At 30.6% G+C, this 57,671-nt stretch carries 51 protein-coding genes and 1 other RNA gene (2 of these 52 cut by a window edge); 14 read left to right on the forward strand and 38 right to left on the reverse strand.

Translation table 11 applies throughout. The features are described 5' to 3' along the window. The 5 genes from FVE77_RS09405 to FVE77_RS09425 form a co-directional block, all read left to right on the forward strand. A protein-coding gene (locus tag FVE77_RS09405) for a hypothetical protein (RefSeq protein ID WP_026746949.1) crosses the window boundary here: on the forward strand, positions 1-564 show its 3' portion. Its footprint begins 204 nt before the window's first position; the window shows 564 of its 768 coding nt (coding positions 205-768); its start codon lies off the left edge, out of view; its stop codon occupies positions 562-564. A 137-nt stretch (positions 565-701) separates the two neighbouring features. Next, complete coding sequence (locus tag FVE77_RS09410) at positions 702-1,481, forward strand: hypothetical protein (RefSeq protein WP_026746948.1); 780 nt, start codon at positions 702-704, stop codon at positions 1,479-1,481. Positions 1,482-1,540: 59 nt separating this feature from the next. Continuing rightward, positions 1,541-1,966, forward strand: coding sequence for a hypothetical protein (locus FVE77_RS09415; protein WP_026746947.1), 426 nt, complete (start codon positions 1,541-1,543; stop codon positions 1,964-1,966). A gap of 84 nt (positions 1,967-2,050) precedes the next feature. Beyond that, positions 2,051-3,169: a hypothetical protein gene (locus tag FVE77_RS09420; protein WP_026746946.1), complete on the forward strand. Its 1,119-nt coding sequence runs from the start codon at positions 2,051-2,053 to the stop codon at positions 3,167-3,169. A gap of 61 nt (positions 3,170-3,230) precedes the next feature. Then, positions 3,231-3,518 carry a hypothetical protein gene (locus FVE77_RS09425; RefSeq protein WP_026746945.1) on the forward strand — a complete coding sequence of 96 codons (288 nt, stop codon included), beginning with the start codon at positions 3,231-3,233 and terminating at the stop codon, positions 3,516-3,518. Between the two features lie 220 nt (positions 3,519-3,738). On the opposite strand, the gene fabD is transcribed toward FVE77_RS09425, so the two are convergent. From fabD to rapZ, 18 genes are all read right to left on the reverse strand, one after another. Further along, entirely contained in the window at positions 3,739-4,635 is an 897-nt protein-coding gene (gene fabD / locus FVE77_RS09430; RefSeq protein ID WP_026746944.1) for an ACP S-malonyltransferase, read from the reverse strand. 12 nt (positions 4,636-4,647) lie between these two features. Then, on the reverse strand, positions 4,648-5,013 hold the full coding sequence (locus FVE77_RS09435; RefSeq protein WP_026746943.1) for a hypothetical protein: 366 nt from the start codon (positions 5,011-5,013) through the stop codon (positions 4,648-4,650). A gap of 49 nt (positions 5,014-5,062) precedes the next feature. Further along, positions 5,063-6,040: a beta-ketoacyl-ACP synthase III gene (locus FVE77_RS09440; RefSeq protein WP_026746942.1), complete on the reverse strand. Its 978-nt coding sequence runs from the start codon at positions 6,038-6,040 to the stop codon at positions 5,063-5,065. 302 nt (positions 6,041-6,342) lie between these two features. Continuing rightward, positions 6,343-6,534: a 50S ribosomal protein L32 gene (gene rpmF, locus FVE77_RS09445; protein ID WP_006803402.1), complete on the reverse strand. Its 192-nt coding sequence runs from the start codon at positions 6,532-6,534 to the stop codon at positions 6,343-6,345. 219 nt (positions 6,535-6,753) lie between these two features. Next, positions 6,754-8,052: a TIGR00341 family protein gene (locus FVE77_RS09450; protein WP_026746941.1), complete on the reverse strand. Its 1,299-nt coding sequence runs from the start codon at positions 8,050-8,052 to the stop codon at positions 6,754-6,756. A gap of 63 nt (positions 8,053-8,115) precedes the next feature. After that, a complete protein-coding gene (locus tag FVE77_RS09455) occupies positions 8,116-9,363 on the reverse strand; it encodes a GNAT family N-acetyltransferase (protein ID WP_026746940.1) in 1,248 nt (415 codons plus the stop codon). Positions 9,364-9,470: 107 nt separating this feature from the next. Continuing rightward, positions 9,471-9,735, reverse strand: an RNA gene (gene ffs, locus FVE77_RS09460) — signal recognition particle sRNA large type. Positions 9,736-9,838: 103 nt separating this feature from the next. Continuing rightward, complete coding sequence (locus tag FVE77_RS09465; RefSeq protein ID WP_026746939.1) at positions 9,839-13,207, reverse strand: DEAD/DEAH box helicase; 3,369 nt, start codon at positions 13,205-13,207, stop codon at positions 9,839-9,841. A 126-nt stretch (positions 13,208-13,333) separates the two neighbouring features. After that, the gene (locus tag FVE77_RS09470; protein WP_006803397.1) at positions 13,334-13,855 is read right to left on the reverse strand and encodes a DUF1439 domain-containing protein; all 522 of its coding nucleotides are present in this window, start codon (positions 13,853-13,855) and stop codon (positions 13,334-13,336) included. A gap of 249 nt (positions 13,856-14,104) precedes the next feature. After that, complete coding sequence (gene uvrA, locus FVE77_RS09475) at positions 14,105-16,933, reverse strand: excinuclease ABC subunit UvrA (protein WP_026746938.1); 2,829 nt, start codon at positions 16,931-16,933, stop codon at positions 14,105-14,107. A gap of 466 nt (positions 16,934-17,399) precedes the next feature. After that, positions 17,400-17,804, reverse strand: coding sequence for a hypothetical protein (locus tag FVE77_RS09480; RefSeq protein ID WP_026746937.1), 405 nt, complete (start codon positions 17,802-17,804; stop codon positions 17,400-17,402). Between the two features lie 22 nt (positions 17,805-17,826). Continuing rightward, positions 17,827-18,582, reverse strand: a complete 756-nt coding sequence (locus tag FVE77_RS09485; RefSeq protein ID WP_026746936.1) for a class I SAM-dependent methyltransferase — start codon at positions 18,580-18,582, stop codon at positions 17,827-17,829. A gap of 28 nt (positions 18,583-18,610) precedes the next feature. Continuing rightward, positions 18,611-19,480 carry an ABC transporter permease gene (locus FVE77_RS09490; RefSeq protein ID WP_006803393.1) on the reverse strand — a complete coding sequence of 290 codons (870 nt, stop codon included), beginning with the start codon at positions 19,478-19,480 and terminating at the stop codon, positions 18,611-18,613. A gap of 47 nt (positions 19,481-19,527) precedes the next feature. Continuing rightward, positions 19,528-20,595 carry an ABC transporter permease gene (locus FVE77_RS09495; RefSeq protein ID WP_026746935.1) on the reverse strand — a complete coding sequence of 356 codons (1,068 nt, stop codon included), beginning with the start codon at positions 20,593-20,595 and terminating at the stop codon, positions 19,528-19,530. Beyond that, positions 20,588-22,105 carry an ABC transporter ATP-binding protein gene (locus FVE77_RS09500; RefSeq protein WP_026746934.1) on the reverse strand — a complete coding sequence of 506 codons (1,518 nt, stop codon included), beginning with the start codon at positions 22,103-22,105 and terminating at the stop codon, positions 20,588-20,590. The genes FVE77_RS09495 and FVE77_RS09500 overlap by 8 nt, the downstream gene beginning before the upstream one ends. Positions 22,106-22,432: 327 nt before the next feature. Continuing rightward, positions 22,433-23,449: a hypothetical protein gene (locus FVE77_RS09505; RefSeq protein WP_026746933.1), complete on the reverse strand. Its 1,017-nt coding sequence runs from the start codon at positions 23,447-23,449 to the stop codon at positions 22,433-22,435. 19 nt (positions 23,450-23,468) lie between these two features. Then, positions 23,469-25,253 (reverse strand): excinuclease ABC subunit UvrC, encoded by a 1,785-nt coding sequence (gene uvrC, locus FVE77_RS09510; protein ID WP_036088216.1) that lies wholly within the window; start codon positions 25,251-25,253, stop codon positions 23,469-23,471. Positions 25,254-25,262: 9 nt separating this feature from the next. Then, positions 25,263-26,150, reverse strand: a complete 888-nt coding sequence (gene rapZ / locus FVE77_RS09515; protein WP_026746931.1) for an RNase adapter RapZ — start codon at positions 26,148-26,150, stop codon at positions 25,263-25,265. Between the two features lie 316 nt (positions 26,151-26,466). Here rapZ and FVE77_RS09520 point away from each other — a divergent pair, with 316 nt between their 5' ends. Continuing rightward, a complete protein-coding gene (locus tag FVE77_RS09520) occupies positions 26,467-26,982 on the forward strand; it encodes a hypothetical protein (protein WP_026746930.1) in 516 nt (171 codons plus the stop codon). Between the two features lie 137 nt (positions 26,983-27,119). On the opposite strand, the gene FVE77_RS09525 is transcribed toward FVE77_RS09520, so the two are convergent. From FVE77_RS09525 to FVE77_RS09550, 6 genes are all read right to left on the reverse strand, one after another. After that, the gene (locus FVE77_RS09525) at positions 27,120-28,637 is read right to left on the reverse strand and encodes an FGGY-family carbohydrate kinase (protein WP_026746929.1); all 1,518 of its coding nucleotides are present in this window, start codon (positions 28,635-28,637) and stop codon (positions 27,120-27,122) included. Between the two features lie 88 nt (positions 28,638-28,725). After that, positions 28,726-29,715, reverse strand: coding sequence for an amidohydrolase family protein (locus FVE77_RS09530; RefSeq protein ID WP_026746928.1), 990 nt, complete (start codon positions 29,713-29,715; stop codon positions 28,726-28,728). A 36-nt stretch (positions 29,716-29,751) separates the two neighbouring features. After that, positions 29,752-31,197 (reverse strand): PTS galactitol transporter subunit IIC, encoded by a 1,446-nt coding sequence (locus FVE77_RS09535; protein WP_026746927.1) that lies wholly within the window; start codon positions 31,195-31,197, stop codon positions 29,752-29,754. 32 nt (positions 31,198-31,229) lie between these two features. After that, complete coding sequence (locus FVE77_RS09540; RefSeq protein ID WP_026746926.1) at positions 31,230-32,183, reverse strand: NAD(P)-dependent oxidoreductase; 954 nt, start codon at positions 32,181-32,183, stop codon at positions 31,230-31,232. A 36-nt stretch (positions 32,184-32,219) separates the two neighbouring features. Further along, on the reverse strand, positions 32,220-33,242 hold the full coding sequence (locus tag FVE77_RS09545) for a hypothetical protein (protein WP_026746925.1): 1,023 nt from the start codon (positions 33,240-33,242) through the stop codon (positions 32,220-32,222). A gap of 249 nt (positions 33,243-33,491) precedes the next feature. Beyond that, positions 33,492-33,953: a YhcH/YjgK/YiaL family protein gene (locus tag FVE77_RS09550; protein ID WP_026746924.1), complete on the reverse strand. Its 462-nt coding sequence runs from the start codon at positions 33,951-33,953 to the stop codon at positions 33,492-33,494. 399 nt (positions 33,954-34,352) lie between these two features. On the opposite strand from FVE77_RS09550, the gene adhP reads away from it, so the two are divergent. From adhP to FVE77_RS09575, 5 genes are all read left to right on the forward strand, one after another. Then, positions 34,353-35,393 (forward strand): alcohol dehydrogenase AdhP, encoded by a 1,041-nt coding sequence (adhP, locus tag FVE77_RS09555; protein WP_026746923.1) that lies wholly within the window; start codon positions 34,353-34,355, stop codon positions 35,391-35,393. A 311-nt stretch (positions 35,394-35,704) separates the two neighbouring features. Beyond that, positions 35,705-36,208 (forward strand): flavin reductase, encoded by a 504-nt coding sequence (locus FVE77_RS09560; protein ID WP_026746922.1) that lies wholly within the window; start codon positions 35,705-35,707, stop codon positions 36,206-36,208. A gap of 330 nt (positions 36,209-36,538) precedes the next feature. Continuing rightward, on the forward strand, positions 36,539-37,885 hold the full coding sequence (gene mgtE / locus FVE77_RS09565; RefSeq protein ID WP_026746921.1) for a magnesium transporter: 1,347 nt from the start codon (positions 36,539-36,541) through the stop codon (positions 37,883-37,885). A 10-nt stretch (positions 37,886-37,895) separates the two neighbouring features. Beyond that, complete coding sequence (gene mgtE / locus FVE77_RS09570) at positions 37,896-39,242, forward strand: magnesium transporter (protein WP_026746920.1); 1,347 nt, start codon at positions 37,896-37,898, stop codon at positions 39,240-39,242. A 75-nt stretch (positions 39,243-39,317) separates the two neighbouring features. Continuing rightward, positions 39,318-39,848 (forward strand): hypothetical protein, encoded by a 531-nt coding sequence (locus FVE77_RS09575; RefSeq protein ID WP_006803375.1) that lies wholly within the window; start codon positions 39,318-39,320, stop codon positions 39,846-39,848. Between the two features lie 170 nt (positions 39,849-40,018). Here FVE77_RS09575 and FVE77_RS09580 read toward each other — a convergent pair whose 3' ends face one another. The 14 genes from FVE77_RS09580 to FVE77_RS09645 form a co-directional block, all read right to left on the reverse strand. Next, positions 40,019-41,002 carry an FAD-dependent oxidoreductase gene (locus FVE77_RS09580; protein WP_051254525.1) on the reverse strand — a complete coding sequence of 328 codons (984 nt, stop codon included), beginning with the start codon at positions 41,000-41,002 and terminating at the stop codon, positions 40,019-40,021. Between the two features lie 531 nt (positions 41,003-41,533). Then, a complete protein-coding gene (locus FVE77_RS09585; protein WP_197735411.1) occupies positions 41,534-41,671 on the reverse strand; it encodes a hypothetical protein in 138 nt (45 codons plus the stop codon). Between the two features lie 67 nt (positions 41,672-41,738). After that, positions 41,739-43,967 carry a heavy metal translocating P-type ATPase gene (locus FVE77_RS09590; protein ID WP_051254524.1) on the reverse strand — a complete coding sequence of 743 codons (2,229 nt, stop codon included), beginning with the start codon at positions 43,965-43,967 and terminating at the stop codon, positions 41,739-41,741. A gap of 31 nt (positions 43,968-43,998) precedes the next feature. Then, the gene (locus FVE77_RS09595) at positions 43,999-44,568 is read right to left on the reverse strand and encodes a hypothetical protein (protein ID WP_026746919.1); all 570 of its coding nucleotides are present in this window, start codon (positions 44,566-44,568) and stop codon (positions 43,999-44,001) included. Positions 44,569-44,582: 14 nt separating this feature from the next. Continuing rightward, on the reverse strand, positions 44,583-45,488 hold the full coding sequence (locus tag FVE77_RS09600) for an Imm49 family immunity protein (protein ID WP_081690347.1): 906 nt from the start codon (positions 45,486-45,488) through the stop codon (positions 44,583-44,585). Between the two features lie 178 nt (positions 45,489-45,666). Further along, positions 45,667-46,134 carry a CopY/TcrY family copper transport repressor gene (locus FVE77_RS09605; protein ID WP_026746918.1) on the reverse strand — a complete coding sequence of 156 codons (468 nt, stop codon included), beginning with the start codon at positions 46,132-46,134 and terminating at the stop codon, positions 45,667-45,669. A 297-nt stretch (positions 46,135-46,431) separates the two neighbouring features. After that, positions 46,432-47,835, reverse strand: a complete 1,404-nt coding sequence (gene lacG / locus FVE77_RS09610; protein WP_026746917.1) for a 6-phospho-beta-galactosidase — start codon at positions 47,833-47,835, stop codon at positions 46,432-46,434. 33 nt (positions 47,836-47,868) lie between these two features. Beyond that, the gene (locus FVE77_RS09615; protein WP_026746916.1) at positions 47,869-49,557 is read right to left on the reverse strand and encodes a lactose-specific PTS transporter subunit EIIC; all 1,689 of its coding nucleotides are present in this window, start codon (positions 49,555-49,557) and stop codon (positions 47,869-47,871) included. Continuing rightward, positions 49,558-49,875: a PTS lactose/cellobiose transporter subunit IIA gene (locus FVE77_RS09620; protein WP_021744668.1), complete on the reverse strand. Its 318-nt coding sequence runs from the start codon at positions 49,873-49,875 to the stop codon at positions 49,558-49,560. Positions 49,876-49,954: 79 nt separating this feature from the next. Beyond that, complete coding sequence (gene lacD, locus FVE77_RS09625; RefSeq protein WP_021744669.1) at positions 49,955-50,932, reverse strand: tagatose-bisphosphate aldolase; 978 nt, start codon at positions 50,930-50,932, stop codon at positions 49,955-49,957. Positions 50,933-50,958: 26 nt separating this feature from the next. Further along, positions 50,959-51,891 (reverse strand): tagatose-6-phosphate kinase, encoded by a 933-nt coding sequence (locus FVE77_RS09630; RefSeq protein ID WP_026746915.1) that lies wholly within the window; start codon positions 51,889-51,891, stop codon positions 50,959-50,961. A gap of 14 nt (positions 51,892-51,905) precedes the next feature. Continuing rightward, entirely contained in the window at positions 51,906-52,442 is a 537-nt protein-coding gene (gene lacB / locus FVE77_RS09635; RefSeq protein ID WP_332102968.1) for a galactose-6-phosphate isomerase subunit LacB, read from the reverse strand. Between the two features lie 49 nt (positions 52,443-52,491). Further along, on the reverse strand, positions 52,492-52,914 hold the full coding sequence (gene lacA, locus FVE77_RS09640; protein ID WP_026746913.1) for a galactose-6-phosphate isomerase subunit LacA: 423 nt from the start codon (positions 52,912-52,914) through the stop codon (positions 52,492-52,494). 509 nt (positions 52,915-53,423) lie between these two features. Continuing rightward, positions 53,424-54,425 (reverse strand): LacI family DNA-binding transcriptional regulator, encoded by a 1,002-nt coding sequence (locus tag FVE77_RS09645; RefSeq protein ID WP_026746912.1) that lies wholly within the window; start codon positions 54,423-54,425, stop codon positions 53,424-53,426. A 234-nt stretch (positions 54,426-54,659) separates the two neighbouring features. On the opposite strand from FVE77_RS09645, the gene FVE77_RS09650 reads away from it, so the two are divergent. From FVE77_RS09650 to FVE77_RS09660, 3 genes are all read left to right on the forward strand, one after another. Further along, the gene (locus tag FVE77_RS09650; protein ID WP_026746911.1) at positions 54,660-56,081 is read left to right on the forward strand and encodes a phospholipase D-like domain-containing protein; all 1,422 of its coding nucleotides are present in this window, start codon (positions 54,660-54,662) and stop codon (positions 56,079-56,081) included. A 124-nt stretch (positions 56,082-56,205) separates the two neighbouring features. Continuing rightward, on the forward strand, positions 56,206-57,156 hold the full coding sequence (locus tag FVE77_RS09655; protein WP_036088263.1) for a metallophosphoesterase: 951 nt from the start codon (positions 56,206-56,208) through the stop codon (positions 57,154-57,156). A gap of 29 nt (positions 57,157-57,185) precedes the next feature. Further along, positions 57,186-57,671, forward strand: the 5' end (the start) of a protein-coding gene (locus FVE77_RS09660) for an endo alpha-1,4 polygalactosaminidase (protein ID WP_026746909.1). Its footprint extends 510 nt past the window's final position; 486 of the gene's 996 nt are visible here — the first part of the coding sequence; the start codon lies at positions 57,186-57,188; its stop codon lies off the right edge, out of view.

Here is a 57,671-nt window from a genome sequence, read left to right on the forward strand (position 1 = left end):
GTGCCGGAGGATTTGAAAAAAGCAGTTGTTCTAAATCTTATTTGCTTTGCCATAATGCTAATATTAATATTTCTGGGAATAAAACTTGGAATATTGCTTTTAATAGTCTGTGCTGTAATAAGTATGATACACGGATATAAATATTATTATTTAAAAGAAAAAACGAAAAATACACTTAAAATAATAAATGAAGACTTTTATTTAAATGGAAAATTATTAGATATAAAGGGCTATAACTGGGGTACTGAATTATTTCCCCTGTTTGGCTCTCGAATAATCAGACTTAAATCCCATATTTATCTTCTTGATGACAAAAAGGAAATCTGTTTTGTACCTGAAAGACAGTTAAAAAGATCTCAAGTAGATATAATAATAGAAGATGACAGAATTTCTAAAACTATAGATGATATTATTGATGTAATCCAGAAAAGACAGATTCCAAAAGTAAAATTCAAACTTTTTAAAATGAAAAAAATGCAGAGCATACTTCTTTTTTTACTTTTTATATCAATTGTGATACTTGTTTCTTTGTATAAAAGCAAAGCATATATGTATTTATTTTAGTAAAATAATAGTAGCATATATGGTGTATAACAATATTATCTTTGTAAAAACAGATACTGAAAACAATTTTAAAAGTGGATGCTGACAGAATTCATATAACATTGCAAGGAATATCTTATTAATTCAGGGAGTTTAAAATGCTATGTAGTTTAGTTTTTGCATTAATATATTTTGCAGTTTTAAGTATAGTAATTATTTTTGATATGAAAAATAGAAAAATCAAAAAAAATTTACATAAGATTATTCAAAAGTATGAGGATGAGGTTAAAGAGAAAATAAAACTTGGAATTTTAGCAGCTGATACAGTTTACCGTGAAAGAACAGAAACAGGAACGGTATTTTATGAAGTGCCTGAAAATCTGAAAAAAGCAGTTGTTCTAAATATTATCTGCTTTACCATAACAGAAATATTAATGTTTTCTGGAATAAAAATTGGAATACTGCTTTTACTTAGCTGTGCTGTAATAAGTATAACATACGGGAACAAATATTATTATCCAAAAGAAAAAACAAAAGATACACTTGAAATAATAAATGAAGATTTTTATTTAAATGGAAAATTACTGGATATTAAAGGCTATAACTGGGGTACTGAGTTATTTCCTCTATTTGGCACTCGAATAATCAGATCTAAATCTCACATCTATCTTCTTGATGGAAAAAAGGAAATCTGTTTTGTGCCTGAGAAAAACTTAAAAGGAGGATCTTCGCAAATAGATATAATAATAGAAAATAGCAGAATCTCAGAAATTGTGGACAACATGATAGACATAATTCAGAAAAAGCAGATTCCAAAAGTAAAATTTAGGCTTTTTAAAATGAAGATAATGCAGAGTATGCTTCTTTTTATACCTTTTATGCCAATTATGACATTCGTTTTACTATATGGAAGTAAAGCACATATACATTTATTTTAATAGGATAAGAAAATAGCTGATGGAATTTTGAATAGTTAAATACAGACAGAGGTGAAAAAATGAAAAATAAAAAAATAAATATAGCTATGATGGCAGGAATGATTTTAATGAGTATGAGATGTGAAGCAAAGGGGAAAGCTTCCCAAAGCAGTATTTCAGGAAAATATAATGTGGAAACGCTGACTACAAAAGGGCAGACTGTAAAGGTGGCAGGTCAGGAATGTTTTGAAAATTCATACTTTGAAATAAAAGGAAATATTGCCTATATAAGCCTTAACAATGTAGTTAACGGGAACTGTATAACAAAGGCAGGAACTTATGACATGCAAAGTAAGGGCAATGAGAGATACATTCTTGTAGGAAATGGCAAGGAATCAGATGAAATTATTGTAAAAAATGGAAAAGTGCAGTATAATCAGGATACAGGAATTTCAATGACATTTTCCAAAGAGGTGGCATCTACTCCAGAAAATATGAAAAAATAGTTTACTTTTTGATTAAAAAGTTAAAAAATATAGCATTTTTAGTGTAACTAGGAAAATTTATTATTAGAAAAATCAGGAGGAATCATGAAAAGATTTATATCATTTATCTTACTGGCAATTATGTTTATAACAAGCTGCGGAATTAACCAAAGTGCTGAAGAGAATGATGATAAAAAGGCTGTAATAGCGGCTTTTGAAGATTATATCAACGCAGCAAAAAATGAAGATACAAAAAAAGTTAATGAATATCATTTAATATGGTTTAATATCTGGCGTACTTCACAGGAAAGTTATAAATATCTTACTTATAAAATAAATAAAATTGAACTAACAAAGCAGAAAAATGGAAGCGGAAGGGACATAAAGCTTGCTTATGTAAATGTGTCACTAAAATATCCCGATTTAAACTATACAATGTCTAAATTTTATAAAAACAAAGACTTTAATTCGTTGGTAAGAGGAAAAAGCAGATCTACACAGCTAGAAATAATAGAACAGGAAATCTCTTCTTTTTTGAAAAATGAATTAAAGAAAAATGACACAAAATATATCGAAAAAGAAATGATTGTAAAATTTCAATATTTCTATGGAAACAGAAGATGGCTAATTCCTGAAGACGGAAACAAGGAATTTATAAATATTCTTTCGCTTGACAATTATAAAATAAAGGGGATAGATAAAACAATAGGAGAAATTACAAGAACACCATCAGATGATAAAGATAGAAAACTTTTAATTAGTGAAAAAGAGGAAAAAATAAAAAATAAAACAGCAAAAATTGATGATTATAAACTGCTTCTAATACTTTACTCGCCGGTAAAAAATCCTGATAACATTAACTTTAAAAGAATATCGCAAAAATTAATAGAAAATTTCCCTGATTATCCGGAAGGATACCGTATTATGACAGATTTCCTCTATCATAGTTATCCTGATAACTATTCAGAAATACTGAATTATGCACAAAAAGGAATTGAAGCATATAAAAATGTCGATACAAAAAAATATCCGGAATTTGTTTATGAAAATAGCAGAAATCATCCAATGAATGAACTGTTCACAATTATGATAGATGTTTATCTGAAAAAAGGTGAAAAGGAAAAAGCACTGGATGTATTCAATAAAAATAAAAAAATTATAAAATACTGGATGCCTCCTGCAAATTATGTACAGCTTATAAAAAAATTGGGAGTAAAATGGTAGAATTTATAAATTTTCACAAATAACTAAAAATTACAACAACAATAATAGGAGTTGATTTATTATGAAAAAAATTATTTTTGTATTTTTAATATTAGCAAGTGCCTACAGTTTTGCAGCACAAAAAACTTTAAGAACGGTAGAAAAATGTCGTGTAACTTCAAGAGGTATAACAAAAGATGGTAAAAGGTTCGCAAACTGTGTGAGCCTTCAGTCAGGAAAAATATTTAATTTTACAGGACTTGTTGACCAGACTTATTACAAATTTTCAAAAGGAACAGTATTTAAAGTGTATTTTTATGGAAATGGAAATAGAAATTTAACTTTGGAAACTTTTGATTATATTCAATGATTGATTTAAAAGAGTAGAATTTTTTAAACATTTTAAATAATATTTTTTATATTTATAGTAAAGCAGCCTTAAATTGATAAAGCTGCTTTTCTATGAAATAATCTTTTATTTTTTTCTCGAAGTTTACTTTATATTCATTTGTTGTTTTTTATTAAAAAACTATTACAAAAAAACTAAACTTAGAAAAAGTTTTCTAAATCAGTATTATATAAATTTGAAATTACAGATTTTCAACATTTTCAATATTAATAACTTCAATTTCTTTATTAATTTTCTTAATCAATCCTGCCAATACTTTTCCAGGTCCGATTTCATAAATTTTTGTAACTCCATTTTCAGCCAGTTTATTTATTGTATCTACCCATTTTACTGGTCCGAATGTTTGACTGTACAGTTCATTTTGAATTTCATTAGCAGAATTTAAAACATTTGCTGTGGTATTTGCAATAATCGGAGTCGCTGGATTATTCCAAGTGTAATTTTCAAATTCTTTTTTCAAAATTTCTGCAACAGGTTTCATTAATGATGAATGGAAAGGTCCTGAAACTGCTAAAGGCAATGCTCTTCTTGCTCCTTTTTCCTTAAACAGCTCAAGATTTTTTTCAATTACTTCTTTCTCTCCAGCAATAACTGTCTGTTTTGGCTCATTATAATTTACTGCCTCCACAATTCCATTAATTTCACCACATATGTTTTCTACATCTTCTGCACTAAGCCCCAATATTGCAGCCATTCCACCATCAATATTGGCACTGCTCATTATTTCCCCTCTTTTTGAAATCAATTTTAATGTATCAGTTTCATTTAAAACTCCAGCCGCGTATAAGGAACTGTACTCTCCCAAACTATGTCCAGCCACAAAATCAGCATTTATACCTTTTTCTTTCAATAATTTTGTTAAAACAACTGAAAATAATGCAATTGCAGGCTGTGCATATTTCGTATTTTTCAGTTCCTCATCAGTTCCTTCAAAAATAACTTTTTTCACATCTTCATTATTTTTAAAAATCTCATCAATTAATTTTTTATTATCATCATTCACTTCATCATACAACTTTTTTCCCATCCCAGCATACTGAGTCCCTTGTCCTGGGAATACAAAAGCAATTTTTGACATAAAGTTCTCCTTCTATTTCTTTATTTCTTCAGCGTCCACCACTTCTTCATTTTTTGATTCCTTAGCCTGTTTACTGCTAAATTTAGTTAATTGCTTTTTATCAGAATTTTCCTTTATACCAAGTCCGAAAACAACTATTCCTAAAATAAGCGGAACTAAAAATAACGGTAAATTTTCCCATAAATAATGAGTAACATATAAATATGCTCCTACTCCAAGAAAAATCCATCCATGTTTTTTCTTTTTAACCAAGAAATAAATACCTACAAGAATCATTACTACCTGATAATTCACAATATACTTCATAATGTCCTCAGGTATGAATTTAAATAAGCTTAAAACCACAATTACCAGTCCCCAAAAGATTTTTGAATTCATAACTTTTCCTCCTAATTAATTTTATATTTTATTTTTTTTATTTTTCCAATTATTTTGATAATTCCACTAAAATTGAACCATAAGTTAGTCCCCCGCCAAATCCAGTAGCAACAAACTTATCGCCCTTCTTAAGTTTTCCTTCCTTTATTGCCTCATCAAGCGCTATCGGAATTGATCCCGCCGAAGTATTTCCATATTTATTCAAGTTTACGAAAAATTTATCTATCGGCTGCTTAAATCTTTTTGCAATTGACTCAATAATTCTGATATTTGCCTGATGCGGAATAAATAAATCAACATCATTAGCAGTTATTCCAGCCTGTCCTAATACATCTTCCACAGTTTCAGGGAAAACTCTTACTGCAAATTTAAAGATTTCTCTTCCATTCATTTTTAAGTAAATGTCCTTATTGTCAATTTTTTCTTTAGATACAGGTTCTTTTGTACCTCCTGCAGGCACTAGCAGCTCACTTGCCCCAGAACCGTCAGCCACAAGGTGGCTTGCCAAATATCCTCCATTTTCCACTTCTCCAAGCACAACAGCTCCTGCACCATCTCCAAATAGAATGCAAGTTCCCCTGTCAGTCCAGTCAATCACTCTTGACATTGCTTCTGCTCCGATAACAAGCACTTTTTTATAAAGTCCAGCCTTAACAAAGCTATGCCCAGCCGAATATGCGTAGACAAATCCAGTACAAGCCGCGCTCAAGTCAAATGCCGCCGCATTTATTCCCAATTTATCCTGAACAAGTGCCGCAGTCGATGGAGTTCCATAATCAGGAGTCATAGTCGCAACAATGACCAGATCAATCTCATTTTTATCTATGCCGGCATCTTCAATCGCTCTTTGCGCCGCTCTAAATGCCAAATCTGATGTCCCTTCATTTTCATCCACAATTCTTCTTTCCTTGATACCAGTTCTAACTGTTATCCACTCATCATTTGTATCCACAATCTTTGCCAAATCATCATTTGTCATTATCTTTTCAGGTACATAAGATCCTGTTCCTAAAATTCCAACTTTCATATTTCACCTCAGATTTATTTTTTATTTTTACTATTTATATTTCTTAGTTTCTTTATATACTCGAACCCATTTAACATTAAGCTATTAAGCTATTAAAAATTATATAAACTCAGGGTTTGAGTAAATAGTCACAGCTTTTGAGTTCAGTTTTAAAGTTTTTTTACTATAATTTTATACTAATTCCAGTTTAAAATCATTCTACTAAAGTCTATCATAAAATTTTTAAAAATACAACCAAAAACATTTAATTTAGTAAATAATAAAAATAAAAAAAAGCAAGACATAAATCCTGCTTCAACAAACTACTCAGCTTCAGTTGCTTCATTATTCGATAATACTTGTCTACCTCTGTAAACTCCTGTTTCCAAGTTTAATCTGTGTGGTCTTCTTACCGATCCATCAGCTTCTACAACAATGTTTGGAGCTTTGATAGAATCATGTGATCTTCTCATATTTCTTTTTGCTTTAGAGGTTCTTTTCTTAGGTACTGCCATTATTTATCGACTCCTTTCTAATTTTTATATCATTAATTTTTTAATTCAATGTTGTAAAATAATTATAAAAAATCATAATTTTTTCACACTTATACAAACTATTATAATAAATATAAAGCCATTTGTCAAGGCTTTAATATGTTTTTTCCATTTATTCACAATATTTTTTATTTTTTTCTAACTTTTATTGAATTTCTGTTGCTTTAATTTTTCAAAAATTTATTTTTGATTCTCTTCAGATAATGTATTAACTTTTTCTTGCTTATTTTTTTCAATAATAATTTGATATTTTTTCTCAGTATCAAATTCAAGATTTTTTATCTTTTCAGAAATTTCATCTGTCATTGTTTCATTCCCAACAACTAAAACAACAAAGTTCTCATTATTATTTGCATCTATCAATTTCCCAATTTTAACTTCACTAATATTATTTGAAAAATTTTTATATAAAATATTTTCAACAGTTTTTAAATCATTTTCCAAAATTTCTTGATTTTTATTTTCAATCGGTAATGAAACATCTTCAGCATTTTCTTTTATTTTTTCTTCGCTCAGATATTTTGATAAGTCCTGTGCTGTTAAATACTTTTCATTGGATAACTGCTGTATTTTTAATTTATAGTTTTTCAATTTATATTTTTCCAGTTTTTTTTCTAATTTCTCAATATCCTGTTTTTTAAAGGCATCTCCTACAATTTTTAAAATAACAGTTTTATCTTTTTTATTAATAGAATTATCAAAAACATAATGATTTTTTAATTCCCCTGAAATAAATTTTTTTAATGAATTTTCTCTCGCTGTATCTTGAACTAAAGTTATTGCTGTATATATACTTGGAATAATTATGATTAAACTTACTATATAAAATATTATTTGTTTTTTTATTGAAATTTTATTTCTTGCTTCAAAAATATTTCCAGAATAAACTATCAAACCAACTAATGTTGCTATCATTATAAAAAATACATTTATTATAAACAAATATCCTGCTCCAAGAAAAATTTTCAGATTCCCATGAGCAATCCCAAATCCTACTACACACAAAGGAGGCATTAATGCTGTTGCAATAGCTACTCCAGGAACTACATTTCCACCATCTTCTTCAGTTTTTGCAATTACTCCTGCAGTTCCACCAAAAATTGCGATTAAAACATCCCATAAAGTAGGATAAGTTCTTGCTAGTATCTGTGGTGTTGCATCATTTATAGGGCTTACTAAAAAATAAAAAGTGGAACTTACTACACTTATTAATATAAAAATTCCCAATCTAAAAAGTGATACATAAACTCTTTTTAAATTTCCATTTGATAATCCCAATCCTAGCGACTGAATTGGCGACATTAGTGGCGAAATCAACATTGCTCCAATAATTACTGCAACAGAATTTGTATTTAATCCTATTGAAGCTATAATCATTGCACAAATCAGAATAAACATTGTTTCCTTTGTAAAATCAGAATCTTCAATAATATTTCTTTTTAAAATCTTGTATTTCTCATGTTTTATTTTTTCTATCATTTTACTATATCTCCTTTATATTTTTATAAATTAGTAACTTATTTAATTTCTATTTCAAAAAATTTAATCATCTTCATAAACAGGCTCTATATGAATCAAAAGTCTTTTTATATTTTTATATTTGTGTTTAATTTTTTTTGAAATTTTATTTGTAATATCGTGTGCTTTTTCAATCGTCTTATTTTTATCCATTCTCACATCCACAAACATATAAATGTCTTTTCCAGAAGTAGTCATGCGAAAATCATGTGCATTTTCAATTTCTTCAAATTGTAATATTTCTGAACGAATTTTTTCAATCAGTGCATCATCTTGCGAATCCAGCAATATCAAAGAATTTTCCTTTATCAGTTCATAACCACTCTTTATAATATAAAGTGATACAATAAATCCTACCACTGTATCAAATGCAGGATGAATCTTTGCTAGAATAAGCCCAATCAAAACAGAAATTGAAATTACAATATCTGTCTTATAATCAGCAAGAAGTGAATTTATCAACATATTATTATATTTTTTTGCTTTTTTTTGCATAAAAACCAATTGAAAAATTTTTATCAGTATTGCCAAAACAGTTATAATTATTGGAATAAATGTAGTATTTACATTATTTTCGCTGTTAAAGGAAATTAATTTTGAAAAATTATCTTTTATAAGCTCAAAAGCTGTTATCATTATAAATGTACCAATTATTACACTAAAAACAGACTCTATCTTTCCATGCCCAAATGGATGCTCCTTATCTTCAGGATTGCTTCCAACTTTTAGCCCCACTATGACCAATACATTGGTAATCAAGTCAGAAAGTGAATTTAATCCATCAGAAAGCAACGACATACTGTAAAAAATTTTTCCAGCTATAATTTTTAATAAAGCCAAAACAATATTTATACAAATAGCAAACTTGGAAATAGATAACATATTTTTTTTCTGTCTTTTAGTTTCTGCCAGATTATTCAATATATATCCATCTTCTGTTTTTACAAATCGCTGTTTTTCAAGAAAATTATTCATTTTTTTATGATTAGTTATGATTAGTGAGTCAAAATTTTTATTTGTAATCCAATTAATTATATATTTTAAAAAAAAGGTTCCATATCCATTATTTCTCAATTTTGGTAAAATAAATATTTTTTTTAGTTCTGCAATATCATTAAAATCTAAGATTGCATACCCGTATAATTCTTCATCATTATATAAAAAATATATATCCTCCTTTTCTTTGTCAAAAGAAAATTTTGGATCTATCTCCAGTAAATCTATTAAAATTTTACTTATATTCTCCTTTTTATCCCATTCAACTACTTTCATCGTGAAACCTCCATTCGTAGCAAAAGAAACTAAACTAAAAAAAATTTAATTTTTGAAAAAGGAATTTCAATTTTAAAATAATACACTATAATTACTTAAATAAAAAGTCATACATCAAATTCTCGAAAACATTCTACCATCCGTTTCTTAATCCAAAAGCTCAAAAACAGCTACCCTGTAAACCTAGAGAAACTAACTTAGTGCTGCTTCGTTCCCGACCTGACACATTTCGCTAACTCTCTACAATACAGGACTATTTTCTCAACACTTTTGAAATAAGACGTTGATACTAGAACTTCCCTTAAATTTGACATCACCTCTACTAAAGCGGGTTGTAGATACAGGGCACCGCTAACTCCCCGGCTAGTATGACCAAATTAGTATATCATTTTTCTTAAATATTGTCAATGTTATAAAATTTCTTTTTCCATAAGCACTGCAATCTAAAATTTTTGAAATTTTTCAAACCAATGTGTTATTTTTCAAAACTCAAAAGTTCCATCAATTCTCTCTCATTCATCTCAAAAATATCTTTCGATTTCTGATTATCACTTTTATTGTTTTTTTCCAAAATATTTTCACTCAACACTCGTTTCTTTTCCTGAAGTTTTATTATTTTTTCCTCAATTGTACCTTCTGTTATCAGTTTTATAACTTGAACACTTTTTTTCTGTCCGATTCTGTGAGCCCTGTCACTTGCCTGATTTTCTACTGCGAAATTCCACCACGGATCATAATGAATTACGACATCTGCCCCAACCAGATTTAAACCTGTTCCTCCAGCCTTTAAGGAAATTAAAACTACTTGTCCTTCACCTGAATTGAATTTTTTGGAAATTTCCATACGTTCTTTTGATTTCACTCTTCCGTCTATGAAAAAATATTTAACTTTTTCTTTTTCTAGTTCTATCTTTATTTCTTCCAGCGTTCCTAAAAATTGTGAAAATATGAGCATTCTGTGGTTATTTCCCAAAATATCAGGCATTAATTCCTTTAAAAGTTCAATTTTAGCAACTTCACCTTTATAATTTTCATCAAACAGCTGCGGAGAATTACAGATTTGGCGTAATTTTGTTAAAATTGCCAATACTTTCAGATTATTATTTTCTTCCTTATCAAATTCTCTAAGCTCTTTTTTTGCCTGTTTTACGTATGCCATGTATAATTTTTTCTGTTCACTGCTTAATTCTACTATCATATTGTTTTCTACTTTTTCAGGCAGTTCTGTCAATACTTCCTTTTTTGTTCTTCGCAAAATAAATGGAGAAACTATTTTTTTCAAATTAAATATTTTTTTAGAATCTGGACTATTTAATGAATTTTTATATTTTTTTCTAAATTTTGTTATGCTGTCTAGATAACCGGGCAAGATAAAATCAAAAATTGACCAGAGTTCCATAATGCTGTTTTCGATTGGAGTTCCTGTAAGTGCAAAATTTACAGAGCTGTTTAGCTTATCTGTTGCTTTTTTTACAAGCGAAGATACATTTTTTATATTTTGCGCCTCATCCAGTATTGCCACATCGAATTTTTTGTTTTTATAATTTTTTACGTCATTTCTAAAAGTCTGATAAGTTGTTATCAAAATTCCTTTTTCAGCTTTCTCAATCAGCTCTTTTCTTGTATTGGCAGCTCCTTCTACAAGAATTGGCTTTATATCCGAAAATTTATAAAATTCCTCCTTCCAATTATGCAGAAGTGAAGTTGGAACAATAATTATTCCAAACAAATCCTTATTTTCCAGCTGAATTTCCGAAATAAGCGAAATCGCCTGCAAAGTTTTCCCAAGTCCCATATCATCTGCCAAAATTCCGCCAAAGCCAATATCATACATATTTTTTAGCCAGTTAAACCCAATTTTCTGATAAGGAAATAGTTTTACCTTTATATTTGACGGCTCTTTAATTTCACGATTTTTTATTTTTTGGAAAAGATGCTTAAATTCCTCCATTTCATTTAATTCCTCGTTAATACTGCCAGAAATTTGTGCCAGCTGCAGGGCTTTTATCTTGGAAATTCTATTTTCTCCAATTTTCAAATCTGAAATCGCATCAGCAATCCCAATCATCTCTTCAGCGCTCCTGTTGGCAATTTTCACAAGTTCCCCGCTTGACAGCGTAATGAATTTTTCTTCATTCCTTACTGCGTCCAAAACTGTTTCCACATCTTTTTCATCAATTCCCTCAATATTGAAATTTACACTAAAAAGTTCATTTTCAGCAGATTTTATATTGATTTCCACGCCAATTCTACGGATTTTCCTTATCTTGTCACTCACATTAATATTCACATTTTCAGCATATTTTTCGTCAATAATATCCGCCATCGCAAGAAATTCATTTTTGTCAATTTCCAGTACAATGTCAGCTGATTTAAGCTGTTTTGGCATATTATGAAATCCATTTTCCCAATACCAATGATTCTCAACAAGCTTTGCATCTGCATATTTTTGAAAATTTTCAGAAATTTCTTTTTGCAGCTTTTCATTTTTTTTCGGAATAAAATAGCCATCATCGGTCTTAATGCTTTCCTCAAGGCAGGAAATCGTTACTTGAAGTTTATTTTTACTATGCCCTTCTTCTACGAAAATATTTACTTTTCCATATTCTTCTGTAATTTGGGCAACTGGAATTTCATATTTTGAAAGCACTTCCTTTATTTCGTTGACTATTTTTCCTGATATTTCATTTAGATATTCTGTTCCACTCCTAGTTCCATCTGTAAGAGTATTCATTATCTCCCATTCCACATCACTCATTTTATGAAATTTCTCAATGTTTGATATGCCGTTTTTCAAGCTAAAATAACGGCTTGTAGATGACAAGGCTGTAAAATCCCTTAGAATTATTTTTTCTCTTCCACGTTTATCCTTTTGAAATGCAAATATTGGCTCATATTCCCCTGTAACATAAAGTGTCTTGCCTTCAGACCTTATTGTTTTTCTATTTTCTACAGCCGAAAATATATGTTCTGCCAGCAACGGATTCATTGGCTCGCCCTGCATCTTTCCATAATAACTGTTAAAATGCATTCCAAATCCCTGTTTATTCTTAAAATAGTCATCCAGATTCTTTATTATTCTTTTATCTGTTTCATTAAAATAATGCAAATCTGGATTGTAAATATTTCTCGGTGTAACTTCATAAGATTCTTTTTTTCCTATTGAACTGATAAAAGATTCCAGATCTTTTACATAATGCAAGCTTTTTTCTCCTGCCTTTACCCTCAGGGCGGATAATGTCGGTACTATTTGGCTTATTTCCAGTTCCAGCCTGTATTCATTTTTTTCCGAATCTGGGATTTCATTCTTATCAAACCTGTTCTTTAATTCCATCAGCTTTTCCCTGAACTCGTTAATTTCTTCCTTTTCAATTTGCTTATAGATATTTTTTTCCTTTTTCCAAAAAGATTTTTTATCCTTTTTAAAAATTTCATCATACTCTTCATCTTCTGAAATTGCTATATAGCTATCAATATTTTCTTCCTCTTCTTCCCTTTTAAATTCGCTATTTTCCTTAAAATAAATATTTCCAGCCTCAATTTCCTTGTCAGCCGCTATTCCACTCGCAATAATATGTTTACACGGTTTTCCAGTACCAGAAAAATTTGGACAGTCACATTCATACACTATGCTTTCATCCTGTTTTCTATTACCTGCAAAATAAATTATATCCACATAATAACTGTTCCCATAACTCCCCGCAACTCTCGATTCAACCGTTATCTTGTCTCCAGTTTTTATAAGTGTAGTCAGCTTCGCTTTTTTCTTGTTAAAATATCTAATTCCTCTATCCACGATAGATAAGCTTGTCAATTTACTTAATTTTTTAAATAATTTTTCCAATTTTGCATTTTCCTTCCTAATAAGTATCCTTATTTAATCTTACCAAAGAAATTTTAAAATTACAACTTTATTTCAAAAAAAAATACAGCGAAATCCAAATTCCACTGTAATTTTAACTTATTTTTATTAAGTTTGTACAAACAATTTTCCATTTTTTATAAACATATTTTTTACTTTAACTTTTTTCTTGCCATCTGGCTCATATTTATAAACTGGATTTGTTTCCAAGTAATTTGCTATTAATGCCTTCATTGATCTTGCAACAGGTGTTGAGACCATATCTTTACCATTTTTATCCAGAATTTTTTCGACTTGCATGTCTACCAAATAAAGCTGATTAGTATTTTCGTCAAACTTAATTTCACTATTTACTTCGATGACTCCTTCTGACCTGTCCGCCAAAAGTGAAGCATCATAATCTGTCACAACATACACTCTATTATCCTTAAATGAAATCTTAGGATTTTTTACAGTAATTTTTCCTAACAGGAAATTTTTTGTAATTGGAAATTTTTCCTTAGCCTTTGACTCAATTACAGAATTTGGCACACGAATGGTTTTATTTGCCAAAAAATCACATGAAATTACTCCAAACATCATTATCAGCATTAATAACGCCGTTTTTAAAAATGAATTTTTACTTTTCATAACCAATCTTTTTCTCCTTTTCTTTGTTACAATTTACTTGAACTTATAATAAAACTAGTTTAAAACAGAACTCAAAAGTTATGACTATTTTCCTCAAACTCTAAATTTATATAATTTCTAGCAGTCCAATTTTAAACGGGTTCGAGTATATTTTAAAATAATTTTCAAGTATTTGCTTGACCTAATAATACAAAATATTATTTATTATTTCATATTTTTAAAATTAGTTTTATCTTTTATTACAAAATTTTATTTCAAATATTTTTTCAAAAATTTTGCTGTATGTGATTTTCGAGATTTTATTATTTCTTCTGGAGTACCTTGTGCAATAATCTGTCCGCCCTTATGACCACCTTCAGGACCTATATCTATTATATAGTCGGCATATTTTATAACATCAAGATTATGCTCGATTACAAGTACTGTATTCCCTTTTTCTACAAGACGATTCAGTACTTCCAGCAATTTTCTGATATCTTCAAAATGAAGTCCAGTTGTAGGCTCATCTAGCACATAAATTGTTTTCCCACGTGAAATTTTGGAAAGTTCCGTAGCCAATTTTATTCTTTGGGCTTCCCCTCCAGAAAGAGTTGTCGCAGGCTGTCCCAACTGGATATAATTCATTCCCACATCAATTAATGTCTGCAACTTTCTCTCAAGTGTCGGAATATTCTTAAAAAATTCGTATGCTTCCTCAACCGTCATATCCAGCACATCCGAAATACTTTTCCCTTTGTAATGTACTTCCAACGTTTCTCTATTATAACGTTTTCCTTTACAAACTTCACATTCCACATAAACATCAGGTAGGAAATTCATTTCAATTTTATTAATTCCAGCACCGCTACAGGCTTCACATCTTCCACCTTTCACATTAAACGAAAATCTTCCCTTGCCATATCCTCTAACTTTCGCATCATTTGTCTGAGCAAATAAATCCCTTATATCATCAAATATTTTCGTATAAGTTGCAGTATTTGAACGAGGAGTTCTTCCGATTGGCGATTGATTTATGTCAATTACCTTTTCTAAATGTTCAAGTCCTTCTATTCCGCCATTTTCCAGCGGATATAATTTTCCTTTATTCAGCCTGTTGTGAAGTTCTGGATAAAGTGTCTGATTTATCAATGTAGATTTTCCACTTCCAGAAACTCCTGTAACTACAGTAAATACTTCTAGTGGAATGTGTACTGTAACATTTTTCAGATTATTTCCCTTCGCATTTTTCAAAACAATTTCTTTAGTAGCTTTTCTTCTCTTTTCAGGTACTTCGATCTTTATTTTCCCGTTCAAATATTGTGCAGTCAATGATTTTTTATTTTTCATAACTTGCTTTGGAGTCCCTTCTGCAACTACTTTTCCACCATTAATTCCAGCTCCCGGTCCTATGTCAATCAGATAATCAGCCTCTCTCATCGTATCCTCATCATGCTCAACCACAATCAGACTATTCCCAATGTCACGTAAATCCTTCAATGTTGCAAGCAATTTATCATTATCTCTCTGATGAAGTCCAATACTTGGCTCATCCAGTACATAAATTACACCTGTAAGCCTGCTTCCAATCTGAGTTGCCAGCCTTATTCTCTGCGATTCCCCACCAGATAGGGTTTTTGTCATTCTGGCAAGACTCAAATAGTCAAGTCCTACATTTATCATAAATTTTAGCCGCTCTTTTATTTCTTTCAATATTTCAGCTGCAATTTGCATCTGCTTTTCAGTAAGTGTAATATTTTCATAAAATTTCAGTGCATCAACAACACTTACTTCTGTCAGGTCAATAATGTTCTTATCATTTATAGTTATCGCTAGAACAACATCTTTCAATCTTTTCCCTTTACAAGTCTTACAAGTCTTCTCCGTCATATATTTTGCTTCCATTTCTTCCTTTGCCGATTCTGAAGCAGTTTCTCTATATCGACGTTCAATACCATTCACAATTCCCTCAAAATCCCTATTTCCATTATAACTAAAACTATCTCCGCTCCAAGAAAACTTAAACTTCTTATTACTTCCATAAAAAATTATATCCTTCTCTTTTCGAGTCAATTCAGACACCTTTTTATCCAAGTCGATTTTATGTGCTTTTGCCATTGCCGTAAATAAATCCCAGTTCCACCCCTTTTTTGTAGTCGCTCCTGGAAAAACAATTCCACCTTCATTAATTGACAAATTTTCATCTACAATTAATTTATTCTCATCCACTTCCAGCCTTGAACCAAGTCCATTACAAACTTCACAGGCTCCATAAGGTGCATTAAATGAAAACAGTCTTGGCACAACATCAGGAAAAATCACATCAGGATGATTTGGGCAGGAAAAATTTTCACTATATTTGTTGTCTTCCCCATTCACATTTGCAATAATTTTTCCATTAGAAAGCTCACTCGCTGTTTCAATAGCTTCTGTAATTCTACTTAAAAATTCCTTGTCATCTTTTTTTACAACAAGTCTATCTACAACAACATCAATATTATGTCTTTTATTCTTATCTAAGTCAATTGCGTCATTTAAATCCAAAATATCTCCATTTACCCGAACTCTCTGAAATCCTTTTTTCTGCAAATTCAAGAACAAATTTTTATGAGTCCCTTTTTTATCAATAACAACAGGCGATAACACTATCAATTTGTCCTTTTCATTCCGTCCATTCACAAGATTATCTACAATTTCCTGAATCGACTGCTTTTCCACCTTCTGATGGCAAATAGGACAATGCGCCTCTCCAATATGTGCCCATAAAAGCCTCATATAATCATAAATTTCCGTAGTTGTCCCAACAGTCGAACGTGGATTCTTAGAAACACTTTTCTGCTCAATCGAAATCGCAGGCGAAAGCCCCTCAATGCTATCCAATTCAGGCTTCTGCATTTGACCAATAAACATTCTCGCATAAGCCGACAAACTCTCCACATACCTTCTCTGCCCTTCCGAATAAATCGTATCAAACGCAAGCGAAGATTTCCCACTCCCTGAAACCCCTGTAATTACCACAAGCTCATTCTTAGGAATTTCAATATCAATATTCTTCAAATTATGTTCTCTTGCTCCAATAATTTTTATCTTGTTGTCTTTCATTTTCTTCAATGTTCCTCTCTCCTAAAATTCCCCTCAATAAACCAATTCCATTTTATTTTTTTATTTTAAATTTAAATTTTTACTTTTAAAGTTTATGAAATAATTAATAAGTATTTTCTATAATGTTTAAATTTTTTCTTTATTTATTTTAGTTAGATTACTTTTTATAATTAAATTAAAATTGTCGTGATTTTTTTGGAATGAAAATGATTGTTTGAGCGAAGTTTTACGTAGCGAGTTTCATTTTTATTTCAAAAAAATGCTTAGACGAGCCGGGTTTGCAAAGGGGATGGCGACTGTTCCCCTTTGCTTTATAAAAAAGAAAGAACATATAAATTACAGAAAAAATATTCATTAATAACCACTATTTTATAAACCATAAATTTTTTACTGTTTTAAAGATAAAAAAGCCTGTTTCACAAATTTTTTTTTACAATCTATGAAACAGATTTTTTCAATTATTATTTTAATCTAAATATTTTTTATATTCATCAGTTAATTCTAATATTCTTTGTTGTATAAAACTAACCTCTGAGCTCACTCGAAATTGTTCAGCCGCACATAAATTAACAAAATAAACATCTTTTGTCAAATCTTTCAATCCTTCATAAAAGTTTTTTAACCAGTTTTCTTGTGAACTAACTAATTTTTGTTTTAATTTATAGTAACTTTCTCCACCTTTATCAAATTTTTGAATTAGTTTATTGTATATTTCAATCATTTTTTGATTTTCATTTTTCAATGTTTCTAAATGTTCTCTATCATTTTTGTCACATTGATTAAAATTTACTAATAATCTAATGCCTGGAAATTCTGAATTTGAAAAAGAAACTAAAGAAAATACCACAAATATAAAAATTATTTTTTTCATATTAATTATTCCTTTTATATTTTTATTCTTTTATTGCTCTTGTTGCCACAAAACTTGCAATATTAAGTTCATGCAGCCTTCCAAATCCATTTGTATCATCATAAATATCTGTTAGTCTAAATCCAGCCTTTAATTGTCCGCCTATCTGTTCTGATATTGTGTGGGAAAATTGAATTCCACAGTCCTGTTCTTCCAGCTGTTTTCTTTGCTCTTCATTCACTAATGGGTTGAATGGAAGACTATTGATGATTTTTTCTTCCTTTTCATCTACAGTATAATTTGTTCCAATATCCAAGCCGCACAATAAAATTCCACCTTTTTTCAAAATTCTATAGCATTCTTTAAATACCGGTTCAACTTTTTCGATATAGGAGTTGCTTACCGGATGAAAAATTATGTCAAAACTATTGTCTGCAAATGGTAATTTTTTTGTCATATCGGCTTTGATAATTTCTATTTCATATTTTTCACGTTCTGCAACCATTTTTTCAGCTTCCAGCTGTTTATCTGAATAATCCAAAATAGTGCAGTTTGCACCCAAAGCAACAAATATAGGCATTTGCTGTCCACCACCAGAAGCCAGTCCTAATATTTTTTTATCTTTTAAGTTTCCAAACCATTCATGAGGCACAGGGTTTACTGGTGTTAAGAGGACATCCCAATTACCATTTTTGGCATTTAAATACGTTTCATGGCTAATTGGCTGTCCCCATTCCCAGCCTTCTTCAATCCATCGGTCAATTGTTTCTGCATTTATTTCCTGATAAGATTTTGTCATTTTTATTCCTTTTTTTAATTATTAAATTTTATTTTTCATATGGTAATCCTGAGGCTTTCGGCGCTTTCGATTTCCCTACAAATCCAACTAATGCCAATAAAGTCAGAACGTATGGTATCATTGTCAAAAATTGCTGAGATATTGGCAGTCCGATTGTTTTTGAAACATCTGCAAATGCTTGTCCGAAAGCAAATAATAGGCTTGCTAAAATTGCTCCTATTGGATTCCATTTTCCAAAAATCATTGCTGCCAAGGCGATATATCCACGCCCTGCTGACATGTTGTTTGAAAAAGACGGAAGCAGTACAGCTGTAAGATAAGCCCCACCAAGCCCTGCTAATGCACCTGATATAAGCACAGCGATATATCTTGTCTTGTAAACACTTATTCCAACTGTATCAGCCGCTAATGGATGTTCTCCAACTGAACGGATTCTCAAACCTAAAACAGTTTTATACAAAAAGAAATACATTGCTATGGCAACCGCATAAATCAGTATTATCATTAATGGACGATTTGCCAATGATTTTGCTAATGGAGTACTTCCAGCAGTTTTAAAGATAGTTTTTATTAAATATGAAGTTATTGCAGCCGCAAACAGATTTATTGCAACTCCACTTATAATTTGATTTCCTCTAAGGTTGATACTAATTACTGCATGAATTAGCGAAATTAGAATTCCCACTATTATTCCAAAAATTATTCCTAAATATGGATTCCCTGTAGTTATATTAGCAACTGCTGTTGCAAATGCTGAACTTAGCATAATTCCTTCAAGTCCAATATTAACAATTCCACTTCTTTCAGAAATACACGCTCCTACGGCTGTTATAAGAATTGGAGGTGCTATTATTATTGTCTGCTGTAATAAATTAAATATTTGTTGTAATATATTCATTTTATTTTTCCTTTCTGACTCAATATTTTTTATTTAAATAACTAAATTTATGCCATTTTCTTTTTGTTAAGCATAAATTTGAATAAATTTTCTGATGCTACAAAAATAATGATTAACGCTTGTACAATAAATACAATATCCTTGTCAATCTGGTATCTTTGCTGCAACATTTGTCCCCCAACTTCAAGTGCCGCATAAAATATAGCCGCAACTAATATTCCAAATGGGTTATTTTTTCCAAGAAGTGCTACTGCAAGTCCTGTAAATCCATAATCTCCCATTATTAGTTCAGTATATGTGTACTGAGAAGCTCCACCTAAAACACGTTCAGCTCCTCCAAGTCCAGCACACGCTCCAGCGATTCCCATTGCCAAAAACATAATGTATTTCGGATTAATTCCTGCATTTTCAGCAACTGTATCACTTTGTCCAACTGCTTTTATTTCATATCCTTTTTTGAAATATTTGAAAAAGAAAAATATTCCTATTGTCAGAAGAATTGCAATTACAAAACCAAAATTCAAGTTCTGTTTTGTAACTTTTGCAAAAAGTAACGGCAATCTGGCTCCTTCAAAAACACGTGGCGATTGTGTATTTTGTGTAGTTGTATCTTTTAAAATTCCGTTTAACAGGAAATTTTGCACTTCAATCATGATATAGTTTAACATAATTGTACTGATTACTTCATTCACTCCAAACTTTGCACGTAACAGTCCAGCTACTCCAGCCCATAAAAATCCTGCGATTATAGCTACAAGTATTACAACAAATACATTTCCAAAAACATAATTTTTAAATGTAATTCCCCAGAAAGTTGCAGCGAGTCCCCCAGCAACCATTTGCCCTTGCATTCCAATATTAAATAATCCCGCTTTAAAGGCTACCATTGTCGCAAGTGCCGAAAATATTAATGGCGTTGCAATAAATAATGTTTTTGCAAGTCCACTAAAGAATGGTGATCTTGGAGAAGCCTGATAAAAAGCTGCTCTCATCATATCAATGTAGGCTGTAAACGGATTTACACCTTTCGTCATCATTATTATTCCACCAATAATTAATGCGATTAATACTGCAATTATAGACGGTAGAAAATCCTTTATCTTATATTTAATCATCTATTTTCCCTCCTGCCATTAATATTCCTAATTTTTCTGTTGTTGCATCTTTTCTATCCAGAATTCCTACAATTTTTCCTGAATACATTACGGCTATTCTGTCACTCAAAGCCATTACTTCTGACAGTTCTGCAGAAACAACCATTATTGCTTTTTTCTTAGTTTTTTCATTTAAAATTGTATTGTGAATCATTTCTATTGCTCCTATATCGACTCCCCTTGTAGGCTGCGCCGCAATAATAAATTTGTTTTCACGTTCCAGCTCTCTTGCTACAACAACTTTCTGCTGATTTCCACCAGATAATCCACCAAACTTGATTTTTCCATCTGTAGGTCTAATATCGTATTTTTCTATATATTCATTAGTTTTTCTTTCAATTTCACTATAATTAAGCAGTAGCCCTTTAGAATACAAATCCTGAAGTCCCAAAGCCATATTTTCCTCTATTGTAAAATCATCAATAGTTGCTCGTTTATGTCTATTTTCAGGTATATGGGAAAGCCCTTTTTCCTTGATAAGTTTAGGTGTCTTGTTTTCCAGCTCATCATTATTTATATAATACGTTCCACCATCAACTTTTACAAGCCCTGCCAAAGCCTCAATAAGTTCAGTTTGTCCATTTCCTTCTACTCCAGCAATTCCCAGTACTTCACCTTCATGTATTTCAAACGAAACACCTTTAACTTTTTCAATGCCTCCACTTTTTACAGTCAGATTATCAACTTTTACAACCACATTTCCAAGTTTTACATCTGGACGTTTCACTTCAAACAATACCACACGTCCAACCATAAGGTTTGCGATTTTTTCCTTTGTTGCTTCTGTAGTTTTCAATCCTCCAACATCGCTTCCACGTCGAATAACTGTTATATTATCTGATAAATCAAGTACTTCCTGCAATTTATGTGAAATAAAGATAATTGTTTTTCCTTCTTTTATAAGGTTTCTCATAATCTCATAAAGCTCTTTTACTTCCTGTGGTGTAAGCACCGCACTTGGCTCATCGAATACAAGTAATTCTGCTCCTTTAAATAATACTTTTAAAATCTCAATTCTTTGATGAATCCCAACTGACAGATCCGATATTTTTGCATCTGGATCAATGTTCAGCCCATATTTTTCAGAAACTTCCCTAACCTGCTTTCTCGCAGTATTTAGGTCAAAAAATACTCCACCTTTTGTAGGTTCAAATCCTAGAACCATATTTTCAGCAACTGTCAATGTGTCAACTAGCATAAAATGCTGATAAACCATTCCAATTCCCAAGTTTGCCGCAGTCGTAGGACTTTCAATATCAATTTTTTCCCCTTTATAAAAAATCTCACCAGAAGTCGGAGAATACAATCCATTCAAAATCTTCATAAGCGTAGACTTACCTGCTCCATTTTCCCCAACAATTGCATGAATCTCCCCTTTTTTTACTTTTAGCGTAATATCATCATTTGCGACAATTTTTCCGCCCAAAAACTCTTTCCGTATATTTTTCATTTCCAAAATATATTCGCTCATCTTTCCTCCTACTTCTTAAGATTTTATTTGTTCAATATTTTTTTCATAAAAATCATTCATCCAAAAAATTTTTTTACACTTTACATTTTTCAATTATTTTTATAAACAATCATTGTTTCTTTTGTTTTTATATTCTTTATATTTCAAGTGTTATTTTAATTAAAAAATTATAAGTACTCAAAAAAACTTTTAAAAACTATAAACAAAAAATAAAAAAACTGTCGTTAATAAAAAAAAATCTAAAATTTAAAGATAAAAAAATAGACGAATGAATGATTTGGAATTCGTATTAAACAAATTTATTATTTATATTATAAAAATATAATTTTAAAAAAAATCTGACACGTAATAATTAGAATTTGTCTTCAACAAATCAAGTACTGCTATTGGTTTTTTAACTACATTTATCTTGTAATCCTTGTAATAATACTTAGGGTTTTTTCCGCCAATAAACACAACTGTATTGTTTTCATTATAAGTATACCCTGTATATTCGTCATTTTCAAGCAGCAATGGCGATCTTTTTAATTTTAATTTATTTTTAGCAAGTTCTTCAATTATATCATTAGGAAAACCTGTTAGATAAACATTCCTTTGAAGCTCTGGCAACACAGCTTGATCCTCTAGTTTATCAGAAAGAACAATATCCTTATCAAATTTATAAATTGAATCATCTTTAAATTTATTTAATCCAGAATTTTCATAAGTTTCCTTTATAAAAAATTCAACATTCGACTTTTCAAAGTTTTCCACAACTTCTTTTCTATGATTTCTCAATTCTTCAATTAAAAATTCCTTGTCAAGTTCAGAATAAACATTTGTCGGATTAAAATCAGTTTTATTTAAAAGCTCATAAAGTACATAAATCTGTCTATTTAAATATTCCTGATCTGTCCCTAGATATTCGGTCAAATTAGCACCTGCTGACATTGCAACCATCTGCTGTCTATAATACTCATCCAAAGAAGAGGCCGGCAATTCCAAGATTTTTTCTTCTTCTGAAAGCTGATCAATTTTTATATCCTGCATTTCTTGATAAAATCTATTTTCCAGAAGCAATGAATATTTTTTTCCTTTTTTTATATTTTTCAGAAAAGTGTTAAATTCATTGTAAAATCTATTTTTTCCAAATAAATCTGTCGGATAAGTAATTTCAAACAATTTTATCTCATACCGCCCTGGTATAACCTTCCGCATTTTCTCTTCCCCATCAATCATCACTTTTACCTGATTAAATCGTGGCTTTTCTTCTTCCTTCCATTTTATCTCCTTTTTTATCTTATCAAAAAGAGCAAAACTCGTCATAGTGCATCCTAGCAACATCAAAATTATTAATTTTTTCAAGTTTTTCCTCCTAATATTTTTATAAATTTTCTTTTATCGAAATAGCAATATTTTCTGGCACAACTTCCATCAGTTCCTCCAATGTTGCATTTCGTATATTTTTTATCAATCCAAATTTTTTTATTAATTCCTTTTTACGCTTTGGTCCAACTCCTGCAATATCGTCCAATGCACTTTTTACATTTCGTTTGCTTCGTAATTTTCTATGGCGAGTAATTCCAAACCTATGGGCTTCATCCCGTAATCTTTGCAAAATTTTCAATGTTTCGTCTGTCTTTTCAAATAAATAAGGTTCGCTTTCATAACTTTTAAAAATTTCCTCTTCCCTTTTTGCGATCCCAATTACATCGGTATGTTCTATTTTCCCAAGTTTTTCCAGCACATCTACAGCTACACCAAGCTGTCCTTTTCCACCATCAATTAGAATCAAGTTCGGCATTTGATCATTTTCCATTTTGGAATACCTTCGTGTCAATGCTTCCCGCATCATTAAAAAATCATCAGGCGTGTCTTTTACGGTAATCTTAAAATGTCTATATTCCTTTGGCGTTGTTTCTCCATCAAGTGCCACCGTCATAGCCGCAACCGCATCTTTTCCTTGAATATTTGAAATATCAAAACATTCAATTCGGTAAGGCAAACTTTTCAATCGCAATTCTTTTTTTAAATTACGCAATCCTTCCTGAACCATACGACGTTTTCTGTAGTATTTATCCACTTCTTCACGCAGATTTAAATACCCCATTTCTAATAGCTGCAATCTTCGGCTATTTATTTTTGGAAAATGAAATTTTATTTCCCTATGTTTTTCAATTTTTGCCCATTCTTTTATTAAAAGTTCGCTTGACATAAATCTCTCATCACAAATAATATGCTTTGGAATATTCCTTTTTTCATAGTACGAAGTAATTAATCGCTCGAACAGATTCTCTTCCTGACTTCTCTCCATCGAAATTATTGTATGGTTTTTATTAATAACCTTCCCTTCCCGAATATTCAGCACACACAAAAACACATTTTCTCTTTTTTCCTCGAACACAAAAACATCTTCGTCAATTTCCTTACTGTATTCAATAATTTGAGTTTCCAACATTTTTTTCATCACAGCCAGTTTTTCACGTTCAGTAATCGCACGCTCAAATTCCATTTCATCACTAAACTTTTTCATTCGGCTTTCCAGCATTTCAATAACTTTGTCAGAATGCCCCTTCAAAAAATTTTTAAAATTTTTGACATTTGTGCTGTATTCATCTTGAATATCCTTGTATTTACAGGGTGCAGGACAAGTTTTCATATAATATTTTAAGCAGGGTTTTGTAATTTTGTCCATATTTCGATTGCAGTCCCGTACTGGAAATATCTTAATAAGCGACTTCATCGCAAAAAATATTCCCATCGGATAAGGCCCAAAATATTCTGCATTTTCATTTAATTTTTTCGTACTTCTCACAATTTCCACTTTAGGAAATTTTTCTTTTGTAAATTTTATATATGGGTAAGTTTTTTCATCTTTTAATAAAATATTATATTTTGGCTTATTCTTCTTTATAAGATTATTTTCTAGAATAAGTGCCTCAACTTCTGATTTACAGATAAAAAACTCAATATCTCTAATATTTTTCACCAATTCCAGAGTCTTCTGATTATGCGAATTTACATTTACAAAATAAGATTTTACCCTATTTTGCAAATTTTTCGCTTTCCCAACATAAATAATCTTTCCTCGTGCATTTTTCATCAGATAAACTCCAGGATGAGTGGGAATATCCTTATATTTAATTGGTGATTTTATTTCTTCTTCCATTTTGTCTTTTTATACCTCCGTTTTATCACCTATTTCCCTATGGAATTTTGTTATCTTATATTCTAGACTCTCAGATAAATCCTTACATAGCATATTTACAAAGGTTGCAGATCTATGCTGACCTCCTGAACACCCTATTCCTATACGCAAATGAGATTTTCCGTCCTTTTCATACTTTGGTATCAAATATTTAAGCATATCAAGAAGCATTTTATAAAATTCCTGACTTTCTGGAAGTCCCATTACATAATCCTGTACATCTTTATGATTACCCGTTTTACGCTTTAAGTCTTGAATATAATAGGGATTTGGCAAAAATCTCAGGTCAAACATCAAATGCAAATCCAGCGGGATTCCGTTCTTAAAACCAAAAGAAGCTAGATTTACACTTAATTTTGCTTTTTTCCCTGAATATTCCTTTTCCAGTATTTTCTGAAGTTCCTTTACAGACGTTTTAGTAGTGTCTATTACCAAATCTGCCTTTAACATAAAGTCCTTAATTATTTTTCTTTCAGCCTCTATATTTTCAAGCAGTGTATCATATAAATTTAAAGGGTGTTTTCTTCTGGAAAGCTCATACCTGCTAAGAAGTACATTTGTTCTTGCATCAAGATATATGATTTCATAGTCTATTCCATTTTTATCCAAAATCTCAAGCTGTTTTAAAAACTGCTCTATAAATTCCTGATTTCTTATATCTATCGCAACCGCAACTTTATTTCTTTTTTTGTTGCTCAAAAATATCTCATTTAGATACTGAAACAGACTTATCGGAAAATTGTCAATACAGAAATATTCCCTGTCCTCAAAAAAATTCATTGTTTCCGATTTTCCTGCACCACTCATTCCTGTTATTATAACAAGTTCTTTTTTTTCTCCTTCTTCTTCCATTATCATCTTGCTCCCTCATGTTTTATTTTTGTCTCATTTTTTAATATTTTTCTTTGTTAATTATACCATAATTTTCTCATTTAGATAAACTATTTTTAAAATATTTTAGTAATAATTATTTTACTGCTTTATTTTTTCATCTATTGTTTAAATGCCTATTCTAAGTACTTTAAAAGCCTCATGTGATAATATTATTTTATAATAAAACTACTTTAAAACAGAATTCAAAGGCTATGATTTACTCAAACCCTGAGTTTGTATAATTTTTGATAGTTTAGTTTTAAATAGTTTCGGGTATAATTTAAAATTGGAGGAATATAATATGAAAAAATCTATTAATTTTATAATTTTAGGAGTTATCCTTTTTGTAATTATCATTATTGCTTACATATTTACACAAAATAAAACAGAAATTCCAAAAGATACTATAATTTCTGCTGTTAAATCACAATTTCCAATCGAAAAATCAATGTATACACTTGGAGATATGAAACTTTCCAACCCTACAGTCTACTTTGAAAATGATAAACTTATAATTGATGCTGATTACGAATTTAAAGACAGAGCTACTTCTGAACTGACTACTGGAAAAGCCAAATTTGAAAGTGAATTAGAATATAAAAATTCAAAGCTTTATCTTTGGAATTTTAATTTAAAAAAATTAATAACAAAAGATAGAAAAGATACCAAGCCAGACAAATACGCCCTTACTCTTATAAGTACCATATCCTACGAACTACAATACAAAAAGCCTTTGCTCTACTTAGGAAGCAACAAAAAATTTAATTCTATAAAAAGTGTTAAAATCAAAAATAACAAAGTTTTAGGAGAGAAATAGAAAATCTGTTTCTCTTTTTTTCAGGAAATAAAAATAAGACTGCCTAGATTTTGTATTTTTAAGGAGTCTTATAAATTTATTTAGTTTTTTGCTTTCTGATTCTAGTCAAGATCACCTTTTAAGAATGATTTTGATTTTTATAGCTCTTCATTTAATTTTTTTAAGCTACGGAAAGTTGTATCCATGCTTTTCAAAATTTCCTGATACACTTCGTATTTTTTTATATATTTTTTATGCTCTTCCTGATCTGGTTCGTATCTGTCTTTTATTCTGACCATTTTTCTTACAGCGTCTTCTAATGAATCTCCTGTTATAGCTTGCTGGCTTGCAATCGCTCCACCAAGTCCCCCTAATTCACTTCCTTGCAAAGTTTCAACTGGAATATTCAAAATATCTGAAAAAATTTGACACCATTGCTTTGAGTTAGTTCCACCACCTGAAATACGGATTACTTGAGGTCTTTTCCCTAAACTTTTCTCCAATTTATCCAAATGCTGCTTATGAGAAAATACAATTCCTTCATAAACAGATCGAATCATTTCCAATTTTGTAGTTGTCGCTGTAAGTCCTAAAAAGCATGATGGAGCTTCAGTGTGAGTATTACTTCCGTACAGGAATGGCAAAAATATAACTTTACTGTAAGAAGCTGTCGTATCCTTTAAAAAAACTTCAAGTCCTGTGTAAATACTCTCAGTTTCTTTTAAACTGGACATTTCTTCCGACATTAGCATCTTTAAAATAATATCTAAATTTCCAGCAGAAGTTGGGCTTGACTCTTCTACTAAAAAATCCCTATTTGGAAAATACGAGTTCATTTGACCACTTTCATAGCCTGCAGGTATTTTTGACGGATAAGTGTTTATATTCCAAGTTCCCACAATAACGCTAAATGCAGAACTGTCCAGAACTCCAGAGCCTATCGCACAGGCATCAATATCAAACAGTCCTCCAGCAACAGGCGTACCTTCCAGAAGTCCTGTAATTTCAGAAACCTCTTTTGTAATTCCTCCGACAATTTCCTTGTAATCAACCAATGGCGGCAATGCCTCTTTCATTTCAGGTATTCCAAAAAATTCTAGAATTTCATCATCATAAGTTCCTGTTTCAAAATTAATCCAATGATTTCCTGAAGCATCTCCATATTCCTGATTCACTTTTCCAGTGAGTTTAAAACGCACGTAATCTTTTGCTGATAAAATTGCTCCTATATTATTGTAGGATTGGGGTTCATTTTCTTTTAACCAATGCAGCAATACTGGACTTTGAACTCCAAAAACATGCTGCCTTGTCTTATTCCACAATTTTTTTATTTCATTTTCAAATTTATTTGCCAGCTCTCCTGCTCTTCCATCTGTGGATAAAATACCGTTTATAAATTCCTTGCGATTCTTATCCAGCACATAAAGTCCTTTTCCATGACCGACACAGGCAACTGCAGTAATGTCTTTCCCTGTCAAATTTGATTTTTTTAAAGCTTTTTTTATTGAATCATAAATTGCATCTGAAGTTTCTTTTAAATCAACTTCCCTGTAACCTGGTTTTATTTCCTTCCTCATTGTATGAAACGAAGAAACTCCAATTTCATCTCCATTTTCATTAAAAATAATAGCTTTTGTATTTGTTCCCCCATAATCTACACTCAAAAAATATTTCATAAATTATTCTCCTTTTTTAAAAAATTAATATTAAGAAATACAAGAAACAAAAGTCCCTTGTATTTCAAATTAAATATTTTAAAGTTTCTTAAAGATTTATTTCTATTCCTTCAGTCGCAGGGTCAACAGACTCTTTTATAGCTTTTACAGCTTCAGGTTTAAAATATACTTTCTGAGCATTGTTGTAAAAAACGTCTTCCAATTCTTCCTTTGTAAAAATATCTACATTTTCAAGCCAAGTTGCTAATTCATTATAAGTATTAAATGTAGCAGACCAAGGTGAATCTGTTCCCCAAATAAGTCGTTTTGCTCCCAAAATTTCTTTTGCTATAGTTACATTTTTGTATGAATTTGGAAATGGATAGTCTTCAGGTCTGTCTATATCTTGAATAGCTGATAAATCACTATATATATTAGGGTATTCCTTCCACATGCTAAGGTCAGCTTTCAGTCTTTCTGGAGTCGCCGCGTGCGGGAATGACAAATGACAAACTACAAAATCAATATTAGGATAAAGTTTTGCAAGATTTGCAATTGCTTGCGGCTGATGGCTTATTTGATCCCAGTTACCGTAGTCCACTGTAACAACAAATCCAGGATAATTTGCCAAATAGTTAAATAATCTTGTCACAAATGGATCTGCATCAAGTCTAAATGGATTTGTGTTTCTATATCCATGAATTCCCCCATCTTCACTTATTTCAAATTTTATTGCTCTAAATCCCAAGACTTCCACATATCTCTGAGCAATTTCAAGAGCTTCCTTAGCGTAAGGGTCTACTGAAAATGCCCCAATAAATCTTTCAGGATATTTTTTTATTGCAAGATAAGTGTAATAATTTTGGTATCCGTGTAAATGTCCTTGTAAAAGTACAGATTTTTCAATACCATTTTCATCCATTAATCTCAAAAATGATTCTGCTGTAAACTCTGTATCTCCATAACCTTCAGGAAATAATTGAGTCACATCTCCATCATCCCAAATTACTTTTCCATTACCAAGCGGAGTCATTCTTCCTTTTTTATTAAATCCAGCAACTGCTTTTACAATGTGTGCATGTGCATCTATTTTTTTCATATCCTTCTCCTTTAATTATAATTCAATTTTTATAATTTAATTTTGTTCCATAAATATTTTTTCCTTGCTTCCCTCAAATCCACTATTCTTATCAGCCATTTTTTTCAAGTAGGCGTATATGCTTTCCCGTTTTGTTCTTAAGAAGAATAATCCCACTAAGTATACAATTATTGTAATTCCAATAAATATAGGATTCCCTGAAATCCAAGCAAAGAAAATTAGTGCATTTAACGGTCTGGCTGTCAAGTTAAAACTTGCTATTAATGCCGCCCCCGCAGGCAGAGCTTTTGCCGCAATTGCCGCGCTCGTATAATATGGTGCTATAAAGCTGCTTGCATAAAGTCCCAAGCTCAGCCAAATTATTCCATTTAATATTGTTTTTAAAATATTTCCTTTAGTTACTGCTATCATCGCTTCAATTATAAAAGGAATTGCAATCAAATCAACCATTGGCAATGTTTTGTTTCCTGGCAAAACAAAGGACAATATTGCCATAACAGGAATTAACAGTACTCCTGCGATAATTGTTGCAGGTTCTCCAAATCCCACTCCATCATCAACAGCAATAAACCATCTTTTTTTATCAGTTTCACGTTCATTTGAAGCATCTTGCTTTTTATTTTTTTCAACTGCTTCTGCAAGCGGCCCAAATGCTCTTGCAAATACTCCTGTAATCAATGGAAATATTGTCATAACAGCTGATAATGCAACAGCAAATCCTAAAATTTGTCCCCAGGCAGTCAAAGTTCCTAATGATTTAATATTCCCGAAAATTCCCATAATAAGTCCTAAAATTGCTCCAAGCATTGTTGGTTCTCCAAAAACTCCCAATTTTGTCTTTAATGTTTCTGGATTTAATTTTGATTTGTGAAGTCCCAGCAAATTCCATAGAGGATCTAAAATAATCGCCGGAACTAATGATTCTACATTATGAATCGAATTAATGGTTGCATTTTTAACTCCATAATATTCAGACCATCTGTCAGCAACTGTTTCTGATAAAAGCAGCGAGTAAAGTAACATAAAAATCATAAACGCAAATGATAACGCAAAATTCTGAGTAAATTGATAAGCCATTGCTCCCCAAATCATGTATCCAAAATTATTCCATAAATTTGACGGAACAAACACACGAGTTACTCCTATTACAAATAACAGAATTTCAATTAATAATCCAAATACAAAAAATGAAAGTCCAATAGTTGTTGAAAATGACAGTTTAGAACCCATTTGCCAGCCCATATCCACCACTTCCAGCTTTAATCCTGTAGCTTTTACCATTTGATCAACTAACTGAGTTACTGCTGGCGCAAAACTTCCTATTACCCATCCAAATCCTGTAAGACCAATACCTGCATAAAGTCCGCTCATAATAGATTTTTTAACTTGTACTCCAAGTGCTACACTTACTACAAAAATCATTATAGGTACAACTACTGCCGGTCCTAGCGTATTAAATATATCACTAAATACTTTTAACATAATTTTCTCCTTAAAATTTTTATTTTAATTTTTTACGGATTTACTACATTTCTTGCATTTCCCGCAAAAAATTCAATAATGTTGTCAGCCGCTTCTTTTGCCAAAGTTATTCTTCCTTCAATAGTCCCTGTTCCAGCGTGAGGCGCCATAATTACACTGTCTAAGGCTCTCAATTCTTCTGAAACTTTGGGTTCAAACTCAAACACGTCAAGCCCTGCTCCAGCAATCTCTCCTGTTTTCAGTGCTTCCACCAAATCAGCTTCCACCACAATTGGTCCACGAGCGGCATTTACAAGGTAGCTTCTATTTTTCATTTTTTTGAATGCTTCTTTATTAAATTTACCTTTTGTAGCAGGTAATCCAGGCGCATGGATTGTTATTACATCAGAATTTGCCAATAACTCGTCAAACTCAACATATTTTACATTTAATTCTTTTTCCTTCTCTTCATCAAGTCTAAAAGTATCGTGATACAAAACTTTCATGCCAAAACTTTGAGCCAATTTTGCAACTGTTTGTCCAATTCTTCCAAATCCATAAACTCCTAAAGTTGCTCCTTCCAATGATAATCCTTGATATTTTCTTTCACTTGGGTCGATCCAATTTCCATCTCTTACGATTTTATCGTAAAATGCCAATCTTTTTGCTGCGGCCAGCAACAGTGCAAAAGTCATTTCCGCTGTAGGAACTCTCACTGCCTGTGGTGAATTTGAAACTACAATTCCCTTGCTTTTTGCAAATTCAATATCAACATGGTCAAACCCTACCGCATTTAAAGAAATTAATTTTAAATTTTCTCCAGCTTCTATAAGCTCTTTATCCGCTTTTTGCCCCATCAATAAAAGTGCATCATATTTATGAAGATTTTCCAGCACATATTCTCTAGTGAAAGGTTCTTCTGAATAAGTCACATCAAATTTTTCCATTAATTCTGTAAGTCCTTCTTTTGGTACAATCCCTGTTACTAATACTTTTTCTTTTGCCATTTGATACCTCCTGTATTTTTATTTATCACTAAAATTTTAAATTTCTGAAATCTCATAAAGCGTCACTTTATGATTTCCATTATTTGCCGAAAATACATATGCTTTTCCAGTTTTTTCAAAGGCTATTGCATTACTTGACGCACATTTTTCTTCAATTATATTTTGAACAAATTTTCCATTTTCATAACTAAATAGCGACAAATCAGCTTTTCCACTTCTAAAACCATACAAAAACACATTTTTTCCGAATAATTTTCCACCCCAAATAGCATGTCCAAACTCTGTTGGTTCTGGATATTTATATAATTCCTTTGAAAAATCTTCATTAAAAACTCTAAGCGTATCTCCATGAAATCCTTGAATTATAACATTTTCCTTTTGAGAGTCGCCATCTAAATCAACTTGAACGACATCACTCGTTTCTTCACCAAAAATTATATCAAGTCTCCAGTCTTCTGTGTCTGAATACTCAGGATAAGTTAATTTCACAATTCCTTCCACAGCTGTAATAAGTGAGTATCCTTCTTTTTGAACTTCATAATATCCATGATTTTTTAACAATCTTAACGGCAATTCTTTCAAATTTATTAATTCTGCACTACCTAAATCAAATTCGCCAACAAAAATTTTACCTTTATCAGACCAATCTTCGACAAATTTTTTAGAATTTGCAATCGTACAACCAACAAATAATATTTTTCCATCTTTTTGTTTTATCAAATCAAACCTATGCAAATACGGAAAATCTGCAATTTTTTTGACTTCCCATTTTTCATCTTTATATTTTCCATAAACAATTTGACATTCTTTTGAATTGAAACCTGGATAAAATTTTTGAGTTGCCAAGAAATCCAACGTACCTGGAACTTGAATAATGCTCATTGTTCCACCTACAGTATCCCAGACAACTTTTTTTGAAAAATTATCATTTACATCATAAGCAAGACAAGAATTTTCAACTTCTGATGCCACCAGCAAATAATCTTTATCATCTTTTTGAATACGATTAACTGCATAGCATGATGGTAATTCATCCGAAAAAACCTTTTTTACATTCACTTTTTTCCCTCCTTTCCAAAAAATTATTACTTTAAAACAAAAGCTTTTTTAATTTAATAATAACTTAGACATATCTAAGCAAAACTTGAAATAATAATAGACTTGTTCTGCATCTTTATATTTTTTATCTCTAATAAGATGTCTCAATCTCTTTAGAACAATATTTATCTCAATTGTATTTTCAAATTTAATATCATTATCAAACAGGTCTAATAAAGACTAAAATTATTTCAATTAAAAATAAAAAAATTAAAGTTCCTTTAATGGTACTTTAAAGACAAGTTTTTTTATTTTCTTTGATTCCTTCACTTTTAATCCTGGCATATGCACATCATTTGGATACAGAATTAAAATGTCTCCCTCTTTTAACAGAACATTAAATAAAACATTACCTGAGTAAATAACTAAATCTTTTTCTTCTTCTGTTTTCTCAACTTTCATATTATTTGAAGTGTTAAATGCCACATATTCCTCTCCACAAAGCATTATTTGCACATCCAAATTTTTTAGATGAGTTTCCATGATTTTATCTTCCGCTGTACCTGTTTCGTAGGTATTTACATGCATTTTTATGCCTAATTCAATATCATACGCTCCACCATCAAGTTTTTTTAGTTCCTCTAAATTTTTATTTGTATATTCAATACATTCCTGAACTTTTTTAGCAATATTTTTATTTTGCAAAGTATCTTTTAAATTCGTATATATCATTTTGACCTCCAAGATATTTCTCTTTTATCTACTATTCTCTATTACACTACTAGAAGTATAACTTGTTTTCTATTTTTGTCAAGATTCAAAAAATGAAATTATAACAAAAATTTTATTCAATTTTTTTATCTTTTCTTTTATCAATAATTTCGGTAATAGATATAATTTTATCACTTAAAATTTTAATTTCAAATAATAATGATAATTTCTAATTTTTAAGAGATGTTGATGTATTATTTTTACTAGGTGTTTCTTCTTTTATATATTACTTTAACATCTCAAATTATAAAAAAATTATTAAAAAATATTTGACTTTTTTAAATTTATGAGGTATATATTATTATGTGAACATATTCACATATATTAATATGAATTTTTAAAATAGAAAGGAATAGTATAATGAAAGCAGTAGTAGTTAATCAAGAAGGAACTGGAATAGAAGTTGTAGAAAAAGAATTAAGAGGACTAAAAGCAGGAGAAGCGTTAGTTGATGTGGAATATTGCGGTGTTTGCCATACTGATTTACATGTGGCTCATGGAGATTTTGGAAAAGTTCCTGGAAGAGTTTTGGGACATGAAGGAATTGGAATTGTAAGAGAAGTTGCTGATGGTGTAACATCACTAAAACCTGGAGATAGAGTAAGTATTGCTTGGTTTTTTGAAGGGTGCGGAAGATGCGAATACTGTATCAATGGGCAAGAAACTTTGTGTAGAGATGTAATAAACGCAGGATATTCTGCTGATGGAGGAATGGCTGAACAATGTATAGTTACAGCTGATTATGCAGTAAAAGTTCCAGAAGGACTGGATCCAGCTCAAGCAAGCAGTATTACTTGTGCAGGAGTTACAACTTATAAAGCAATAAAAGTTGGAAAACCGCAACCAGGACAATGGGTAGTAATTTACGGTGCAGGAGGATTAGGAAACTTGGCAGTTCAATATGCTAAAAAAGTATTTAATACTCATGTAATTGCCGTTGACATAAATGATGACAAATTAGCGCTTGCTAAAGAAGTTGGTGCTGACTATATTATAAATGGTAAAAAAGAAGACCCTGTTGCAAAAATTAAAGAATTAAGTGGAATTGGAGCTCATATTGCTGTAGTTACTGCTGTATCAAAAGTTGCATTTAACCAAGCTATTGATTCAGTAAGGGCAGCTGGAAAAGTTGTCGCAGTTGGACTTCCATCAGAAACTATGGACTTGCCAATCGTAAAAACAGTATTAGATGGTATCGAAGTAATCGGATCGCTTGTTGGAACAAGGGAAGACTTAAGAGAAGCATTCCAATTTGGAGCAGAAGGATTGGTTGTGCCAGTAGTTCAAACAAGAAATATCCACGAAGCTCCTGAAATTTTTAAAGAAATGGAAGAAGGAACAATTCAAGGACGTATGGTTATTGATATGAAACATTCTTGCGGATGTGGACATAAACATTAATTTGTTTAATTAAATTTATCTAAAATAAGCAAAGAAATGTAATTAACTTAACTGTTAGTTACATTTTTTATTTTAAAAAGCTTCTACTATAGATGAAGAAATATAGGAGACTCTTAAATAAAAATATTCAACTGTTAAAAATTGACAATATATTTTTAGTAACACTAGTTTATAAAAAGGGAAAAATTTAAAGATAAAGATCTAAAATAATAGTTCATATTTGTAATATGTAGATTATTATGGTATACTACATTTAAATCTATTTAATTTAAAATTTTAATACAAAATGAGAAATTATGGAGGTGTTCACAATGGGATTTCATGAGATTAAAATTCAGGATTTTGATTTAAATCCTTTTACAAGTACAGGTAAAGACTGGAGTCTTGTCACGGCGGGAGATGAGAACGGGATAAATACAATGACTGTCACGTGGGGAATGATGGGATACCTTTGGCGTGGTCCTGTTATTTCAGTTTATATAAGACCTACAAGATATACTAAAAAATTTGTAGACGAGCAAAATTGTTTTTCTTTAAGTTTTTTTAATGGTTATAAAAAGGAACTTCATGTACTTGGATTAAAATCAGGAAGAGATGTAGACAAAATCGCAGAAGTTGGATTTAATCCAATATTCTTAGATGGTGTGCCTGCATTTGAAGAAGCAAAATTAGTTATTGTAGCCGAAAAATTATATATAGATGATATAAAACCTGAAAACTTCATAGATAAGAACATACCTGAAAAACTATACACAAAGGAAGAGCCTCATATAGTTTATACAGGAAGGGTAAAGAAAATATACGTAAAAGACTGATTTTTATTATCTGCATAAATAATTACAATTAAAGGGAAACTCTTAAATTGAGTCCCTTTTTTTATTAAAAGAATTTTCTTAGAAATTTATTGACAATCATTAGTTTGTCTGATAAAATTTTATGGGCATAAAGTTCATTTTTTTAGAAATTTATGCTAATTTTCTATTTTATGGAGGTGAATGTTTTGAACGAGGAAGTCCCGAGTAAGAAACTGAAGAATTTAGATTTTACAAATGTATGCAATGGATAAGGGGAATATCTTCGTTACTGTTATTCTTCTTATTTTGAAATTGTATAAAATGAAAAAGTATAAAAGGAAGGAGATAACAGTGGAAAACAACACTATTCAAACACTTATAGATGAAAAAAAGTATTTTGAAATTAGAAAATATTTGAACGAATTAAATACTGTTGAGGTTTCGGAACTGTTAAATCAGTTTGAATCTTCTGAATTAATAATGATTTTTAGATTACTTTCTAAAAATAGGGCGGCAGATGTATTTTCATATTTGGATACAGAGCATCAGGAAATGATTATTAATACTATGACTGATGTGGAAACTAAAAATATATTTGATGAACTTTATTTTGATGATATTGTCGATATTATCGAGGAAATGCCATCAAATGTAGTAAAAAAGATTTTAAAAAATACTGATGCAAAAGATAGACATACAATAAATCTTTTGTTAAAATATCCTGATAATTCAGCTGGAAGCATTATGACAACAGAATATATGGATTTGAAAAAGGATATGAAAGTATCTCAAGCAATTGACAAAATTAGAGATACTGTGGAAGATATGGAAAATGTATATACTTGTTATGTAATTAGTGAAGACAGGAAATTAGAAGGAGTAATTTCCTTAAAGGAATTAATTACAAACGAAGATGATACAGTTGTGGGGAATATCATGAACTGTAATTTTGTAAGTGTTCATACAAATGATGACCAGGAAAATGTTGCTGAAATAATTAAAAAATATAATTTGATTGTACTTCCAGTTACAGATATAGAAAATAGACTTCTTGGAATAATTACGATTGACGATATAATGGACGTTGTTGAGCAAGAGGCAACAGAAGATTTCCACAAAATGGCGGGAATTTCACCAGTTGAGGAATCATATCTTAAGACAAGTGCTTTTACGATGGCAAGACAGAGAATTAGCTGGCTCATTGTACTTATGATTTCTGCAACTTTTACAGGAAGAATTATAAAAAGTTATGAAGATGTATTGCAGTCAGTAGTTATTCTATCTTCATTCATCCCAATGCTAATGGATACGGGAGGAAATGCTGGAGCTCAATCTTCTACAATTGTTATTCGTGCTTTAGCATTAGGTGAAGTAAATCCAAGAGACACTTTTAAAATATTAAAAAAAGAATTTTCTATTTCGTTTATTGTGGCAGTCGTTCTAGCGGGAATTAACTATTTACGACTTATAACTTTGACAAAAACTCCTTTAAATGTAGCTTTGACTGTTTCAATTACCCTCATTTTTGTAGTTATGATTTCCAAAATAATAGGTGCATTTTTACCTATTGTTGCAAAAATATTTAAAATGGATCCCGCAATTATGGCAGGGCCTTTAATAACTACAATTTTAGATGCTTTGACTCTTTCTATCTATTTTAAATTTGCAACTATATTTTTGAGCAATATTATAAAGTAAGGAGGGAATAATGAAAGAATTAATTGAAACTCTTTTAAAAGAAAAAAAATATTTTGAAATAAAAAGTGAATTAAACAAATTAAACACAGTAGAAATTTCTGATATATTAAATCAGTTCAAATCGCCTGAACTTGTAATAATGATTTTTAGACTGTTAAAAAAAGATAAAGCGGCAGATGTATTTCCTTATTTGGATTCAGAACATCAGGAAATGATTATTCATACTTCAACAGATATTGAAACCCGTGAAATTTTTGATGAATTATATTTTGACGATATTGTTGATATTATTGAGGAAATGCCGTCAAATATTGTAAAAAAAATATTGAAAAACACTGATAAAAAAGATAGACATCTGATAAATCAGCTGTTAAAATATCCTGATAATTCGGCTGGAAGTATTATGACAACAGAGTATGTGGATTTACAAAAAAATATGACAGTCTCAGAAGCAATTGAAGAAATTAGAAAAACTGGAAAAGATAAAGAAAATATTTATACATGCTATGTTACTGGAGAAAAGGGAATACTGGAAGGTGTACTTTCTCTCAAGGAATTAATTGCCAAAAAAGATACTATCCAAATTGAAGATATTATGAACAAAAATTTTGTAAGTGTCAATACAAACGATGATCAGGAAATTGTAGCAGATTTATTTAAAAAATATGACTTTATTGTAATGCCAGTTGTGGATTATGAAAATAGGATTTTAGGTATTATTACCATAGATGATGTAATGGATGTCGTAGATCAGGAAGTTACGGAAGATTTTCATAAAATGGCAGGGATTACTTCCCCTACTGACGATTCTTATTTAAAGACAAATATTTTTACAATGGCAAGACAAAGAATCGGGTGGCTCGCCGTACTTATGATTTCTGATACAATTTCTGGAAATATTATTCAAGGTTATGAAAAAGTATTGGCAAAGTCCATAATTTTAACAGCTTTTATTCCAATGTTAATGTCAAGTGGAGGAAATGTTGGTTCTCAATCATCAACAGTTGTAATACGTTCATTGGCACTTGGAGAAATTTCTCCAAAATCTGCCTTTAAAGTTATAAAAAAGGAATTTTTTATCGGTATAATGGTTTCTATTGTCTTATCAGCCTTAAATTTCATAAGATTAATTACATTGGAAAAAACCGATCCGACAATCGCTCTTATTGTTTCATTAACTCTTATATTTACAATAATAATTTCAAAACTGGTAGGAGCATTGCTGCCACTTGGAGCTAAAATCGTAAAAACCGATCCAGCCGTTATGGCAACCCCTCTGATAACAACAATTTCAGATGCTGTAACACTTGTTATTTACTTTACTTTTGCAACAATGCTTTTAAAGAACCTTAAATAATATAAATCTAATGAAATACTGTCTATAAAATTATATAAACATAGTATAATGTAGAAAAAATTGAAGGAGAAATTTATGAAGGCAAAAATTTTAATTTTACTAAGCATGCTTTTATTTGTAGTAAGCTGTGGAACTCATCCTGCTCAAAAGGATTTTGAAGAAAAAATGAAAATAATCCAATCAGGAGATATGTCAAAATTTGGAAAAGCAGAAGGAAATGTCAGTACTATTTTAGAAAATTTTAGCAAAATATACGGCGAAGGAATGAAAAAAATAACTTACAAAGTCAATAAAGTCGAGTCAAAAGGAAACATTGCTACAATAAATGTTACTATAAAAGCTCCTAATTTATCTTCATATATAGGTGAACTTCAAACTAGGCTCTCTGAAAGAATGTCTAAATCTATGCCCAAAAATAACGAAGATTTACAAAAAGAAGTTATGCAAGTTGGAAAAGAATTCTTTAACGAGAAATTTAACAGCAAAGATTTAAAATATTTAGAAAAAACACTGGATGTAAAATATGTAAAAAATGGTAAAGACTGGGTAATTAGTGATGAAAATGAAGAATTTTTTAAAATAATTACTTTTGGAATTGCTAATTAAAATATGAATTTTCTTATTATTATAAGTACTCTAATTTTAACTAATTGGAGTATTTTTTTTTGAAAATAAGGAATTTCATTAATCTTTTTTTTTAATTTTTCATAAAAAAACCGCACCTCTTATCTTGTATTCAAGATTTTAGATGCAGTTCATTTCTCCTATTTTTTAAATTAATATTTTGTAATCAGATACTCAAATGCTCCTAGTGCCGCTTTTGCACCTTCTCCCATTGCGATAATTATTTGTTTTTGTCTAATGCTAGTAACATCTCCCGCAGCAAAGATTCCAGCCACAGAAGTTGAATTATTTTCAGGATTAATTACAATTTCCCCAATTTTATTTGTTTCAGCCAAGTCTTTTACAACTTCGCTTCTTGGCGACAATCCAATTTCCACAAACATGCCTTCTACATTCAATGTTTTTTCTTCATCAGTTTCTCTGCTTTTATAAACAATGCTTTCCACAAATTCATTTCCATTAACTCTAACTGTTGCAGAATTTAAAATCGTTTTTATATTTGGCTGCTCAGCCAGTTTTTCCTGCAGAACTTTATCTGCCTTTAATTCTGGCATAAATTCGATTAATGTAACTGATTTTGCAATTCCAGATAAATCAAGCGCTGCTTCCACACCTGAATTTCCCCCACCAATTACAGCCACATCTAATCCTTTATAAAAAGGTCCGTCACAAGTTGAGCAGTAATGCACCCCTTTTCCTACATACTCAGCTTCTCCAGGAATATTTAGACTTCTAGGTTTTGCCCCAGTTGCTACAATAACTGTTTTTGTTTTATAACTTTTTCCATCATCAGTTACCAAAATCTTATCTTTTCCATCTTCCTTGATCTCTTTTACCAAATGCCCTTCTTTAAACGCAATTTCATGTTCTTTTAAATGTTTTTCCAATGTTTCAGCAAATTTAGCTCCAGTTGTCAAAACAGTTCCGATAATATTCTCAATTTCATTTGTATCAAGAACCTGTCCACCAATCTTCACTCCAATCATTGCCACATTAAGTCCTTTTCTAGCCGCATAAATTGCTGCAGAGACAGCCGCAGGCCCAGAACCAACTACAGTTACATCGTAAAGCTTATTTTCATCAATTTTTACTAATTTCCCTTCATCTAAAGCACCAAGATTCAAGCTAAAATCCATTTTCCATACCTCCAAATTTAATTTTTATTTATTTTATAATAATTTATTTAATTTTGTAATCATTACAATTTATTTTAATATAATTTTCCAAAATTGTCAATATTTAAATTTTTAATTTAATAAATGTCATATTTATTTTATCAACAATTTCCAATATTTTCTTACCTATTAAAAAATTAAAAACAAAACCCACCAGTTATAAATAACCAGTGGGCAAAGGTAGGAGGAGATTAATTCAAGCCGACTATCTTTGATGGCTAAAAATTAAGAAAAGAATGATTATAGCCAATAAAACAGTCCAGTCTTGATTAATCATCTTGACCACCCCCAATCTATATGCTTTGTTGTCATTTAAGTTTGCGGAGCTTAATCGACAGAATATTATATCATAAAAAATACCCCCATTCAATTAAGAACGAGGGATTTTCCGCATTTTTTCTATAAGCATATAGATTGTTTTTTATTCAAAAGTATTATATCATTTTTCAAAAAAAAAATCAATATTAAAATTTTATATTTTTTATACAGGAATCATTTAGTCAATTTCTCAAATGTTTTTTTATACTTCTTCAAAACTTTAGAAGAAATTATTTCCAATTCCTTATCTTCTGCAATTTTTACTGATTTATTCTCAACTTTCTTTGTTAAATTTTTTAATTTTGTTTCCATATTACTCACCTCTTACAGAAGATAATATCATAGATATGTAATAAAATTCAACCTATTTTCTAAAATATTATTTAACTTTAAAAAACTTCAATCTCAAAGCATTACCCAAAACAGATACTGAACTAAACGACATTGCAAAAGCCGCTATCATCGGATCCAATTTTGGTCCATTGAAAAATGCATAAAATATTCCAGCGGCAAATGGAATTCCCAGTACGTTATAAAAGAATGCCCAGAACAGATTTTCCTTTATATTTGTGATTGTTGCTTTACTTAATGCTATTGCACCCGCAACATCTCTCAAATCGTTTCTAATTAAGACAATATCAGCTGATTCTATAGCAACATCCGTTCCATTTCCTATCGCAATTCCAACGTTTGCCTGAGCCAGTGCTGGTGAATCATTAATTCCGTCTCCAACCATTGCAACAAATTCATCTTTTTCCTGAAGTTCCTTTACTTTTTGAGATTTCTGATAAGGCAGCACTTCTGAAATTACATCATCTATTCCCACTTGTTTTGCGATAAATTTGGCAGTTTTTTCGTTATCTCCAGTTAGCATTATTGTCTTGATTCCCATTTTTTTCAGTTTTTCTATAGCTTCCTTGCTTGTTTCCTTGATAACATCTGCAACTGCAACAAGTCCCGCCAATTCGTTATCAATCGAAATGTACATTGGCGTTTTTCCTTCATTCGACAAAATATCATAATCTTTTTGAGAAATTTCCACATTGATTTTTCGATTTTCCATCAATTTTCTATTTCCAATTTGAACTTCCTTGCCTTCAAATGTTGCACGAATACCGTAACCTGGCATTGTCCTAAATTTTTCATACGGCTTAATTTCAATATTTTTCTCTTTTGCTTCATTTACAATTGCCTCTGCTAACGGATGTTCTGAATCATTTTCCACACTTGCGGCAATTTTTAACAATTCCTTCTCGTTATAATTTCCATAAGCAATCAAATCAGTCAGTACAGGCTTTCCTTTCGTAATCGTACCAGTCTTGTCAAAGACAACAGTTTTGATTTTATGTGCTGTTTCAAGGGCTTCCCCGCTTTTTATAAGAATACCGTTCTCAGCCCCTTTTCCAGTTCCAACCATTATTGATGTAGGTGTTGCAAGTCCCAATGCACACGGACACGCAATTACAAGTACAGCGATGAAAAACGACAATGCAGTAACCAATCCACTTCCACTTAGAAACCAAGCAATCCCTGTAATTATCGCAATCCCAATAACAATTGGCACAAAATACGCCGACACAATATCTGCCATTCTAGAAATAGGAGCCTTTGACCCCTGTGCCTCCTCAACCAGCTTTATAATTTGCGACAAAACTGTATTTTTACCAATTTCAGTTGCCTCAAACCTGATACTTCCATTTTTATTAATACTTCCTCCAACAACCTTATCCCCAACTTTTTTGCTTACTGGCAAACTTTCTCCTGTCAACATTGACTCATCAACAGAAGTCGCCCCTTCTACAATTTTTCCATCTACAGCAATTTTTTCTCCCGGCTTCACAATAACAATATCTCCAACTTTCAAGTTTTCAATCAAAACTTCCTTTTCCGCTCCATTTTCAATAATTTTAGCCTTTTTAGGTTGAAGTCCGATAAGTTTTTTTATTGCCGATGAAGTTTGACCTTTTGTTTTTGCCTCCAGCAGTTTTCCAAACAAGATTAACGTAATAATTGTACCAGCCGACTCATAATATAAATCCATATGTGCTTCAGGGTCTACAGTTACAATTCTAAAAGTTGCGTAAATTCCATAGAGTACCGCCGCTGTTGCCCCAATAGCAATTAATGAATCCATTGTTGGAGATTTTCTTACTAAATTTTTAAATCCATGTGAAAAAAAATCTCTCCCAGCATAAATAATAGGCAAAGTCAGCACAAACTGTGCCAATGCAAAATTAAGCGGATTTACCTTAGGATTCAAAAATTCAGGAAGTGCTGCCCCAAGCATATGCCCCATCGAAATATACAAAAGTGGAACAACAAAAATAATTGCCAAAATTAATCGATTTTTCAAGCTTTTTATTTTCTCTTGATAAAGTTCCACCTTTTTATCTTCTGTCATATCCTCAACCAGTCCATACCCAGCCGACTCGACTATTTTCCTAATTTTGTCAAAATTATATTTTTTCTCATCATATTCAATATTCAATTTTTCAGTTGCAATATTAACTGAAGCATTAATATCATTATTTTTATTAAGTGCCTTTTCCACAGCATTGGCACAAGCTGCACAGCTCATTCCAGTTACTGTATAATTTTCTGTTTTCATGTTATGCTCCTTTCATTTTTTCAAAAATTCATTAACAATTAAAATCTAATTCCTCTAACTTTGTTTCATTTATAAATTTAATAAATTCTTGATAGCAGTACTTACTTATTTTATCATTCATTTCTTCTACAACATCATCAAGATCTTTACCGTCATCAGTATACTCTTCTTCCTCTTCGTTAAGCACTTGAAATTTTTTAACTAATCTAGGAACTAATTTTTCTAAAACTTCTTCATAGTTTTCTTTTTTTAAAATTTTTTCATAAATAGCATTATTATTAATATCAAAATTTATGATCCCATACACTATTCCCATTGATAGTGAATAACTGCAAAAAATATAGTATAAATTATCTATTCCTTTATTTTTTGCAACTTCTTGAAGTTCATTTCTTTCCTGACTTGGAGAAAAAGTTCTTGCATAACTCCAATTGGCACGTCCCTGTAATGTTAGAAGTTTTTCATCATAATAAACAATTGTATCATATTCAAGTTCTAGTATAGCATCATAGATATCCAAATCATCCAGTATATCATCTTCTTTTATCATATTATCTTTTTTATATTTAATTCTTGTGTAAAAGTCTATTATCTCTGACATAATCTTATCACCTCTTAATCAATTGGTCTAAATGTTGAATAACTTTCTGTCCATTCTCTCCATTCTTTTCGAGTTATTGTTTTTAAATCAAATTTTTTCATAAAATCGTATGGATCTTCATAACTTTCTAATGGAGTATTATCAATTATTTCTTTAGGGGCAACTTCATTGTCTATACCTAAATCAAATCCATGAAGCAATGCTATTTTTGCATATATTATAACATAAATATGTAAATAAAAACTATAGTTAGTAATACGATCTTTAACCAATGCCTTTGCTATTTTAGGCATCATCATCATATCTATCGTTTCTTTCATTTTTTCAATATCCTTTAATGCTAAAGCCTTCAAAAATTCCATTCCATAAACACGGTATCTATAATAACTATCTCTAAAATTTTTAGATTTTTTCAAATATACTGAACATCGCTTTTTCACTTCTTCAAAATCACCAATCATTGCTAATAAAGTTGTCCTTGTTATAAAAAAATCTCCATATGTGTTAGTTAAATTTCTATAAATATCTTTTTCTGAATTATAATCGTTAGGTTGTATTTCCTCTATATTATTTTTTAAAAACACTATAAAATCAGGATTATTTGACATCAGCATATAAAATAAATCTGAATTATCCAAAAATACCTTCTCATCTAATGCTTTTGATAAAAATTCCAATTTAGCAATTATATAGCAATAATATCTACAAGTTTTTATATCCTTTTCTACAAATAATTTTTTTGAAGATAGTTGTAAATATGAGAAACCTATATTTCTCATACAACTTAGCTGATTTCCTTTTTTATTTTCAATATAATTAAGTCTTTTGTTTATTGATTCAAAATCTAATTGGTTACTTGTTTCATTCAAAATTCTATTCACACCGAATTCGTATTTAGTTTTTCCCGCTAGAATATTCATTCTATACCTCCAGTTATCAAATTTTATACTTACTAAATATGTTCTTCTTTTTATTTTGAGAAGGAGTTAAAACTCCTTACTTCATAATACCTTACTTTATTAACACTTACAGTTTTCCTAACAAGTCTATTACTAAAATAACAAATTACTCTTGTGATTTCATTTAGTACACTATATCTTAAATATGCTTATGTCCACTATGTTCGCAATTACACTGCCCTTCAACACAATCACACAAAACTTCTTCCACAGCCGTTTTCCTCCTTTCCTCTACAGCCTTTAAAATCAAATCCAAGTCGTCAAAACTCAGTTCACTGTTCTCAATAACTTTCCCTATCATTTCTCCAACTTTCGTTTTACAAATTTTATCAAAAGTTCCTAATATATAACTGTTAGCAACTTCTTTTTCTGTAAAATCCGTCAAATAAATATACTTGTTCCCAATTTCCCTCTTTTTCAAAATATTCTTTTCCAGCAGCCGATTCAACAACGTCTTTATTGTAGCCTGTTTCCAGTTCATTTTCTCACAAAGCACCTCTGCCACAAACTTGCTCGTAACTTCGCTATTTGCCCACACAACACGCATTACTTCCCATTCTGCATCGGTTATATGCTGTTTTTTATCGATTCTGCAATTTTCTTTCACATTCTTACCTCCTTTAATGTTTACGTTTGTAATCTTTTTACATTATATAGTTTACAATAGTAATCGTTTTTTGTCAAGTTTTTTTGTTGTTTTTTAAATAATTTTGTGTTATAATACCTATGTAAATAACTCCTAAGAGGGAGTATCCTTATAGTTAATTAAATGGTGAACAAATTGGGCTAGATTTTTCTAGTCTTTTTTGTTATAATAATTTTACGGGTTTCACCACCCAAAAAATAAATTAAAATGTGAGAGCTTTTACACTCTCACACGAAAAAATTCAAATATATAAATTTTTTAGACTTCTTTTGTTTCTGCGACTTTTTTGTACCAATAAGCACTTTTCTTTGGATAACGTTTTTGCGTTTCAAAGTCTACGTAAAATAGTCCGTAACGTTTTTCATAACCGTTTGACCATGAGAAAACGTCCATTAGTGACCAGAGGAAGTAGCCTTTTACGTTTGCTCCATCTTTTATTGCATCTGAAATTACTTCCAAATGTTGTCTTATGTAATCTATTCTTGCATCGTCATACACTGTATTGTCTTCAAATACATCTTTATAGCCTAAACCATTTTCAGTAATATAGATTTTTTTGTAATTTGGATAATCTCTTTTAACTCTTGAGATTTGATCATAAAGACCTTGCGGATAAATTATCCAGTCCCAGTCAGTTCTTGGGATGCTTTCATTGGCTTTTCTTTGCCCCACCCCTTTTATCTGATATTTGGAACTTCCTTTATTTCCTGTTGCATTGTGGATAATTTCAGTTTCGCCATCGTATTCAGCCATCCAGTCGCTCATATAATAATTTATTCCTAAAAAATCATTCAAATCTTTTGCAGCTTTCAATTCTTCAAAATCTTCTGCCCTTAAATCTAATTTTCCGCCATTAACTTGCAAAATATGATTTACACCATCCATTGTTTCTTTTGAATATTCACCTTTAAAAGTTGCATCTAAAATAAATTTATTATGAATGATATCGTCCAGTTCTGCCGCTTTTACATCTTTAGGATTACTTGGATTATAAGGATATTTCGTTGGCAACGCACAAACCATTCCTATTTCTCCATTGTATCTGTTTTGCTTGAATAAATTTACTGCTTTTGCATGTGCCAAAACCATATTATGATGTGACTGAAACAATTTTTCAAAATCATATTTTATTCCTGGCGGAAATTTTCCAACCAAATATTGTCCGTCGCCAATAGGTCCAATTTCATTAAATGTTGTCCAATAATTTACTTCAGTAAATTCTTCAAAACAGAATTTAGCATAATCTACAAAATGTTCTATATTTTCACGATTTAAGAAATCTCCATTTGAATGTAAAACTTCTGGCGTATCAAAATGATGAAGCGTTACAAATGGTTCAACCTTTCTTTTTTTACATTCGGCAAACAATTTATGATAAAATTCCACTCCTTTGTGGTTCACTTTGCCATAACCTTCAGGAAAAATTCTTGACCATGCAATTGAAATTCTTATTCCATTTATACCGAACTCTTCGCAAAGTTTCAAATCTACTGGATATTGATTGTAAAAATCACTTGCCGGCTCAGCTGTATACCAGTAATTTTCTTCTAAAAAAGTATCCCAGGCTACACGGCCTTTACCATCTGTTTTTGTTGCGCCTTCAGCTTGATATGCTGCTGTCGCTCCACCGAAAATAAAATCTTCTGGTAATTTTTTTGACATAATTAAACCTCTCTTAGTATTAAAATATATTAATTAATCTTCAAATTGCGCTTGTACAAAATCTAATGCACCTTTACCGTCACGAGTCAAACTAATATATTGAGCCCCTTCGGTTTTTGCTAATTTAATTCCTAACTTATCAGTTTCTGCCTTCATATCTTCAAAATTTGATGCAACTTGCGGTGCAAGAATAACTAAATCAAATTCAGGAAGTATTTCACGGTGTGCACCATATCCACCTGCTGCAGCTTTAACTGGAACATTATGTTCTTTTGCCGCCTTATTTAAAGCATTTGCTAAAAGTCCGCTTGTCCCTCCACCAGCACATAATACAAGTACATTTGTTTCTTTTGTTATATTATTTTGAACAACACCGGCTTTTTCAAGAATGTTATCTGCTTTTTTAGTGTTGAAATTTGCAGCAACTTTTTCTTTTAATTCATCGTTTGTTTTTCCTAAACGTTCTTCCTCAAGAATCTGCTTATCGTATACTTTTACAAATGGATAATAGATAATAAAGTCTACAACGATTAAAAGCGCTGCTAAAACAAACGATAGTATTTGAAGATTTGTCCCTAATATTATACCCAATGGACCTGGAGTTGTCCATGGAAGATTAGCAGTAAAACTGTTCATTCCAAGTACATCTATAAATATTTTAAAAATCCAGACATTTACTATTGGTGCAAATATAAATGGTATAAAGAATACAGGATTTAATACAATTGGAGCACCAAATAGAATTGGCTCATTTACACCAAAGAATGTGGGTACAGCAGAAGCACGTCCAATAGCCTTATTTCTCTTAGATTTACAAAGCCACATAAACATAAATGGCACAATTAAAGTAGCTCCAGTTCCTCCCATTGTAACTATAAACATTTGTGTTCCCGAAGTCAAAATTTTATCTGCATGATGTCCAGCTCTCATAAGGTTTAGATTTGCATCTATATTAGCATAAGTAACAACTGCAATAGCTGGCTCTACAATTGAAGGCCCGTGAATTCCAACAAACCAGAAGAAAGCATAAGCTCCAAATATAAGAGTAATTCCTACATATCCATCTGCTGCTGAAAATAACGGTCCAAAAAGTTTACCTACTGCTTCTGCAACTCCTGTTCCGATAAAGTGACGTACAAAAATCTCAAGAACATAAAGTAATACTATTGATAAAGTAAATGGTATTACATCTTTAAAAACTTGTGAAATATTAGGTGGAACTTCTGACGGCATTTTTATCGTTACTTCATTTTTTACACAGAATTTATAAATTGTTACAATTATAAATGCTGCTAAAAATGCAGTTAAAAGTCCTTTTGTACCCAAGAATCCAGTTGAAATGCCACCTTCAATTGGATCTGCCGCTAATAATAGCAGTCCAACCATTGAAGCTAAAAGTGTAGAAAGATAATTAATTTGATTAGTTGCCGGCATAGAACGATTTACAGAATCTGTTAATGATTTAGCTGTTGTTCCTGCTACTAAAAATGCTAAGATTCCCATAGAATAACCGTATGGTTTCATTAATAAAGCCTCTATATTTTTTGGCCAAAAAAATCCAAAAGCATTTGGTACATAAGCAATTAAGATAAAAATACTAGAAAATAGTATAACTGGCATACCAGCTATAAAACCATCACGAATTGCTCTTAAATATATATTCCGAGATAATTTTTCAAAAAAAGGCTTTCCTTTTTCTATAAATTCAATCAGTTTTTTCATTTACTTTGCTCCTCTTTTATATAATTCTATCAAATGTTTCATTAATTCTTTCAATAATATTGTTGTCATTAAATGATCCTGTCCATGAACCATAATAAAACTCATTTCCAAATTTTCTCCAGCTGCTTCTTTACCTAAAATATCTGTTTGTGAATTATGAGCACCAACCAAACATTCCTCAGCTTCTTTTACTAAATTTTCTGCTTCCTCAAACTCTCCATTTTGTGCTTTATTTAATGCTGTCATCAATTTAGATCTTGCATCTCCTGCATAAGCCACTATTTCAAATCCAACCATTGTAACATCTTCTTTAGTCATAATTTTCTCCCTTTTGAAATAATATTTTTAATTTTTCTAATCATACTTTATTTAATTATTGCTTTTTTTATTTCTTAATCTATTTTTCTTTCCAAGATGTTGCTGTTCTTTCAACCACTTCATTTAGTTCTTCGATGTTTTTTCTTCCAATTGTATTCAACCATTCTACAGTTGCTTTTTCACCTTCCTTAGCAAACACTTCTACTCCATTTGCCCAAGTAGCTCTTCCACATAGTACCCCATTAAATTTAGCACCTGAATCATGAGCAAATTTTAACGTATCTTGGAAAAGTTTTGCACTTACTCCAGCACTTAGGTAAATATATGGCAATGATGTTGATTCTTCCTGAAGTTTAAAGTAATTTGCAGCTTCCTCTTTTGTGTAAACAGTTTCTCCGTCGCTAAACCCTTCTACAAATTTCATATTTACTGGAACTTCCACTTTTAAAACATCAACATTGTATCTCGGATCTGAAAATACTTTCATTGCTTCAATAACTTTTCTAGGTTTTACTTTTGCATATTCTGCCGTGCTGTTGTCATCAATTTTACAGTCGTAACTTAATATTTCCAAAAAGAAAGGTATATCTTCTGCGACACATTCAGCTCCTACTCTTTCCATATATGCTTTTTTCTGAATATTAATTTCTTCACTTTCATCTACGTCATAATACAATAAAAATTTTACTGCATCTGCCCCTTCTTCTTTTAGCCTTTTAGCTGACCATTCAACAAGACAGTCTGGCAATCTTCCAACTGCATTTGCATCATATCCTGTCTTTTCATAAGCTAATAATAATCCAGCATCTTTATCTCTAGCTTTTGCTGCATCCAGTCCGTATTCAGGATCTAGTAAAATTGAAGAAGAATATTTTGTTAAATGTTTTGAAACTAATACTTTAAACTCCTTTATTTGTTCAGCTGTTGCTTCAGATTCTTGATGTTTATTTAACATCTTTTTCAAAGCTCCTCTTTGGTCAATTGCTAGTGCTGATATAAATCCATTTTTATCGCTTAAATTTTCTAAATATTTTCTTTTTTGTTCAGTTAATTTCATTATTTATTCCTCCTTATAAATTTCGTTTAATATTCAACTATCTCAATTTTGCTAAATACTTTTTCATAATTTTCCAAATTTACAAATCCTGTCAATTTTTCCATCGCATTTAACATTCCCAGCGTATTAGCCTTCTTCAATAAATTTTCATCACTTGCATTTTCGTAAATTGCCGATGTAATTCCAGCCACTGTGGAATCGCCAGAACCTACAGGATTTACAACTTCTATTTTCGGAATATTAACTTTATAAAATTTGTCATTATGTTTTGCAAAAGCACCATCTGCTCCGAGTGAAACTATAATCCATTCAATTCCGTCAAATAATTCATTTTTCAAAGTTTCCTTTAATTCTCCAATGTCTTTCGATACTTCTTTCCCAATCAACTGCGATAATTCTTCTGTATTAGGTTTTATAACTTTTGGATTATATTCATGCTTTAAAACTTCCAGCAACGCTTTTCCTGAGCAGTCAAGGACAACAGGCTTTTCATATGTATTACAAATTTGAATCATTTTTGAATAATAATCATCTTCTAGCCCATTAGGCAAGCTTCCTGAAATTGAAATAATTTCAACTTCTTGTACTAAATTTTTAAAATATTCTAAAAATTTTTCACTTTCAGATTGACTGATTGTAGGCCCATTTTCCAAAATTTCCGTCTGATTTCCTTCGTGTAGAATTGCAATACAGTTTCTAGTTTCCCCTGAAATTTCAAAAAAATGGTTTTCTATTCCCATTTCTGTTAATTTTTCCTGAATATCCATTCCTAAAGCCCCGCCTATAAGCCCTGTTGCTATAACTTTATCATCTAGCTGTTTTAGCACTCTTGTTACATTCAGACCTTTTCCTCCAGGTGTCTTACTTACTTTAGAAACTCTATTTACTGTATCTAAATTAAATTTTTCCAAAGGATATGAAATATCAACAGATGGATTCATTGTTACAGTTAAAATCATTTTATCCAGCCCCTTTAATCTTTATATTCTCCTCTGTCCCATTTTTCCAAAAATTCTGTGAAAAAATTATCGTTTTTTTGTTCAGGATTTATAGTTTCTACTTCTTTTATTTTTGCAATCAGTTTTTCACTTTCATCATTTTTTTTATACTCAGCCTTTATAAATGCTTCCACAATATCAAATAATAGTAGTTCTCCTATTATCTTCCCACCAAATCCAATAACGTTTGCATTTAAAATTTCCTTTGCGTGAATTGCAGTCGTCATATCACGCACTAATGCTGAACGTACTCCAGGAACTTTATTTACACTATTATTAATTCCAACACCTGTCCCACATATACATACTCCTAAATCAGCTTTTCCGCTGACAACAGCTTCTCCAACTCTTTTCCCATAAATTGGATAATGAGTACGTGTAAAGTCATAAGTTCCACAATCTAACACTTCATAACCTTTAGATTTCAAAAAATCTGACAATGCAATTTTCACATCTGTTACAATATGATCACATCCAATAGCTATTTTCATATCTTTACCATCCTTTTTCATTCATAATTTAAATTTATCTATACATATTTACTCAATTTCTTTGTCCTAATTAACACATTTTATTTAACATATCCACTCTTATTTGATGTCTACCGCCATCATATCCTGCCCTTAAAAATTCCTTTACAATATTTTTAGCAAGCTCTGTTCCGACAATTTTAGAACCCATAGTTATTATTCTTGAATTGTTATGACCCCTTGTCATGTATGCAGAACGTTCATCTGAAACTTCTGCGGCAATCATTCCCTTTATCTTTGCAGCTACCATGAAACTTCCATCGCCATACGCATCAAATACGACCCCAAGACTGTCCTTGTCTGCAAGAACCTCCTTGGCTACCGAAACCGTTGTATCAACAAAATCTCTATCTGCTGATTTGTCAACAACATCAAATCCATTTTGAATCAAATAATCCTTGACAATATCTTTTAATTCTTTGCCATCTGCGTCAGCACCTAATATAACTTTCATTATTTTTTCCTCCATCTTTTAATTTTTTCTACGTAGCTTTACTTTTTCAAATAATATATTATTTATATCCCACAATTGAAATATACCCCCAAAAAACCGAAATTACAATACAGTAAAACCGTTAAAAATAAGTCTTGTTTAGTAAACAAAATTTTTTTAGAAATAATTTTTTATTTGTTAAAAGAGTAATTTTAAGTAAACAGAAATGAAATTATTTGAGTTATAATTTAATTTTTTTTATAAATTATATTAATTTTAAAATTAATAAAATCATTTTAATACTAAACTCCTTTTAAAAATAGAAACAAATTTTTATAACAGAACTATTTGACAACTAATTCATAATTATTCAACTTTTTTATTTTTTATTCTTTATCAAAAAGATTTATAACAAATTCATAACTTAAACGAAATTTAGTATTAAAACTGAAAAGTAAAGATATAATTATTCTTCTAAAATTTTAAAAAATTGGAGCAAAAATAAAAAATGAGGACACTTTTTGTCCCCATCAAATACTTCCACAGCTTTCCCTTTCTATCAGTTCTACTGGCAAATATACTTTTTTCCTGTAACTTCTCTTGTTCTCAAGCAGTTCTGTCAATACATTTATCGTTTCTTCTGCAATAATTTTTGTATCTATCCTGAGCGTTGTCAATGGCGGAGTCATATATTGGGAAATTTTTAAGTCATTAAACCCAATAATTGAAATATCGTCAAAAATTTTTAAATTCCATTCCCTTACAGCTTTATAGGCTCCCATAGCAATGGAGTCATTTGCACAAAAGACTGCAGTTGGCTGTTCTTTTAACTTAAGCATTTCTCTCATCATTTTGTATCCTGATTCTGCAGAAAATTCATCCACTTTTACAAATTTTTCATCATACAGTTCATATTCCTTCATAATTTCAATAAAATACTCCTCCCTAAAGTCCACAAGATTTCTAACAATCTGATTTCTTCCCACTAACAGTCCAATTTTTTTATGACCCAACTTCAGCAGGTAATCAATTACAATTTTTACTGAATGTTTCATATCGAATTTTATATAATCGATGGAATTATCAAAATTATAGGCATCCACACAAATAATATTATCATTCAGCGACTTTAAAAAATCCAGCTGGCTCCTTTTTATCTCCCCAATTACAACAATGGCACTGGAAATAATGAAATTCATCAAGATTTCCTCATTTTTTTCAAATGTCTGCAACTCAAAAACTTTACTTTTTATCCCTTTTTTCTTCAACGCATATTCCAAATCCAGCCTCAATGATACAAAATATGGATCCTCACTTTCTATCCTTTCATCAAAGGACTTTATAATTGAAATATTTAACTGCGTACTTTTTCTTTTTGTATTTTTTTTCTTATAATTTAGCTCCTTAACGGCTTCCAGTACCCTTCGCTTAGTTTCTGCTGTAACCCCAAAATACTCATCATTATTCAAAATCCTTGAAACAGTAGCAATTGAAACTCCTGCGCGCCTTGCAACATCTCTAATCGTAGACATCTTTTTACCTCTCAGCAATCTTAAATTTTATTATCATTTATAATATGCTTTACTTAATTTTCTATTTGTTTTTTAATATATCTTTTCAATTTTTTTAGTAAAAATACCAGTTAGTTTACTAAACGAAATTTTATAGGATCAAGTTATAGAAAAAATTATGAAAAACTGGTATAATTAAATTGCTTAAATTAAAAAATTATTTAAGTTTAACAGTTTACAAAAAGGAGAATTATTGTGAATAAAACAAATATTTTAATATTTATATTTTTACTATTGGGAACGGTTTCGTGTACGCCACTTTCAGAAGGGCTCACAATGAAAAGCGAAGTTTATAATGCAGACAATGTGGATTTTTATTATGATCTGACGTATAAAAAAGACGGAGAAACGCATTATGAAAGGCAGATTTGGGAGCAGGCCTATGATATTCTGGATAAGGCAGAGGATTTTTTCCTGATGGATATTTTTGTATTTAATGACTATCTCGGGAAAGGTGTCAAGGAAAAGCTGCAGCCTTTACCGATTGCAGAGGAATTCGCACAGAAAATCCTTGAAAAAAGGGAAAAAGATCCGAATGTGGAAATATACTTGATACTCGATGAAAGTAACACTTTTTATGGGGCATTTGACAACAAAACTCATAAAAAGCTGGAGCAGGCAGGTGTAAAAATCGGATACGTGGATTTAACAAAATTAAGAGATCCAATGCTTGTTTATTCGGCTCCATGGCGTCTTTTTATACAGCCTTTTGGAAATCCGAAAAATCGTGGAAAAACTAAAAATCCAATTTACGAAGGTACTGACAAAGTTACAATACGTAGCATTTTACGAGCATTAAATGCTAAAGCTAATCACAGAAAACTTATTATGAATGAAACTACGGCAATGCTGACATCGGCAAATCCACATGCAGAAGGTTCAAAGCACTCAAATGTGGCATTTAAGTTTTCATCGCCAATTATTAAGGAAATTTACGAAGGAGAAAAGCCGGCTGCAAAAATTACTAAAAAAGACGGAAGTTTAAAGCAAAAATTACCAGATAAGGATTTTAGTAAAATTCCATTTTCTAAAAATGACAAGCTAAAATTACAATATTTTACGAATGGAGCAACAGCTAAAGATATTTCCCAAGAATTAAAAAACACACAGTTTGGAGAAAAAGTCATTATTGCCCAGTTTTTCCTTGCAGACAGAGGAATAATTAACGATATAAGAAAAGCTGCACGGCGTGGAGTAAAATTTGAGATAATTTTGAATAATTCAAATGCAGGACTCCCAAACAAAGCCGCTGCTGGAGAACTAATGAAATATGCAAGAAAACATAATTATGACATAAATATCAAGTTTTACAACAAAGGAGAGGAAATGTACCACGTAAAAATGCTTTCTATTTTGAAAAATGATTATTTGATAACTTACGGCGGCTCAACAAACTTTACAAGAAGAAATATGCGTAATTTCAATTTGGAAAATGAACTAAAAATTATGTCAGCTTATGACCAGAAAATTTCCAAAGATATTTTGGATTATTATGACAGATTATGGACAAACAGAGACGGAGAGTTCACACTTCCTTATGATGAACATAAAAATGAAAAATTAATGAATGATTTATTGTTTAGATTTATGGAAATGAATGGGTTTGGAGCCTTTTAAAATATAAATATAGCCTTAAATACTTATATTGCAGTAAAGGTTTGTCCTAATAATTAAAATAATTTATTTGAAAAATTTAAAGAATAAATATATGGATTTTATTAAAAGAAAAAGAGTGATTTTTATGGAAAGTGAAATTAAGACGAACAAGATTAAGATAGAAAAAATAAATGAGAATGATTATAATCGAATTTTTGTAATGTCAGATATTCATGGACAGTATGATTTGTTTTTGAAAATGCTGGATAGAATTGACTTAAAAAGAGAAGATTTACTTGTGATTATAGGGGATATTTGTGACAGAGGGAAAAAGTCTTACGAAATTTATATGAAATGTATCAAAATGATAAAACTTGGGTATAACCTAAAGTTTATTTTGGGAAATCATGAAGATATGTTTCTTGAAGACTTGGAAAATGATTATCCAATTAGATATGAAACAGAATATTCTGTTTTTAGAAATTCTAAATATTTTGAAAATAAGGATATGAAAGATTGGCATGAAGAGAATTTTTTGGAAGAAATAGAATGGCTTGTGAAATGGCTTAAAAACTGTCCTTTGGTAATTTCTGGGAATGAAAATATATTTGTACATGCAGGGCTTAATTTGAAGAAGGTTTTGGAGAAGCAAGAAAAGGAAACAGTGCTTTGGACCAGAGAAGAGTTTTGGCTTGCGGAAAATGTAGAACTTGAAGAATACAAAGGTAAAAACATATATTTTGGTCATACGCCTAATATAAATGGAAGAATTTCTAAAAAAACTGATAGAATAAAGGGAATAGACTGTGGTGCATTTTTTACCCATTTTTTAGGATGTGTAGAAATCAAGAGTCAAGAGGAAATTTATGTTTATGAAAACGAGTATATTCAGTTTCCAGAAGTTCTGGATAAAGTTTTTAGAGAGATCTGGAATGAGGAAGTGGCAGAGTTTATAGATTCTGAAAAGTATAAGATTAAAAGTCGAAAAAGTGGAATCGAAAAAATTAGGATTTTGAAAAAGCTAGATAGAGAAGAAAAGAAAGTGTTAAAAAAATTTTTTGAAAAATATAAAAAGATGTTTTGTAAAAATATCTAAAATTAAATTAACAAAAAATAGAGGTAGATATGAAAACAAAATTACTGATATTATTTTTAGTTTTTTCAATTTACTGTTTTTCACAGCAAAAATATAAAAAGATTAATAATTTAAGAAATTATGAAACAGGAAGTGAAACATATCGGAATAGAATGCGTGAATTAATTCTAGAAATTAAAAAAAATACATCTAAAGATAGATTGCTAATTACTCAAAATGGAAATGAATTGTATTTTTATAATGGGGAATTAAACAAAGATTTTATCAATGTAACAGATGGGACAACACAGGAATCTCTTTATTATGGGGCAGAATTTAAATTGACAAATCCAACGTCAAAAAAACAAAAGGAACAGTTGTTAAATTGGTTAATACCTGTTAAAAAATATGGGAAGCCAGTATTTGTAATAAATTATGGAAGTGGTCAAAAAGTTAGGCAGGATTTGTTAAAAAAGTCTGAACAAACAAAATTTATAAATGAGTTGTTGCCATCATTTGAGGCAAACATGACGTAT

The organism is Leptotrichia hofstadii (assembly GCF_007990525.1).
Taxonomy (GTDB): Bacteria; Fusobacteriota; Fusobacteriia; order Fusobacteriales; family Leptotrichiaceae; genus Leptotrichia; species Leptotrichia hofstadii.

Excerpts from the sequence above, each read along its gene's own strand:
- FVE77_RS09410 (WP_026746948.1), top strand. The coding sequence starts at position 702 with ATGCTATGTAGTTTAGTTTTTGCATTAATATATTTTGCAGTTTTAAGT.
- FVE77_RS09415 (WP_026746947.1), top strand. The coding sequence starts at position 1,541 with ATGAAAAATAAAAAAATAAATATAGCTATGATGGCAGGAATGATTTTA.
- FVE77_RS09420 (WP_026746946.1), top strand. The coding sequence starts at position 2,051 with ATGAAAAGATTTATATCATTTATCTTACTGGCAATTATGTTTATAACA.
- FVE77_RS09425 (WP_026746945.1), top strand. The coding sequence starts at position 3,231 with ATGAAAAAAATTATTTTTGTATTTTTAATATTAGCAAGTGCCTACAGT.
- fabD (WP_026746944.1), bottom strand. The coding sequence starts at position 4,635 with ATGTCAAAAATTGCTTTTGTATTCCCAGGACAAGGGACTCAGTATGCT.
- FVE77_RS09435 (WP_026746943.1), bottom strand. The coding sequence starts at position 5,013 with ATGAATTCAAAAATCTTTTGGGGACTGGTAATTGTGGTTTTAAGCTTA.
- FVE77_RS09440 (WP_026746942.1), bottom strand. The coding sequence starts at position 6,040 with ATGAAAGTTGGAATTTTAGGAACAGGATCTTATGTACCTGAAAAGATA.
- rpmF (WP_006803402.1), bottom strand. The coding sequence starts at position 6,534 with ATGGCAGTACCTAAGAAAAGAACCTCTAAAGCAAAAAGAAATATGAGA.
- FVE77_RS09450 (WP_026746941.1), bottom strand. The coding sequence starts at position 8,052 with ATGATAGAAAAAATAAAACATGAGAAATACAAGATTTTAAAAAGAAAT.
- FVE77_RS09455 (WP_026746940.1), bottom strand. The coding sequence starts at position 9,363 with ATGAAAGTAGTTGAATGGGATAAAAAGGAGAATATAAGTAAAATTTTA.
- FVE77_RS09470 (WP_006803397.1), bottom strand. The coding sequence starts at position 13,855 with ATGAAAAGTAAAAATTCATTTTTAAAAACGGCGTTATTAATGCTGATA.
- uvrA (WP_026746938.1), bottom strand. The coding sequence starts at position 16,933 with ATGAAAGACAACAAGATAAAAATTATTGGAGCAAGAGAACATAATTTG.
- FVE77_RS09480 (WP_026746937.1), bottom strand. The coding sequence starts at position 17,804 with ATGAAAAAAATAATTTTTATATTTGTGGTATTTTCTTTAGTTTCTTTT.
- FVE77_RS09485 (WP_026746936.1), bottom strand. The coding sequence starts at position 18,582 with ATGACAAAATCTTATCAGGAAATAAATGCAGAAACAATTGACCGATGG.
- FVE77_RS09490 (WP_006803393.1), bottom strand. The coding sequence starts at position 19,480 with ATGAATATATTACAACAAATATTTAATTTATTACAGCAGACAATAATA.
- FVE77_RS09495 (WP_026746935.1), bottom strand. The coding sequence starts at position 20,595 with ATGATTAAATATAAGATAAAGGATTTTCTACCGTCTATAATTGCAGTA.
- FVE77_RS09500 (WP_026746934.1), bottom strand. The coding sequence starts at position 22,105 with ATGAGCGAATATATTTTGGAAATGAAAAATATACGGAAAGAGTTTTTG.
- uvrC (WP_036088216.1), bottom strand. The coding sequence starts at position 25,253 with ATGGAAGAAGAAATAAAATCACCAATTAAATATAAGGATATTCCCACT.
- rapZ (WP_026746931.1), bottom strand. The coding sequence starts at position 26,150 with ATGATAATGGAAGAAGAAGGAGAAAAAAAAGAACTTGTTATAATAACA.
- FVE77_RS09520 (WP_026746930.1), top strand. The coding sequence starts at position 26,467 with ATGAAAAAATCTATTAATTTTATAATTTTAGGAGTTATCCTTTTTGTA.
- FVE77_RS09525 (WP_026746929.1), bottom strand. The coding sequence starts at position 28,637 with ATGAAATATTTTTTGAGTGTAGATTATGGGGGAACAAATACAAAAGCT.
- FVE77_RS09530 (WP_026746928.1), bottom strand. The coding sequence starts at position 29,715 with ATGAAAAAAATAGATGCACATGCACACATTGTAAAAGCAGTTGCTGGA.
- FVE77_RS09535 (WP_026746927.1), bottom strand. The coding sequence starts at position 31,197 with ATGTTAAAAGTATTTAGTGATATATTTAATACGCTAGGACCGGCAGTA.
- FVE77_RS09540 (WP_026746926.1), bottom strand. The coding sequence starts at position 32,183 with ATGGCAAAAGAAAAAGTATTAGTAACAGGGATTGTACCAAAAGAAGGA.
- FVE77_RS09550 (WP_026746924.1), bottom strand. The coding sequence starts at position 33,953 with ATGATATATACGAATTTAAAAGATACTTTGCAAAATAAAAATATTGCT.
- adhP (WP_026746923.1), top strand. The coding sequence starts at position 34,353 with ATGAAAGCAGTAGTAGTTAATCAAGAAGGAACTGGAATAGAAGTTGTA.
- FVE77_RS09560 (WP_026746922.1), top strand. The coding sequence starts at position 35,705 with ATGGGATTTCATGAGATTAAAATTCAGGATTTTGATTTAAATCCTTTT.
- mgtE (WP_026746920.1), top strand. The coding sequence starts at position 37,896 with ATGAAAGAATTAATTGAAACTCTTTTAAAAGAAAAAAAATATTTTGAA.
- FVE77_RS09575 (WP_006803375.1), top strand. The coding sequence starts at position 39,318 with ATGAAGGCAAAAATTTTAATTTTACTAAGCATGCTTTTATTTGTAGTA.
- FVE77_RS09580 (WP_051254525.1), bottom strand. The coding sequence starts at position 41,002 with ATGGATTTTAGCTTGAATCTTGGTGCTTTAGATGAAGGGAAATTAGTA.
- FVE77_RS09585 (WP_197735411.1), bottom strand. The coding sequence starts at position 41,671 with ATGGAAACAAAATTAAAAAATTTAACAAAGAAAGTTGAGAATAAATCA.
- FVE77_RS09590 (WP_051254524.1), bottom strand. The coding sequence starts at position 43,967 with ATGAAAACAGAAAATTATACAGTAACTGGAATGAGCTGTGCAGCTTGT.
- FVE77_RS09595 (WP_026746919.1), bottom strand. The coding sequence starts at position 44,568 with ATGTCAGAGATAATAGACTTTTACACAAGAATTAAATATAAAAAAGAT.
- FVE77_RS09600 (WP_081690347.1), bottom strand. The coding sequence starts at position 45,488 with ATGAATATTCTAGCGGGAAAAACTAAATACGAATTCGGTGTGAATAGA.
- lacG (WP_026746917.1), bottom strand. The coding sequence starts at position 47,835 with ATGTCAAAAAAATTACCAGAAGATTTTATTTTCGGTGGAGCGACAGCA.
- FVE77_RS09615 (WP_026746916.1), bottom strand. The coding sequence starts at position 49,557 with ATGAAAAAACTGATTGAATTTATAGAAAAAGGAAAGCCTTTTTTTGAA.
- FVE77_RS09620 (WP_021744668.1), bottom strand. The coding sequence starts at position 49,875 with ATGACTAAAGAAGATGTTACAATGGTTGGATTTGAAATAGTGGCTTAT.
- lacD (WP_021744669.1), bottom strand. The coding sequence starts at position 50,932 with ATGAAATTAACTGAACAAAAAAGAAAATATTTAGAAAATTTAAGCGAT.
- FVE77_RS09630 (WP_026746915.1), bottom strand. The coding sequence starts at position 51,891 with ATGATTTTAACTGTAACAATGAATCCATCTGTTGATATTTCATATCCT.
- lacB (WP_332102968.1), bottom strand. The coding sequence starts at position 52,442 with ATGAAAAAGGATGGTAAAGATATGAAAATAGCTATTGGATGTGATCAT.
- lacA (WP_026746913.1), bottom strand. The coding sequence starts at position 52,914 with ATGAAAGTTATATTAGGTGCTGACGCAGATGGCAAAGAATTAAAAGAT.
- FVE77_RS09645 (WP_026746912.1), bottom strand. The coding sequence starts at position 54,425 with ATGTCTACGATTAGAGATGTTGCAAGGCGCGCAGGAGTTTCAATTGCT.
- FVE77_RS09655 (WP_036088263.1), top strand. The coding sequence starts at position 56,206 with ATGGAAAGTGAAATTAAGACGAACAAGATTAAGATAGAAAAAATAAAT.